Annotated in this window: 55 protein-coding genes and 1 pseudogene (2 of these 56 cut by a window edge); 26 read left to right on the top strand and 30 right to left on the bottom strand. The window is 71.4% G+C overall.

Features of this window, described 5'->3' with window-relative positions; all coding sequences use genetic code 11:
• A protein-coding gene (locus ABGB14_RS21805) for a phosphotransferase (protein ID WP_347645646.1) crosses the window boundary here: on the bottom strand, positions 1–860 show its 5' portion. It extends 25 nt beyond the left edge of the window; only the first 860 of its 885 coding nucleotides appear in the window; the start codon lies at positions 858–860; the stop codon falls past the left edge of the window.
• Between the two features lie 199 nt (positions 861–1,059).
• Between ABGB14_RS21805 and ABGB14_RS21800 the strand changes: the two genes are divergently transcribed.
• Complete coding sequence (locus tag ABGB14_RS21800; RefSeq protein ID WP_347645645.1) at positions 1,060–1,962, top strand: acyl-CoA desaturase; 903 nt, start codon at positions 1,060–1,062, stop codon at positions 1,960–1,962.
• 29 nt (positions 1,963–1,991) lie between these two features.
• On the opposite strand, the gene ABGB14_RS21795 is transcribed toward ABGB14_RS21800, so the two are convergent.
• Complete coding sequence (locus ABGB14_RS21795) at positions 1,992–2,210, bottom strand: hypothetical protein (protein ID WP_347645644.1); 219 nt, start codon at positions 2,208–2,210, stop codon at positions 1,992–1,994.
• A gap of 68 nt (positions 2,211–2,278) precedes the next feature.
• Between ABGB14_RS21795 and ABGB14_RS21790 the strand changes: the two genes are divergently transcribed.
• From ABGB14_RS21790 to ABGB14_RS21775, 4 genes are all read left to right on the top strand, one after another.
• Positions 2,279–3,400, top strand: coding sequence for a sensor histidine kinase (locus tag ABGB14_RS21790; protein ID WP_347645643.1), 1,122 nt, complete (start codon positions 2,279–2,281; stop codon positions 3,398–3,400).
• Positions 3,400–4,068: a response regulator transcription factor gene (locus ABGB14_RS21785; protein ID WP_347645642.1), complete on the top strand. Its 669-nt coding sequence runs from the start codon at positions 3,400–3,402 to the stop codon at positions 4,066–4,068. The genes ABGB14_RS21790 and ABGB14_RS21785 overlap by 1 nt, the downstream gene beginning before the upstream one ends.
• A 148-nt stretch (positions 4,069–4,216) precedes the next feature.
• Complete coding sequence (locus ABGB14_RS21780; protein WP_347645641.1) at positions 4,217–5,467, top strand: cytochrome ubiquinol oxidase subunit I; 1,251 nt, start codon at positions 4,217–4,219, stop codon at positions 5,465–5,467.
• 9 nt (positions 5,468–5,476) lie between these two features.
• Positions 5,477–6,217 (top strand): cytochrome d ubiquinol oxidase subunit II, encoded by a 741-nt coding sequence (locus tag ABGB14_RS21775; RefSeq protein ID WP_347645640.1) that lies wholly within the window; start codon positions 5,477–5,479, stop codon positions 6,215–6,217.
• Between the two features lie 25 nt (positions 6,218–6,242).
• Here ABGB14_RS21775 and ABGB14_RS21770 read toward each other — a convergent pair whose 3' ends face one another.
• On the bottom strand, positions 6,243–6,524 hold the full coding sequence (locus tag ABGB14_RS21770; protein ID WP_347645639.1) for an alpha-glucosidase C-terminal domain-containing protein: 282 nt from the start codon (positions 6,522–6,524) through the stop codon (positions 6,243–6,245).
• 46 nt (positions 6,525–6,570) lie between these two features.
• The gene (locus ABGB14_RS21765; protein WP_347645638.1) at positions 6,571–8,673 is read right to left on the bottom strand and encodes an NACHT domain-containing protein; all 2,103 of its coding nucleotides are present in this window, start codon (positions 8,671–8,673) and stop codon (positions 6,571–6,573) included.
• A gap of 148 nt (positions 8,674–8,821) precedes the next feature.
• Here ABGB14_RS21765 and ABGB14_RS21760 point away from each other — a divergent pair, with 148 nt between their 5' ends.
• Positions 8,822–9,232 (top strand): PPOX class F420-dependent oxidoreductase, encoded by a 411-nt coding sequence (locus ABGB14_RS21760; protein ID WP_347645637.1) that lies wholly within the window; start codon positions 8,822–8,824, stop codon positions 9,230–9,232.
• Here ABGB14_RS21760 and ABGB14_RS21755 read toward each other — a convergent pair whose 3' ends face one another.
• From ABGB14_RS21755 to ABGB14_RS21745, 3 genes are all read right to left on the bottom strand, one after another.
• Positions 9,233–10,408 (bottom strand): helix-turn-helix domain-containing protein, encoded by a 1,176-nt coding sequence (locus tag ABGB14_RS21755; protein WP_347645636.1) that lies wholly within the window; start codon positions 10,406–10,408, stop codon positions 9,233–9,235.
• A gap of 64 nt (positions 10,409–10,472) precedes the next feature.
• Positions 10,473–10,673 (bottom strand): EF-hand domain-containing protein, encoded by a 201-nt coding sequence (locus tag ABGB14_RS21750; protein ID WP_347645635.1) that lies wholly within the window; start codon positions 10,671–10,673, stop codon positions 10,473–10,475.
• Positions 10,674–10,705: 32 nt separating this feature from the next.
• Positions 10,706–11,584 carry a LysR family transcriptional regulator gene (locus ABGB14_RS21745; protein WP_347645634.1) on the bottom strand — a complete coding sequence of 293 codons (879 nt, stop codon included), beginning with the start codon at positions 11,582–11,584 and terminating at the stop codon, positions 10,706–10,708.
• Positions 11,585–11,646: 62 nt separating this feature from the next.
• Here ABGB14_RS21745 and ABGB14_RS21740 point away from each other — a divergent pair, with 62 nt between their 5' ends.
• On the top strand, positions 11,647–12,627 hold the full coding sequence (locus ABGB14_RS21740) for an aldo/keto reductase (RefSeq protein WP_347645633.1): 981 nt from the start codon (positions 11,647–11,649) through the stop codon (positions 12,625–12,627).
• On the opposite strand, the gene ABGB14_RS21735 is transcribed toward ABGB14_RS21740, so the two are convergent.
• The 4 genes from ABGB14_RS21735 to ABGB14_RS21720 form a co-directional block, all read right to left on the bottom strand.
• Positions 12,628–13,815: a tetratricopeptide repeat protein gene (locus ABGB14_RS21735; RefSeq protein ID WP_347645632.1), complete on the bottom strand. Its 1,188-nt coding sequence runs from the start codon at positions 13,813–13,815 to the stop codon at positions 12,628–12,630.
• Entirely contained in the window at positions 13,812–15,212 is a 1,401-nt protein-coding gene (locus ABGB14_RS21730; protein ID WP_347645631.1) for an ATP-binding protein, read from the bottom strand. Before ABGB14_RS21730 ends, ABGB14_RS21735 begins: the two co-directional genes overlap by 4 nt.
• 143 nt (positions 15,213–15,355) lie before the next feature.
• Complete coding sequence (locus ABGB14_RS21725) at positions 15,356–16,645, bottom strand: hypothetical protein (RefSeq protein ID WP_347645630.1); 1,290 nt, start codon at positions 16,643–16,645, stop codon at positions 15,356–15,358.
• A 135-nt stretch (positions 16,646–16,780) separates the two neighbouring features.
• A complete protein-coding gene (locus ABGB14_RS21720; protein ID WP_347645629.1) occupies positions 16,781–18,808 on the bottom strand; it encodes an MMPL family transporter in 2,028 nt (675 codons plus the stop codon).
• A gap of 195 nt (positions 18,809–19,003) precedes the next feature.
• Between ABGB14_RS21720 and ABGB14_RS21715 the strand changes: the two genes are divergently transcribed.
• On the top strand, positions 19,004–20,248 hold the full coding sequence (locus tag ABGB14_RS21715) for an MFS transporter (protein WP_347645628.1): 1,245 nt from the start codon (positions 19,004–19,006) through the stop codon (positions 20,246–20,248).
• On the opposite strand, the gene ABGB14_RS21710 is transcribed toward ABGB14_RS21715, so the two are convergent.
• The 3 genes from ABGB14_RS21710 to ABGB14_RS21700 all read right to left on the bottom strand — a co-directional run bounded on the left by ABGB14_RS21710 (position 20,240) and on the right by ABGB14_RS21700 (position 22,407).
• On the bottom strand, positions 20,240–20,428 hold the full coding sequence (locus ABGB14_RS21710; RefSeq protein ID WP_347645627.1) for a hypothetical protein: 189 nt from the start codon (positions 20,426–20,428) through the stop codon (positions 20,240–20,242). The two genes, ABGB14_RS21715 and ABGB14_RS21710, sit on opposite strands and share 9 nt — an antisense overlap.
• 153 nt (positions 20,429–20,581) lie before the next feature.
• On the bottom strand, positions 20,582–21,736 hold the full coding sequence (locus tag ABGB14_RS21705; RefSeq protein WP_347645626.1) for an FAD-dependent oxidoreductase: 1,155 nt from the start codon (positions 21,734–21,736) through the stop codon (positions 20,582–20,584).
• Between the two features lie 38 nt (positions 21,737–21,774).
• Positions 21,775–22,407: a hypothetical protein gene (locus tag ABGB14_RS21700; protein ID WP_347645625.1), complete on the bottom strand. Its 633-nt coding sequence runs from the start codon at positions 22,405–22,407 to the stop codon at positions 21,775–21,777.
• 98 nt (positions 22,408–22,505) lie between these two features.
• Here ABGB14_RS21700 and ABGB14_RS21695 point away from each other — a divergent pair, with 98 nt between their 5' ends.
• The 7 genes from ABGB14_RS21695 to ABGB14_RS21665 all read left to right on the top strand — a co-directional run bounded on the left by ABGB14_RS21695 (position 22,506) and on the right by ABGB14_RS21665 (position 29,078).
• Entirely contained in the window at positions 22,506–23,135 is a 630-nt protein-coding gene (locus ABGB14_RS21695; protein WP_347645624.1) for a helix-turn-helix domain-containing protein, read from the top strand.
• Between the two features lie 78 nt (positions 23,136–23,213).
• Positions 23,214–24,383, top strand: a complete 1,170-nt coding sequence (locus ABGB14_RS21690; RefSeq protein WP_347645623.1) for a homogentisate 1,2-dioxygenase domain-containing protein — start codon at positions 23,214–23,216, stop codon at positions 24,381–24,383.
• Entirely contained in the window at positions 24,380–25,147 is a 768-nt protein-coding gene (locus ABGB14_RS21685) for a hypothetical protein (protein ID WP_347645622.1), read from the top strand. Before ABGB14_RS21690 ends, ABGB14_RS21685 begins: the two co-directional genes overlap by 4 nt.
• A complete protein-coding gene (fahA, locus tag ABGB14_RS21680) occupies positions 25,144–26,247 on the top strand; it encodes a fumarylacetoacetase (protein WP_347645621.1) in 1,104 nt (367 codons plus the stop codon). Before ABGB14_RS21685 ends, fahA begins: the two co-directional genes overlap by 4 nt.
• A 76-nt stretch (positions 26,248–26,323) precedes the next feature.
• Positions 26,324–27,511: an Ig-like domain-containing protein gene (locus ABGB14_RS21675; RefSeq protein WP_347645620.1), complete on the top strand. Its 1,188-nt coding sequence runs from the start codon at positions 26,324–26,326 to the stop codon at positions 27,509–27,511.
• A gap of 55 nt (positions 27,512–27,566) precedes the next feature.
• On the top strand, positions 27,567–27,998 hold the full coding sequence (locus ABGB14_RS21670; RefSeq protein ID WP_347645619.1) for an NfeD family protein: 432 nt from the start codon (positions 27,567–27,569) through the stop codon (positions 27,996–27,998).
• A 3-nt stretch (positions 27,999–28,001) separates the two neighbouring features.
• Positions 28,002–29,078, top strand: a complete 1,077-nt coding sequence (locus tag ABGB14_RS21665; RefSeq protein ID WP_347645618.1) for an SPFH domain-containing protein — start codon at positions 28,002–28,004, stop codon at positions 29,076–29,078.
• A 73-nt stretch (positions 29,079–29,151) separates the two neighbouring features.
• Here the strand turns inward: ABGB14_RS21665 and ABGB14_RS21660 are convergent, their stop codons facing one another.
• From ABGB14_RS21660 to ABGB14_RS21645, 4 genes are all read right to left on the bottom strand, one after another.
• Positions 29,152–29,682 carry a hypothetical protein gene (locus ABGB14_RS21660; RefSeq protein ID WP_347645617.1) on the bottom strand — a complete coding sequence of 177 codons (531 nt, stop codon included), beginning with the start codon at positions 29,680–29,682 and terminating at the stop codon, positions 29,152–29,154.
• Between the two features lie 359 nt (positions 29,683–30,041).
• On the bottom strand, positions 30,042–30,626 hold the full coding sequence (locus ABGB14_RS21655; protein WP_347645616.1) for a hypothetical protein: 585 nt from the start codon (positions 30,624–30,626) through the stop codon (positions 30,042–30,044).
• Positions 30,623–31,213, bottom strand: coding sequence for an RNA polymerase sigma factor (locus tag ABGB14_RS21650; RefSeq protein WP_347645615.1), 591 nt, complete (start codon positions 31,211–31,213; stop codon positions 30,623–30,625). Before ABGB14_RS21650 ends, ABGB14_RS21655 begins: the two co-directional genes overlap by 4 nt.
• Before the next feature lie 6 nt (positions 31,214–31,219).
• Positions 31,220–32,413 carry a Gfo/Idh/MocA family oxidoreductase gene (locus ABGB14_RS21645; RefSeq protein WP_347645614.1) on the bottom strand — a complete coding sequence of 398 codons (1,194 nt, stop codon included), beginning with the start codon at positions 32,411–32,413 and terminating at the stop codon, positions 31,220–31,222.
• Positions 32,414–32,572: 159 nt separating this feature from the next.
• Between ABGB14_RS21645 and tdh the strand changes: the two genes are divergently transcribed.
• From tdh to ABGB14_RS21615, 6 genes and pseudogenes are all read left to right on the top strand, one after another.
• Positions 32,573–33,640, top strand: a complete 1,068-nt coding sequence (gene tdh, locus ABGB14_RS21640) for an L-threonine 3-dehydrogenase (protein WP_347645613.1) — start codon at positions 32,573–32,575, stop codon at positions 33,638–33,640.
• A complete protein-coding gene (locus tag ABGB14_RS21635; protein ID WP_347645612.1) occupies positions 33,640–34,809 on the top strand; it encodes a glycine C-acetyltransferase in 1,170 nt (389 codons plus the stop codon). The genes tdh and ABGB14_RS21635 overlap by 1 nt, the downstream gene beginning before the upstream one ends.
• 66 nt (positions 34,810–34,875) lie before the next feature.
• On the top strand, positions 34,876–35,778 hold the full coding sequence (locus ABGB14_RS21630) for a LysR family transcriptional regulator (protein ID WP_347645611.1): 903 nt from the start codon (positions 34,876–34,878) through the stop codon (positions 35,776–35,778).
• 145 nt (positions 35,779–35,923) lie between these two features.
• Positions 35,924–36,129 (top strand): annotated as a pseudogene (locus tag ABGB14_RS21625) (hypothetical protein); the annotation flags it as partial.
• A 123-nt stretch (positions 36,130–36,252) separates the two neighbouring features.
• Positions 36,253–36,873 carry a TetR/AcrR family transcriptional regulator gene (locus tag ABGB14_RS21620; RefSeq protein WP_347645610.1) on the top strand — a complete coding sequence of 207 codons (621 nt, stop codon included), beginning with the start codon at positions 36,253–36,255 and terminating at the stop codon, positions 36,871–36,873.
• Between the two features lie 7 nt (positions 36,874–36,880).
• Positions 36,881–38,395 carry an FAD-binding oxidoreductase gene (locus ABGB14_RS21615; RefSeq protein ID WP_347645609.1) on the top strand — a complete coding sequence of 505 codons (1,515 nt, stop codon included), beginning with the start codon at positions 36,881–36,883 and terminating at the stop codon, positions 38,393–38,395.
• A gap of 170 nt (positions 38,396–38,565) precedes the next feature.
• Here ABGB14_RS21615 and ABGB14_RS21610 read toward each other — a convergent pair whose 3' ends face one another.
• The 6 genes from ABGB14_RS21610 to lhgO all read right to left on the bottom strand — a co-directional run bounded on the left by ABGB14_RS21610 (position 38,566) and on the right by lhgO (position 46,213).
• Positions 38,566–40,293 carry a YfjP family GTPase gene (locus ABGB14_RS21610; protein WP_347645608.1) on the bottom strand — a complete coding sequence of 576 codons (1,728 nt, stop codon included), beginning with the start codon at positions 40,291–40,293 and terminating at the stop codon, positions 38,566–38,568.
• Positions 40,290–42,107, bottom strand: coding sequence for an ABC transporter (locus ABGB14_RS21605; RefSeq protein WP_347645607.1), 1,818 nt, complete (start codon positions 42,105–42,107; stop codon positions 40,290–40,292). Before ABGB14_RS21605 ends, ABGB14_RS21610 begins: the two co-directional genes overlap by 4 nt.
• Before the next feature lie 62 nt (positions 42,108–42,169).
• Entirely contained in the window at positions 42,170–42,826 is a 657-nt protein-coding gene (locus ABGB14_RS21600) for a response regulator transcription factor (protein WP_347645859.1), read from the bottom strand.
• Between the two features lie 65 nt (positions 42,827–42,891).
• On the bottom strand, positions 42,892–44,301 hold the full coding sequence (locus ABGB14_RS21595; protein ID WP_347645606.1) for a HAMP domain-containing sensor histidine kinase: 1,410 nt from the start codon (positions 44,299–44,301) through the stop codon (positions 42,892–42,894).
• Entirely contained in the window at positions 44,301–44,993 is a 693-nt protein-coding gene (locus tag ABGB14_RS21590) for a response regulator transcription factor (protein WP_347645605.1), read from the bottom strand. The genes ABGB14_RS21595 and ABGB14_RS21590 overlap by 1 nt, the downstream gene beginning before the upstream one ends.
• Positions 44,994–45,010: 17 nt before the next feature.
• Positions 45,011–46,213, bottom strand: coding sequence for an L-2-hydroxyglutarate oxidase (lhgO, locus tag ABGB14_RS21585; protein ID WP_347645604.1), 1,203 nt, complete (start codon positions 46,211–46,213; stop codon positions 45,011–45,013).
• Positions 46,214–46,283: 70 nt separating this feature from the next.
• Between lhgO and ABGB14_RS21580 the strand changes: the two genes are divergently transcribed.
• Together ABGB14_RS21580 and ABGB14_RS21575 are read left to right on the top strand one after the other, a co-directional pair.
• Positions 46,284–46,682: a hypothetical protein gene (locus tag ABGB14_RS21580; protein ID WP_347645603.1), complete on the top strand. Its 399-nt coding sequence runs from the start codon at positions 46,284–46,286 to the stop codon at positions 46,680–46,682.
• Positions 46,683–46,817: 135 nt separating this feature from the next.
• Complete coding sequence (locus tag ABGB14_RS21575) at positions 46,818–47,384, top strand: hypothetical protein (protein WP_347645602.1); 567 nt, start codon at positions 46,818–46,820, stop codon at positions 47,382–47,384.
• A gap of 6 nt (positions 47,385–47,390) precedes the next feature.
• On the opposite strand, the gene ABGB14_RS21570 is transcribed toward ABGB14_RS21575, so the two are convergent.
• Complete coding sequence (locus ABGB14_RS21570) at positions 47,391–48,401, bottom strand: hypothetical protein (RefSeq protein ID WP_347645601.1); 1,011 nt, start codon at positions 48,399–48,401, stop codon at positions 47,391–47,393.
• 134 nt (positions 48,402–48,535) lie between these two features.
• On the opposite strand from ABGB14_RS21570, the gene ABGB14_RS21565 reads away from it, so the two are divergent.
• Entirely contained in the window at positions 48,536–48,853 is a 318-nt protein-coding gene (locus ABGB14_RS21565; RefSeq protein ID WP_347645600.1) for a hypothetical protein, read from the top strand.
• Between the two features lie 3 nt (positions 48,854–48,856).
• On the opposite strand, the gene ABGB14_RS21560 is transcribed toward ABGB14_RS21565, so the two are convergent.
• On the bottom strand, positions 48,857–49,036 hold the full coding sequence (locus ABGB14_RS21560; RefSeq protein WP_347645599.1) for a hypothetical protein: 180 nt from the start codon (positions 49,034–49,036) through the stop codon (positions 48,857–48,859).
• A 224-nt stretch (positions 49,037–49,260) separates the two neighbouring features.
• Between ABGB14_RS21560 and ABGB14_RS21555 the strand changes: the two genes are divergently transcribed.
• Positions 49,261–49,575 (top strand): hypothetical protein, encoded by a 315-nt coding sequence (locus ABGB14_RS21555; protein ID WP_347645598.1) that lies wholly within the window; start codon positions 49,261–49,263, stop codon positions 49,573–49,575.
• A gap of 14 nt (positions 49,576–49,589) precedes the next feature.
• Here ABGB14_RS21555 and ABGB14_RS21550 read toward each other — a convergent pair whose 3' ends face one another.
• The gene (locus tag ABGB14_RS21550; protein WP_347645597.1) at positions 49,590–50,846 is read right to left on the bottom strand and encodes an MATE family efflux transporter; all 1,257 of its coding nucleotides are present in this window, start codon (positions 50,844–50,846) and stop codon (positions 49,590–49,592) included.
• A 97-nt stretch (positions 50,847–50,943) separates the two neighbouring features.
• On the opposite strand from ABGB14_RS21550, the gene ABGB14_RS21545 reads away from it, so the two are divergent.
• Positions 50,944–51,912, top strand: a complete 969-nt coding sequence (locus ABGB14_RS21545; RefSeq protein ID WP_347645596.1) for an aldo/keto reductase — start codon at positions 50,944–50,946, stop codon at positions 51,910–51,912.
• Between the two features lie 97 nt (positions 51,913–52,009).
• Here the strand turns inward: ABGB14_RS21545 and thpR are convergent, their stop codons facing one another.
• The 3 genes in view from thpR to ABGB14_RS21530 are tightly spaced (at most 36 nt apart) and all read right to left on the bottom strand, a layout consistent with a single transcriptional unit that may run on beyond the window.
• Positions 52,010–52,567, bottom strand: a complete 558-nt coding sequence (gene thpR / locus ABGB14_RS21540) for an RNA 2',3'-cyclic phosphodiesterase (protein WP_347645595.1) — start codon at positions 52,565–52,567, stop codon at positions 52,010–52,012.
• Positions 52,568–52,603: 36 nt separating this feature from the next.
• Entirely contained in the window at positions 52,604–53,827 is a 1,224-nt protein-coding gene (locus tag ABGB14_RS21535; RefSeq protein WP_347645594.1) for an MFS transporter, read from the bottom strand.
• Positions 53,828–53,853: 26 nt separating this feature from the next.
• Positions 53,854–54,113: the 3' portion of a MarR family transcriptional regulator gene (locus ABGB14_RS21530; RefSeq protein WP_347645593.1), read on the bottom strand. Its footprint extends 319 nt past the window's final position; the window shows 260 of its 579 coding nt (coding positions 320–579); its start codon lies beyond the right edge, outside the window — the gene reads right to left on this strand; its stop codon occupies positions 53,854–53,856.

Here is a 54,113-nt window from a genome sequence, read left to right as displayed (position 1 = left end):
TCGACCCTGGCGCGGTGGTAGTCGAGATCGTCCTGGTCGTGCTCGACCCCGGAGCGGGCGGCCTTGTGGAAGTAGGCGTACTCCCTGCGCAGTTTGTGGCGGACGAGCTGGGCCAGCGACTCCCCGTCGAGCCGGGAGGCCGTGCCGCCCGCCTCGTGGTAGGCGTCGACGAACTCCTTGCTCGGACCCGCCAGGTCGTCTCCCCATTCGAGCGCGGCCGCCGCCAGGTCGATCTCGGGTGCCCCGACGAAGCACTCGTCCCAGTCGAGCACCGCCACGATCGTGCCGTCTCTGGCGAGCGTGTTGCCGGCGTAGAAGTCGCCGTGCAGCGGGTGGCGCAGCGGATGCCGGGCGTGGAAGCCCGCCAGCCAGCGGTCGAGCTGCGGGTCGTCCAGCCCGGCGGCGTCGTGGGGCGGGTCGCCGTACAGGCCGGACTCCTGAAAGGCGGGCACCGGGCGCGGGCCGGGCCGGCAGCCGGCCAGCGACCGGTGCAGCCGGGCCAGCAGGCGGGCGCCGGCCACGCGCTGCGCGGGCACCCCGGAGTCGGGCCAGGCCCCGTCGACGTGCGGCCAGCAGGAGATCGGGCGGCCCTCGACCGTGATGACCGTCGTCCCGCCGGGGGTGGGAACGGGGGCGAGCGCCTCCCGCAGCGTGGCGGCGGCATGCCTGGCGATCGCGTGGCACCACTCGGATTCGGCGGGGTCGCGCCCGGCGGGGCCGACCCTGATCACATGGCCGTCGAGGCGGTAGGCGGCGGACTCCTCGCCACCGTGCAGCCGCTCGCCCTCACCGGTTAAGCCCCAGGTCAGGGCCACGGCTTCGCGTATTGCGGGGGTCAGTGGCGCAGTGGCGTAGATCACCTCTCCAGGCTACGGCAACGTCACGCTTCCGGTTTGGCGGCGGATGCGCGATGGTTTAGGCAACTTGCACCGCGAGGTAAGGAGACCTGTGGTCAGTCCTGGCACGCTCGACACTCGGGGCAGCGATTTCGCCCGACTCGCCCATCGGATCATGGACGCGGGTCTCCTTGACCGGCGTCCCCTTTATTACGCCGTCAGGATGAGCATCGCAGCCGTGATCTATCTCGGCTGCTGGGCACTGTTCGCCTGGGTGGGCGACTCCTGGTTGCAGCTTCTGGTCGCGGCCGCGATGGCCGTGGTCTTCGCGCAACTCGGCTTTCTCGCCCACGACCTCGGGCACCGGCAGGTCTTCAAGAAGCGGCGACCGAGCGACGTCGCCGGGCTGGTGATCGGCAATTTCGGCCTCGGGCTCGGCTGGGGATGGTGGACCAGCAAGCACAACCGGCACCACGCCAACCCCAACCACGAGGACCACGATCCGGACGTGTCGCCCGCCGTGATCGTCTGGTCGGAGGACCAGGTCGCCAAAAGCAGCGGCCTTCCCCGTTTTGTGGCGAAATATCAGGCTTTCTGGTTTCTTCCGCTGCTCACCCTGGAGGCCTGGCACCTGCACGTGGCCAGCGTCAAGGCGCTGCTCAAGCCGGGCGCCAAGCGGCGTACGACCGAGCTCAGCCTGATCGTCGTGCACTTCGTGCTCTATTTCGGCCTGGTCTTCACCGTCCTGCCGCTCGGCAAGGCGCTGGCGTTCCTGATCGTGCACCAGGGGCTGTTCGGGATCTATCTGGGCCTCTCGTTCGCGCCCAACCACAAGGGCATGCCCGTGCTGACCAAGGAGGACAAGCTCGACTTCCTCCGCAAGCAGGTGCTGACCTCGCGCAACGTCAAGGGCGGCTGGTTCACCGACGTGGCACTCGGCCAGCTCAACTACCAGATCGAGCACCATCTGTTCCCGAACATGCCGGCGCCCAACCTGCGCAGGGCGCAGCCGATCGTCCAGGCGTACTGCGCCGAGATCGGCGTCGACTACCTGCAGACCGGGCTCGTCACGTCGTACGGGCAGGCGCTTCGGCACCTGCACGAGGTCGGGGCCGCGCTGCGATGACCGGCCGGGCGCCCGGAGAGGGCGCCCGGTCAGCCCTCGCCCTCCTCCAGCCGCCTGCGCAGGTTGTCGCGGCGGCGTTCGAGCCCGGCGATGAGCTCGACCTGCTCGTCCGCCTGGCTGATCATGGCGGAGATCTCCACCTGGTCGGTCGCGCCCATGTCGCGGATCTGGTCGCGGATGTCCTGGTTCTCGGCGCGCAACCGGGCCAGATCCTCTTCGACCTGCCGGAGCTCGTCCTTAGTGCTCATTCACCGGCTCTACCCACAGGAACGGCGGCGATTACCCGGCTTTGACGTGGACGTACAGAATGGAAGCCATGCGGAGGCCGTCGAAGAGCACACTCGTGTCGCTCGCCATGATCGCCGCGGTGCTGGCAGGAGTCGTCCTCACCCTGCTGCTGAGCGGCTCCGGCCGGCTCAACGCTTCCGACGTCGTGCTGCCGGTCATCGCCTCGGCCGGCCTGCTGCTGCGGGAACGTTACCCCGTCGCGGCGCTGATCATCGTGATCGCGGCGACGGGCGCCTACTACCCGTGGGCGTCGGCAGACGGGCCGCTCATCGCGCTGCCGCTGTTCGCCCTCTACACCGCCGCGGACAAGGGGCATCTCACCGCGGCCATCGTCGCGGGGGCGGCGGCGCTGCTCGGCATGGGGCTCGGCGAGACCGGCGGGGTCAGGCACGTGGACGACGGCGCGTTCCTGATGATCACCGGATGGGTGGTGGCGGCCATCGCCTTCGGCGGCGTCACCCGCAACCGGCGCGCCTACCTCATGGAGGCGCGCCGGCACGCGCTCGACGCCCTGCGCAGCAAGGACGAGGAGGCCAGGCGGCGGGCGGGAGAAGAACGCCTGCGCATCGCCAGAGAGCTGCACGACGTGCTCGGCCACAACATCTCCATGATCAACGTGCAGGCCGCGGCGGCGCTGCACGGGCTGAGGAAGCGGCCCGAGGACGCCGAGACGGCACTGCGGACGATCAAGGACACCAGCAAGGAGACGCTGCGCGAGCTGCGCACCACCCTGGGCGTGCTGCGCCAGGTCGACGAGGACGCGCCGACCGCGCCGGCCGACAGCCTGGCGCGGGTGGACGCGCTGGTCGAGGCGTCCGGGCTGAAGGTACGCACCGAGCTGTCCGGGCCGCTCGACGCGCTCCCGACCGAGGTCGACCTGGCGGCCGCCCGCATCGTCAGGGAAGCCCTGACGAACGTATCCCGCCATTCAGGCACGAACGAGGCAAAATTGAAGATCATCAATAGATTCGGAAAGATCGAGATCTGCGTGGAGGATGACGGGCCGGGCGCCTCCTACGACGGTGGCAGCGGCTTCGGCCTGACGGGCATGCGCGAGCGCGCGACCGTGCTGGGCGGCACCCTGGAGGCGGGGCCACGATCCGAAGGCGGCTTCCGCGTCCTCGCCCGGCTGCCGGCGAAGGGGCTGTGATGATCCGCGTGCTGCTCGCCGACGACCAGACCCTGGTGCGTGCCGGGTTCCGGTCGATACTCAGCGACGAGGACGACATCGAGGTCGTGGGCGAGGCGCCCAACGGCACGGCGGCCGTCCATGGCGCCCGCGAGCTCCAGCCCGACGTGGTCCTCATGGACATCCGCATGCCCGAACTCGACGGCCTGGAAGCCACCCGCCGGATCGCCGGCGACCCCCGGCTCGAAGGCGTCAAGGTGATCATCCTGACCACGTTCGACCTGGACGACTACGTCTACGGCGCGCTGCGGGCCGGCGCGAGCGGCTTCCTCGTCAAGGACACCGAGCCGGCCGAGCTGATCCACGCCGTCCGGGTCGTGGCCAGGGGCGACGCGCTGATCGCACCGTCCATCACGCGGCGGCTGATCGCCGAGTTCGCCGGCCGGGTCAAGCGCCCCGAGCCCGGCCCCGAGCTCAACGCGCTCACCGATCGCGAGCGCGAGGTCATGGGGCTGGTGGCGGCCGGGCTGTCCAACGACGAGATCGCCGCCCGGCTCGTGCTCAGCCCCGCCACGGCGAAGACGCACGTCAGCCGCATCATGACCAAGCTGTCCGTACGCGACAGGGCCCAGCTCGTCATCATCGCGTACGAAGCCGGCATGATCACCCCGGGCTGGCTCACCTCCTGACCCTGGGGACATCTCGCATGCCCCGGAGCGGCGGAGGTGGCTTACGCCCTGAGGGGTACGCCCGGCGGGTCCATGCGACCCGGGGTGTAAACCAGGTGCCCGCCGCAGCATGACGCCGCCGCCCAGGCCGTACGCGCAGGCTTTCGGCATGGACACCGTTGACCTCGCCCGCCTGCAGTTCGCGATCACCGCGGGCTCGCACTTCCTCTTCGTGGCGCTGACCCTCGGCCTGGCGACCCTGCTGGCGGTCGTCCAGACGCGGGCCACCTTCGGCAACAGCCCTGTACACCTGCGGATGACGCGGTTCTGGGGCCAGCTCTACATCATCAACTACGCGATGGGCATCGTCACCGGCCTGGTGATGGAGTTCCAGCTCGGGCTGTCCTGGAGCGGGCTGACGGAGTACGCGGGTGACGTGTTCGGCTCGGCTCTGGCGATCGAGACGCTGGTGGCGTTCTTCATCGAGTCCACGTTCCTGGGATTGTGGATCTTCGGCTGGAACAAGCTGAACCGGTGGGCGCACCTGGCGCTGATCTGGGTCGTGACGCTGACCGCGTACGCGTCGGCTTTCTGGATCATGGTGGCGAACGGTTTCCTGCAGAACCCGGTGGGCCACGTGCTGGAGGGCGGCAGGATGCGGCTGGCGGACTTCGGGGCGATGGTGGCCAACCCGGCGGCGCAGGTGGCGTTCTGGCACGTCGTCAGCGCCGGGATGGTCGTCGGCGGGTTCTTCATGGCCGGGGTGAGCGCGTACCACCTGCGCAGGCGCACCGCCGAGCAGGACGTCTTCCGCAAGTCGCTGCGGATCGGGATGGGGGTGGCGCTGCCGGCCGTCTTCGTCACCGCGACGTTCGGCGGGCTGGGCTTCGAGACGATGCAGCCGGCCAAGCTGGCGGCCTGGTCGGGCGACGACTCGCGGCTCGCGGAAGCCCAGGCGGAGATGGTGGCCGCGCACGGGCCCGGCGACTACCTGCCTCCGGTGGAGTGGGTGCAGACGAGCGGCACGACGATGATGCTGCTGTTCGCGCTGATGATGTTCTTCGCGGGGCTGAGCTGCCTGCTGATGCTCTTCCGTCCGGTCGTACGCGGGTTCAGGCTCTGGCACTGGCTGATGACGCTGATGATCCCCGTCCCGTTCCTCGCCATGCTCGCCGGCTGGGCCTTCCGCGAGTTCGGACGCCAGCCGTGGACGGTGTACGGGCTGCTGAGGACGTCGGAGGCGATGTCTCCGGTGTCGGCCGGGCAGATGCGGTTCTCCGTGGTCGCCTTCCTCACGGTGTTCGCCGTGCTGATCGCCGTCAACTACTGGCTGCTGGCGCGGCACGCCCGGCGCGGGCCGGACGCCGTGCTGCTCGGCGACCGCCCGATCGAGGCGCCCGTTCCCGCCCCTACCTTCTGAGGAGCCGTCATGGAGATCTTCATCCTGGCCTTCTTCGCGCTGGGCTACCTGGTGCTGGCCGGCGCCGACATCGGGGTCGGCATGGCGCTGCCGTACCTGGGCAGATCCGCGGCGGAACGGCGCGAGGTGATCGCCGCGATCGCGCCGTTCTTCCTCGGCAACGAGGTGTGGCTGGTGGCCACGGCGGGCGTGCTCGCGGGGCTCTTCCCCGAGCTGGAGGGCGAGCTGCTGAGCGGCAACCACACGGTGGTCGTGGTGCTGCTGCTGGCGTGGGTGGTCCGCGACATGGGCCTGTGGCTGCGGGGGCGCGTGCCGGGGGCGCGCTGGCAGGCGTTCTGGGACGGCGCGATCGTCGCCGGCAGCTGGGGGCTGGCGCTGAGCTGGGGCCTGCTGCTCGGGCACGTGCTGCTCGGCATCACCGGGCCGTTCGCGCTGTTGCCGGCGCTGGTGGTGGCCGCGCTGTTCGGCACGCACGGCATGGCCTTCGCGTCGCTGCGGCTCCGCGGCGGGCTCCGGGCGCGGGCGGCCGTGTTGTCCGGCGGGGCCGGGGAGGCGCGCACGTACGCGCTGACCTCGGCTGCGCTGGTCACGGTCGGGGTGCTGGCCGGGCTGCGGCTCCCGCTGGATCCGGGCAGCGCGGGCGTGGTGCTGGTGCCTGTCGTGCTCACCATGATGCCGCTGCTCGTGGCGGCGCAGGCATGGGTGTGGTGGACGTTCCGGCACCGGGTCACCGGGCCGTCCTACCTGTGACCGTCAGCGGGGCCGGCCCGGCGGCTCACATGGCCTTGGCCGAGGCGTTCTCCGGCGACGCTCCCGGAGCGAAGGCCCGCAACCAGCGGCAGCCGTGCGGGTCGAGCGCCACCCGCACCGTGCCCTCCCCCGAGACCTCGAGCGTGCCGTCCACCAGCAGGTCGGTGAGCCGGGAGCCCTCCAGCCCCGGCAGCGTCAGCTCCACGTCGCACGCCGTGTCGCCGAGGTTGTGCACGATCACCATCGTCGCCCCGCCGGCGTCGCACCGGTGCGCGAAGACTCGGAGGTGTACGTCAGTCGCATCCAAGCCCGCTACCCCCGGCGGCCGCGGAGTCACGAACCCCGACGAGCGCTCACCCCCGTGCCGGGTCAGCGGCCAGATGAGCCTGCAGTTCGGAGTGGCGGAACTGGTAGAAGGGCCCGACGGTCCGCAGCACGCCCAGCTGGTGCAGATCATGCAGGAAGCGCATCAAGCGGAACGGCAGCCGGCGCGAGGGCCCGAGGTGTGCCAGGGCGATGGTGGACATCAGCCACATGTGCTGGCGCTTGTTCACCAGGCCGAACGCTATGCCGAAGACGATGCCCATCCCCGCGTGCACGGATGCGGACGAGGAGGGCGGCACGATGGACGCCTCGTTCATGAAGTCGACGGCGAAGCCGACGATCGCTCCGAGGAGCAGGGCGTTCATCAGTTGCACACCCACGAGGCTTCGGTTGACCCGCCAGGTGGACTGGGGGGTGAGTGCCGCGGTGAACGGCGGGAGCCGGTTCTCGTCCGCCCGGGCGGGCGTCTTGTCCCGCTGCTGCAGGACCCGCACGGTCACCCACCCGATGCCGAGCGCCGCGAAAAGGGAGGCCAGTCCCATCTTCCAGCCGTGCGCCCACGTGTTGTAGACGACCGCAGGCAGGCCGATGCCCGCCGGCAGGAGGAACAGCATCATCCGCGCGTCGGACACCAGTCCACCGGTGAAGTCACGCAGCCGTTGCCGTACGCGCAGCGGAGCGAAGTCGGGGGTGCGGGCGGCCTCCACCGCGGACAGGCCGAAGCAGATGCCGAAGGCGGAGCCGAAGACCGGCCCGTAGGTCAGCGTGGCGGTCAACGCTGCGGGGATCGCGAACGCCAGACCGCTCAACCAGCCGATCCAGGTACGGGCGAGCGCGCGCCGTACCCGGGAGGCGGGCAGCGCCTGGTCGGTCAGCCGCCACCAGGCCAGGTCGTGCCCGCCGGATCCGGCCTGCAGGCGTGCCAGCCGTTTCGTCCACTCGGTGAGGCCGGCCGGGTCCCAGGTTGCGGGCCTGATCGTGGCGCGTGCGTTCAGCAGCGCGCCGAGGAGGTTGTCGAGCAGGTGGGCGCGCAGGGCCTGCACGTCGTCGGCGTACTCGGTGACCAGCGGAGCCGGGTCGGCGTCCGGCTGGTCGATGTAGACGGCCCGGACCAGCCACAGCCCCAGGGCGGTGGAGGTGACCCCGGCCAGCGCCGGCGCGGCGCCCTCCCTGAGGGCGCGCAGGACCTTGGTCCACTCCGGGGACGAGGACAGCGCGGGCAGGTGGGCGCTCAGGAAGTCCGCCACGATGTCGGGGTGCAGCGCCTTGGGCGCGATGACGGCGGTGGCCTTGAGCGGGCGCCGTGCGGCGGTGACCGCGTTTCCGTATTCGGTGGTACGCGACGTGATGATCACCTGATCGCGTTCCATGAGCGTTTCGGACAGTTTCTCGATCACCTTGGCGCGGGCGGGCTCAGGCAGCTCGTCGAGACCGTCGAGAACGGCCAGGATCGCGCCACGGGCCGCCAGGACGTCGGCGCCGTCCTGCCGCCTGCCCGGCGTGCGCAGGGCGGCGTAGTCGGTGCGCACGCGCTCGGCCACCCAGTCCTGGAAGCGGGGGTGGGCCTCGATGTCCCAGTCGGCGACGGGCAGGAGCACCGGGACCGGGTCGTCGTCGGCACGCGTGCGGATCAGTTCCAGCATCAATTGGATGGCCAGGGTGGTCTTGCCCGTGCCCGGGCCTCCGGTGATGACCAGGCGGCGCCGGCGCAGCGCGCGGAAGGCGACGGCGAGCGCGGCGATGTCGTCGGATCGGCCCGACACCGCCGGCTCGCGGTCGGCGATCAGGTGCGGGTGATCCATGAGTTTGGTCCGGCGGGTCATGTGCCAGGAGATCGGGATGGGTGGATCTCCCAGGGAACGCGTCACCACCTCGTCGCTCCACCGGTCGTGGACCAGCTGGGCGAGCTCCCGCATCGTATCGGTGACGGTCCCGGGGGCGGGGGCGAGCACGCGCCCGGCCCGTTCGGCGACGAGGCCGGCCAGCACCGCCGCCACGATGGTGCCGGCGGTCCAAGGGGCGCTCCACACGCCGTCGTTGAGCACCTGGTTGGCGGCCACGGACACCACGACAGGCAGGAGCACCATGGACAGCCATAACAGCCGGGCCCGCCACCTCTGCTCGCCCACCATGGCGCCATGGTAGTCGTGGCCCGCGGCCGATGACCTTGGATCGCGTCGAAGAGGGCCGAATCTCCGGTGACCACCCCGCTACGGCGTCGATCCGGGCGGCCGCCGTTCGTGTAGGGGAAGGAAACGTGTACGGAAAGGAAGGACGCACATGTCTTTCACCGACGAGGAGATCGCCTACCTGCGGTCCCAGCCGCTCGCCCGGCTCGCGACCCTGTCGCGCGACGATCAGCCGGACGTGGTGCCGGTCGCCTTCGAGTTCGACGGGACGTGCTTCTGGGTCGGCGGCTCGGGCCAGGACGTCCTGCGCACCCGGAAGTTCCGCAACCTCGAGGCGGGGCACCTCAAGGTGGCCCTGGTCGTGGACGACATGGTGTCGTTCGACCCGTTCGTCGCCCGCGGCGTGCGCGTCTACGGCGAGGCCGAGCGGCCGGTGGAGCGGATGGGGATGGTCGGCCCCGGCCTCTACGCACGCATCACGCCGACCGTCTCGTGGAGCTGGAACATGGCCGGCGAGCCCGTCGGCGGCGCGTGGTACCCGTCGAGACGGGCCGTCCACTAGTCAGGCCCTGACCGCCTGCCGGGCCCTGAGGGCGATCTCCAGCTCGAAGCGGATGTCGGGGTCGGTGAGCTGGTCGCCGTAGAGCTCTTCGAGCTGCCGCAGCCGGTAGCGCACGGTCTGCGGGTGCACGTGCAGCCGGGCGGCCACCTCGCCGGCGCCCCTGCCGTGCCGCAGCCAGGCGAGCAGCGTCTCCGCCAGCCGGTCCTGCTGGGTGGGCCGCAGGTGGGCCAGGGGCGCCAGCCGCACCTCGGCCAGCGCGCTGACGAGCTCCTCGTCCTTGAAGACCACCAGCGTGGCCATGTGGTCGGCACACCGCACCAGCCCGCCGGGCAGGACGCCGCGGCGCGACAGGCCGAGCGCCTGCCTGGCCCACCGCAACGACGTCGCGGCGGCGGTCAGGGGCACGGCGGGGCCGATGGCGGCCCGGCGCCCGCGCAGGGCCTGGTCGAGCATCCTGGCCTGGCCGGGGCCGTTGGGATCGGGCGCCAGCAGGCACGGCTCCGGCCGGTCCATGGCGGTGAGCACGTCGGAGGGGAACGCGAGCGCGGGGCACGGGCCGAGCCCGTCGTCGAGCGCCACGCAGGCCACCGTCCTCGGCAGCCGCCACCCGGCGGCCCTGGCGAGGTCGGCGATGGCCTCGGCGCTGGCGGGCGGCCGGCTGAGCAGGAGGTCGAGCAGGCGGGCGCGGCGGCGCTCGGTCTCGCCGGCGGCGTGTGACCTGGCCTCGGCGAAGCCCTCGGCCGCCGCGTCGGCGAGCTGGTCGAGGTGGACGAAGATGGCTTCGCCCAGGTCGTACAGGTTCTGCGGGGACAGCGCGCACGGACCGGCGAGCTCGGTCAGCCGCCGCCAGCCCACTCTGGCGCCGAGCCGCATCGCCGCCTGCAGCGGCTCCAGGTTGCGGCCCTCGGCCGCCTCTCCCCTGCCGATCATGCGGAACGGCTCGGGGTCCCACGGGGCGTCCGGGTCCTCGACGCGGTCGAGGAAACCCTCGACGGCCTGCTCGACCGCGATCCTGATGACCTTGATGTAGAGCTCGTCCGACGGCCTCGCGTATTCGGGGATCCGGGTCTGGATCTCCTCGATCACCTCGTCGGAGACCCGCCCGATCCCCGGCCTGAGCGCTTTCGCGATGTCCGCGGTGGTACGGCTTTCGCTGCTGTCACTCTTGATGACCATCGTCCCTCCTGACACCCATTGTGACCCAGGCGACAAGAGATGTGTAGCAAGAGCTTGTTTGTTATCACTTCTGGAGGAAGGCGGCGAACTCCTCCACGTCGATCAGGCCGTCGCCGTCCTTGTCGAGCTGCCGCACACCGGCCTGCGCGGCCTCCAGCGTCACCGGCCGGCCGAGCACCTCCATCAGCCGTACGAGCTCGACGGCGGAGATGCGCCCGTCCTTGTCGGCGTCGATCAGTTCGAAGGTGGTCGCGTAGTCGCTCATGGGTCGCCCTTCTGCCGGGATCCGCTGTCGCGTCAGACCTTAGTAGCGACTTGTCGTAGTGCGTCGATGAATGCCGTGACTTGCGGTCTCCTGTCGCCTTCTCGCCACGCGATGGCGAGTTCGCCTGGAGGCAGCCCGGCGACCGGCCGGTAGGCCAGCCCCGGCCTGCTGTAGAGCTCGGCGTTGCCCTCGGCCACGAGCACCACGCCCAGCCCGCCGGTCACGGCCTCGAACACCTCCTCGGGCGTGTTGGCGATGACCCCGACGACCGGCTCGTCGTCGCGCGCGTCGAGCCCGAGCCAGAAGTCGCGCAGCGGCCCCGCCACCGCGGGCAGCGCGATGAACGGCTCGCCGCGCAGAGCCGGGAACGGCACCTCCGCCAGCCCGGCGAGCCGGTGATCGGCCGGCATGGCCACCCCACGCCTTTCCGTGGCCACCACGTACGTCCGCACCCCCGGCGGCACCGGCAGCCAGATGAACGCCACGTCGGAGCTCCCGTCGGCCAGGCCGCCGCTGGGGTCGTCCCATCCGACCAGTCGCAGCGCGACCTCCCAGCCCGGCAGCCGCTCGCGGAAGCGGCGCAGGGCCGCCTGATGCAGCCCTCTGCCCACGGCCGTCTGCATGCCGATCACCAGCGTCCCCGGCGGCGCAGCGGCGCGCGCCTCCGCCACGCCGGCGGCCCACCGTCCGAGCAGGTCGCGGGCGACCGGAAGCAGCGCCTCGCCCTGCCTGGTCAGCGCCATCCCGCTGGGCACCCGCTCGAACAGCCCGAACCCGAGCTGCCGCTCCAGCACCCTGAGCTGCTTGGACAGGGCCGGCTGGGAGACGAACAGCCGCTCGGCGGCCCGCGTCACGTTGAGCTCCTCGGCCACCGCCACGAAGTAGCGCAACTCCCGCAGATGCACCTCCATAGCCACTGGTTATAGCAAAGAGTCTTGGACCTGCGTCCCAGCCGCCCGGCAGGCTGGCGGTCATGAAGACCCGCACTCTTGGAAACCTGCAGGTGCCCGCCATCGGCTTCGGCGCCATGGTGCTCTCCCCCGGCATGTACGGCGACATCGACGACGACCGTGCCGAGACGGCGCTCAGGACGGCGCTGGACGCGGGCGGCACCCACGTGGACACCAGCGACGCCTACGGCCCGGACGGACACAACGAGCGACTCGTGGGCCGCGCGATCAAGGGGCGCCGCGACGAGGTGGTGGTCGCGACCAAGTTCGGCCTGGCGATCCCGGAGGGCGAGCCCAGCAGGGCGCACCCGGTCGGCTACGCCTTCAACGAGCTCCGGGTGAACGCCGAGCCGCGCCTGGTGCGCCGCTACGCCGAGCGCAGCCTGCGCAACCTCGGCACGGACGTGATCGACCTCTACTACGCGCACTACCCCGACCCCGGCGTGCCGATCGAGGAGACCGTCGGCGCGATGGCCGGCCTGGTGCGCGACGGGTTGATCAGGCATGTCGGCCTGTCCAACGTGACGGCCGCCCAGCTGCGCGCGGCGCACGCCGTCCACCCGGTGTCGGCCGTGCAGAACGAGTGGTCGATGTGGCGGCACGTGGACCCGGACCTCCTGGCCACCGCACGCGAGCTGGGCGTGGGCATCGTGGCGTGGAGCCCTCTCGGCAGCGGCTTCCTGACGGGCACGGTCCAGTCGCTCGGCGAGGACGACTTCCGCCACAACGCCCCGCGCTTCGACGCGGGCAACCTGGCGAGCAACAACGACCGCTACGCCCCGATCAGGGCCATGGCCGCCCAGCTCGGCGTCACCCCCGCCCAGCTGGCCCTGGCCTGGCTCCTGCACCAGGACGAGCACGTGGTGACCATCCCGGGCAGCCGCACCCCCGCCCACATCGAGGAGAACCTGGCGGCGGCCGACCTCACCCTCCACCCGGACACGCTGGACGCGATCGGCAAGGCGCTGGCCGCGTTCGAGGTGTCCGGCGGGACCCTCCTCTAGTCAGAGGAGCTCGGGCCTGCCGCGTACGCCGGCCGCCACCCAGACCGTGGCCAGGCAGGCGTACACGCTGAGCAGCGCCACGCCCGCCACGGCGAAGAACGCCGACACGACGACGGCCCCGGCGAGCAGGACCGCCCAGGCGTAGAGAATCATGCGCCGGCGCTCCGAGCCGGTGTGCGCGGCCTCCTGAGCGGGGGTGACCATGGCCATGGCCCCGACACCCACCATGCCAAGCAGCTCGCTGCCGAACACGATCCCGAGCCCGAGCACCACCGCGCCCACGGCCACCAGGCCGCAGCAGAGCACCGCCATGCGGGACTCGACGGCCTCGAAGAGCAGCTGGGTGGTCCTGCCACGGGCCAGCCGCAGCGTCGTGACCGCCTCGGCGACCCAGGCCGCCCAGTGCAGCAGCGCCACGACGACGAAGACCAGGATGACCGGCGGGATCGTGGGCAGGAGGAACACCAGCCACCACCTGCCACGGTACCTGCCACGCACCCCCGACAACCACCGGTACAGGGGGTTGCGCTGTTTGAGCGCCGTCACCAGCAGGTCCCGGGCCTGGCCGTAGCCGGGATCCAGGCGGAGCACCTCGCGGAAGGCCTCCGCGGCCTGCCGGGGCTCGCCGAAGGCCAGCTCCGCGCGGCCGTAGGCGAGGTGCGCGATGGCGCTCTCCGGATCCAGCCGTACGGCGTGCGCGGCGGCGGCCCTGGCCTGCTGCGCGTCCCCGAGCACCGTGCAGGCCACCGCCAGCAGGCTCACCAGGTCGCAGTCCTCCGGGTCGATGGCCAGCCCGCGCCGCGCCGCCTCGGCCGCCTCACGCCGCTGGCCGGCCAGCAGGTGCGTACGGGCGAGCTGGTTCCAGATCGGCGGATGCTCGGGATTGAGCCGCAGCGCGGTGGTGGCGGCGGCCAGCGCGGCGGCGGGGCGGCGGGCCCGGTGGTGCACCTGCGCGGCCGCGTAGTGGGTGAACCAGTGGTCGGGCGCGAGGCGTACCGCCTCGTCGGACTCCTCGACGGCCTCGGCCGCGTTGCCCTGCAGCACCAGGGCGAGGGCCAGGAAGGCGTGCGCGGTGGCGTACTGCGGCTGCTGGGCGAGCACCCCTCGCAGCTCGCGCTCGGCGTCGGCGGGCCTGCGCAGCCGCAGCAGGGTCCGCGCCCGCTCCAGGGGGTCGCCCGTGGTCGTCACCGCTTGCCTTTGACCCAGGGCAGCAGCTCGTCCCACGCGCCCGAGTCGTTCGCGTGCATGACGTAGTTGCGCGCCGTGGCCATCCACTCGTGCACCGCCGCGGGGCGGACGGTCTGCGCGGCGGCCAGCAGGTCGGGCGTCGTCAGCGGTATGGGACGGCCGGCGCTGATCGACTGCCGCAGCTTGGCCTCCACCGCCCGGTCCACCAGGCCCTTGAGGTCGGCGCCGACGAAGTGGTCGGTGACCCGGGCGACCGCGTCGTAGTCCATCTCGGCCAGGGGCTTGTCACGGCACAGGATGCGCAGGATGGCCGCGCGGGCCGCGGCGTCCGGCGGTGGGACGAGCACTGGCTGGTCGAAGCGGCCGGGCCGGCGGAAGGCCGGGTCCACGTACCAGGGGGCGTTGGTGGCCGCCAGCACGAGGACGCCCTCGTTGGCGTGCTCGTCCACGCCGTCGAGCTCGGCCAGGAACTGGTTGACCAGCTGCCGCGTGTGCGCCTGGCGCATGTCGGAGCGGCGGGCGGCCAGCGCGTCGACCTCGTCGAAGAAGAGCACGCACGGCCGGTTGCGCCGGGCCAGGTCGAACGTGGCCCGCAGGTTGCGCTCGCTGGAACCGATGTACATGTCCAGGATGTCGGCCAGGCCGACGTTGACGAACTTCGCGCCGAGCTCCCCGGCGGCGGCCCTGGCGAGGTGGGTCTTGCCCGCGCCGGGAGGGCCGTACAGCAGCACGCCGCCACCCGCGCGCTTGCCGAACGCGGCGAACATCTCCGGCTGCTGGAGCGGGAGCAGCAGCTTGACGCGCAGCGCCTCCTTGACCGCCTCCATTCCCGCCACGTCGGCGAAACTCACCTGGGAGTGCTCGACCTCGGCGGTGGCCCGGTCCGCGGGTCCCGGGGAGGGCGCGTGGTAGGCGGGGGCAGGTGCGGCGTGAGGCCCGGCATGGGGTGCGGCGTACGGCGGGGCCGGGGGCGCCGCCTGCGGCTGGGGTGGGGGCGGGGGCGCCAGGCGGGCGGCGAGGGCGGCGTCGCCCACGGACGGGTCGCGGGCAACCGCCTCCTGGTAGCGGCGGGCCGCCTGCGCGGTGTCGCCCTCGCCGAGCAGCGCCCTGGCCGCCAGCACCCCGAGTACGGGCGGGTGGCCGGGCGTGTCGAGCAGCGGCTCCAGCGCGGCCAGAGCGGCCCCGTGGGCGCTCTGCCTGATGAACGCCTCCGCCAGCCCGGCCGTGAGCTCGGCGTCCCTCGGGGCGAGCGCGAGCGCCCCGCGGAACTCGGCCTCGGCGTCGGTGAGGTAGCCGCCGGCGAGGAGCTGACCGGCGAGGTGCCGGCGCAGCGGAAGGTTGTCCGGTGATAGACGCGCCGCCTCGCGGAGCGCCTTAAGGCCGGCGTCGTCCGACACGTGCCGTTCCCTTCTGTCGGGGTTTGGGTGGTTCAAGGTTCGTAACATACCGAAACCAGCCCCTGGACATCCGGAATGTGCACCCAGGACAGAAAGCCGGGCACCGCCTCAGGGAGGCGATGCCCGGCTTCCCGGTCGGACGATCAGGCGGCGTGCAGGTAGATCTGGCCGAAGACCTCGGACAGGTTCTTCAGGTCCGTGACCATGTCCACCTCGGGGTTGGCCGGGTCGTAGACGGTGGCCAGGCGGGCGCGGACCGTGCCCAGCTTCTTGAGCTGATCCCAGGTGGTGTTGGCGGCCCACTTCTCGCCGTACACGCGGTTGACCTGGCCCTGGTCGTCCTGCCAGCGGGTCCACAGGGTGACCGTCTCCGCGGCGTCGTCCTGCAGCGGGGCGGCGATGCGGTCGGTGATGGCCTGGGTGGCCTGCTCTTCGTTCAGCTGGGCGCTGCCGGCGGCGGCGAAGGAGGCGTCCTCGGCGGCGATCTGGCCGTAGGCGTCCCAGGCGCGGGCCCTGACCTGGATCCACTGGTTACGCTGGGCCTCGGCGGCGTCGATCTTCCAGGTGGCGTACTCCGTGGCCAGGTGGCCGCTGTCCAGGGCGAGCTGGTCGATGAGGCCCTTGGCGAGCCAGCCGCCGATGCGCTCCGGGTCGAGCAGCGGATACTTCTTGGTCATCTCGGCCTTGCAGGCGTCGTTCGAGCCGCAGCCGAAGAGAGGCACCACCGTGTGCGCGGCCAGCTTCTTGCCCGGGAGCAGCCCGCGCAGCGTGGTCGTGGCCTCGCTGACGAACGCGTCCAGCTCGTCGGCAGTGCCGAACGCCTGGTTGTCGGCGCCGAGCTTCGAGGTGAACCTGACACCCACCACCCCCGGCTGGGCGGCGGCCAGCGCGGCGACCTTCTTGGCGGCCTCGGCGAGCTTGCCCGCCTTGTAGTCGTCGGCGAGCTCGGTGTCGATCCAGATCCGCATGTTCGTCTGGGAGACGGTCTGCGCGGCCTGGCCCGCCGGGGTCTGCTTGGCGGCGGCCTTCTGCTCGGGGGTGATGCCGCTGCCGTCGACGTAGCACTGCTCGCCGTTCTGGCACTCGGGCGTGCCGCCGTCCTCGGCGCCCGGGACGTCCGGCGAGCCGGCGTCGTGCACCTCGCCGTCACCCTCCGAGTCCGTCGCGCACTCGTTGCCCGCCTGGGTGCAGTCGACCGTGACCGGGTCCATCGGGCCGGCCTCGACCATGTGCTCGCCGTCGTTGTCGAGCCAGAACTTCGCGATGTCGGCGGCCTCTTCCGGGGTGGCCATCCACCGGCACACGACGTACGCGGGGGTGTCCTCGGAGAGGAGGTCGTTGCAGCTCCTCGGGTCGTCCTCCGACCACGCGGGAACGCCGATGCCCAAAAGGGAGAGGGCCAGTCCGATGACGAAGAGCTGCCGCAGTCGCATGGCACCTTACTTCCAGGGGGGTGATCGTGGGCATTCGCACAATATCCGGACGATCAACAACGTTCAATGAAATCTATGCCTTTACTTCACGGCTATGCCGACGCGAAGTAGGTGTTTCCGTCATGTTCACCTGGGTCACTCCTCCACCTCGGCCCACGTCCATCCGTCTCGGGTGGCCCGGACCACCCTCGTACGCCCGGCCGTCACCCTGACCCATGCGGGCCGCTCCGACAGCTCGCGATCCTCCTGGGCAAGCGGCACCGGATCGGTGTCCGCCCCGAAGACCGCCGGGCGGCCCTTCACGGTCACCGGCAGCATCCCTGCGCCGCTCCCGAACCATACGACCGGCAGATCCGCCGACCCGTCCCGCCTTTCCCTTCCGGCGCCGACCGGCCGAGGCGCGACAGCCGGCGCCCCGGGGGGGCGGGTCGGCTCCTCGAAGGGGCGCGTCCGACGAGCGGAAGGGCGGGCGGCCGCCGTGGAAGGGGCGGCCGGAGGAGCGGAGGGGCGGGCGGGCGCTCGGGAAGGGCGCGTCAGGAGCGCTGAGCGGCGGCGGAGACGGGTGAGGGCCAGGAGGGCGTACGGCAGCGTGCAGACCACCAGCGCCGCCCACGGCAGCGACCCCGCGTAAGCCGCCAGCAGGTCCGTACGAGCCGCCGCAGGACCGCCGGCCACCACCTCGCGCACCTTGGGCCCCGGATCCGCCGACCTGATCGAGGCGACCAGTTCCCCCGCGGCGGCGGACACGGGGTCGAGGGCGTGGTGGACGGACAGGCGGACCGCGCCGTGCTCCTGGGAGAGCCCGGCCACGGAGACCCCCGTGACGTGCGGCAGCCGTTCGAGACGGCGGGCGAGGGACCGTACGTCGGAGGCGGTCACCCGCGTGACGGCGCTGATCGGCGTGTGGCCCTGCCCGAGCGGCCCGGGTTCGCGGGGCTCGCCCGAGAAGGAGCGCTCGACGAGGACGTGCACGTCGAGCGCCCCGAGCGGGTTCCCGGGGAAACCCCGCTCGACGATCTCGGCGACCCTGCGGCTCTCCGCGCCGGCGGGCAGCGCACGACGGTCCACGCCGCCGAGCTGAGCCTGCGCGTACGGCACCGCCAGCGCCGCCAGCACGGCGGCCGTCGCGACCAGGTGCGGCACGACCGGGCGTGGCCGCCACCAGAGTCCGGGGACGATCCGCAACGCGGCCACGCCCCGGCCGAGCACCCCGAGCAGGGCGGCGGGCACGACCAGCGCGACGCCGGTGGCGAGGAGCGCCACGGCCGCCGCCACGGGCCCGAACGCGCTCAGGGACGCCCTCGGGAACAGCAGCAGCCCGAGCAGGGACACGGCCACCGCCGTCCCGGACAGGGCCACGGTACGTCCGGCCGCGCCCAGAGCCCGTTCGCAGGACACCTCGCCGCCGGGCGGGCCCCCGGTCCCGAGCGTGTCCGTGAACGCCTTGACCATGAACACGGCGTACCCGGCGGCCAGCGCGAACCCGAGCACGGCGGCGGCGTACAGCGAGGTGATGGAGATCTCGACCACCTCGGTGAGCAGCCGCAGCAGCATCACCGTGCCCCCGACGGCGAGCAGCCCGGCGAGCACCGGCACCGCGGCTGCCACCAGGCTCCCTGAGACCAGGACGAGCAGCGCGAGGAGCACCGGCGCGGCGACGGCCGCGGCGCGGGCCAGGTCGGCGGCGGCCCGCGCGTTGCGCTCCGCCAGCAGCGGCACCGGCCCGCCGACCCCGACGTGCAGGTTCTGGACGCTCCTGAGCCGGTCCGCGATCGCCGCGTAGCGTTCCAGCTCGGCGCCGTCCCGGAGGGTGACCAGCGCGTACGTCGCGTGCCCGTCGCCGGACACCATCGCCTTCGACCCGGTCGTCCAGTACGTGGCCAGCCCGCTCACGTGCGCCGCCGGCAGCCGCCGCAGCGAGTCGTGCACCGCCTTCTTGTACCGGGGATCGCGCACCTTGACCGACGGGTGCCGGTAGAGGACCACCACGTCGGGGGCGGCGTACCACTGCTCGCCCCAGCGGGCGGCGGTCGCCGAGCCGGACGGCGGGTCCTCGGCGCCGCCCGTCATCCGCCCGAACAGCTCCAGCCCCAGTGGGACGGCGAGGACCGCCCCCACCAGGCTCAGAAGTAGCAGCACGCGGGCGATCCGCGTGTACCGCATGGCCCGATCCCGTCGCCGACTGCAGGGACCTAGCAAATTACGGGACGGGCAGGCTCGATTCTTGCCCGCCGCCGGCACATTCCGGGGGTTGCTCTTGTCACCGGCGTGACAAGAAATATTCGCGCGACAACAGCGGGACGCCCCTGGAGAATGGTGGGGTTTGACCTTTACAGGGGGCCGCGGGTGCACAGTTTCATGAACGATCTCGGGCTGCTCCGCGACCGCCGGTTCGCGCTGCTGCTGGCCGCGCGGACGATCTCCGTGCTGGGCAGCGCGTTCGCGCCGGTGGCCCTGGCGTTCGGCGTGCTCAACCTGCCCGGCGCCACCGCCTCGACGTTGTCGGTCGTGCTCACCGCCGAGGCGCTGCCGATGGTCGTGTTCACCCTGGTAGGCGGCGTCATCGCGGACCGGCTGCCGCGGAATCGGGTGCTGACGGCCGCCGAGTTCCTGATGGCCGCGGGTTTCTTCGCGCTGGCGGTGATGATGCTCACCGGCTGGACCCCGCTGCCCGCGCTGAGCGCGGCGGCGGCGCTGAGCGGCGTGGCCACGGCCGTCGCGTTCCCCGCGCTGACCGGCATCATCCCCGAGGTCGTGCCTGAGGACCGTCTGCAGACCGGCAACGCGCTGCTCGGCCTCGGCATGAACGTCTCCCGCGTGGCAGGCGCGGTGCTGGGCGGCGGCGCCGTGGTGTTGTTCGGCGGCGGCTGGGCGCTGGCGGTGAGCGGCGCGATGTTCGCGGTGGCCGGCGTGCTGGTCGCGCTGCTGCGCATGAAGCCGGGCGAGCGCCCGAGGGGCGAGCGGCACTCGGTGCTGGCCGACCTGCGTGACGGGTGGCGGGAGTTCAGCTCGCGGCAGTGGATCTGGGTGGTGGTCGCGCAGTTCTCGCTGATGATCATGGCCATTCAGGCCTCGCACGGGGTGCTCGGCCCGCTGCTGGCCAAGGAGAGCCTGGGCGGTCCCGCGGCATGGTCGGCGTTCCTGGCGGGCGAGGCCGTGGGCACGATCGTCGGGGTGCTGGTGTCGCTGCGGTTGCGGCCGAAGCGGCCGATCCTGGTGGCCGTGCTGCTCTGCCTGCCGACCGCGCTGCCGACCGCGCTGCTCGGGCTCGACGCCCCGCTCTGGGGCATCGTGGCCGGGGCGTTCGTGCTCGGCGTGTGTTTCGACGTGTTCGGCGTGTTGTGGATGACCACGATGCAGCGCGAGATCCCGGCCGAGTCGCTGTCGCGGGTCAGCTCGTACGACATGCTCGGGTCCCTGATGTTCGGCCCGCTCGGCCTGTTGCTGGCGGGGCCGGCGGCGAGCCTGTTCGGCATCGAGGCGGCGTTGCTGGGGTGCGCGGTCATCGTCGTGCTGTCGACGCTGGCGGCGCTGCTCTCCCCAGGGGTGCGCAACCTGCGCGCCCCGGAGCCGAAGGCGCCGCTGGAGCCGGCCTCACCCTGACCGGAGAGAGGCCCGGAAATAGGCGTTGGCCCGCGGCTGGAACATCAGGGCCAGCGCGCCGATCACAGCCCCCAGGTGGAGGATCCTCGCGGCGGCCCCTACCACGCCCATCAGGTCCATCCCGGCCACGGCCTGGCTGATCGAGCCGCCCGCGAGCAGCCATTCGACCGGTTCGATCACGAGCGAGATCGTACCGAACACGCCCAGCGTCCCGGCCAGAACGCGCCCAGCGCCACCGCCGCCAGCCAGAGCGTGGCGGCCGTCCGCACGACGGTGCGATCATGCCCGCCGTCCCCCGAATCGCCGGTGAGGCAGGCCCTACCACGCCCGGCCCTACAGGACGTTGCCGCTGGTCCTCAGCCCGCGCGACGGGATCCGCTCGTGCAGCCCGAAGCGCGGCTCGGGCGCGTGGTGGCCGTCGAGCACGCCCGCCACGTAGCCGGCCAGCGCGGGCGCGTGCTTGAACCCGTGCCCCGAGTCCCCGCCGAACAGCCACACCCCCGGCGACACCTCGTTGACGATCCACTCGGCGTCCGGCGTGAGCGCGTACTGGCACACCTGGCTGAACAGCACCGGCGCCTGCGCCAGCGAGGGGAACCTGCGCCGGAGGTACGCGCGTGCCCGCTCGACGCCGGCCGCGTCCACCTCCCGCGAGCCGTGCTCCGGATCGTACGGCTCCCCTTCCGCGTCGGAGGTGGCCTTCATCCCCACCCCGTCCACGTCGCCGTGACCGTAGGCGGAGGCCCCGTGGTCCACCCAGGCGGGCGTCTCGGGGACGGACCACGCGGACGGCACCGCGAAGTGCAGAGTGTCCTGCTTCGTCACGGTAACCGGCACGTCGTCGAAGAGCGCGGGCAACCACGCGCCGCACGCCCACACCACCCGGTCGGCGTGCCGCACCTCGCCGTCGATCTCGACCGCGGCCTGGTACGGCGCCGCGTCGCCGGCTGTGCCCCCCGCTGTGCCGCCCCCTACGGGCACCGCCCGCGCCCTGACCAGCCGGACCCCGGACGCCACCGCCAGGCCGGCGGTCACCTGGGTCGCCCGCCTGGCCCTCAGCACGCCCGCGTACGGCTCCCAGAGCAGGAAGCTGAGGTCGTCGGCGCGCAGGTCGGGGAAGAAGCGGCCGCCGTCGGACGGGTCCAGCACCTCACACGGGATGTCCAGATTTTTCAGCGCCTGAGCGCTCTTGTGCTCCCACCCGTCGGGCGTCCTCGCGAACCAGACCATGCCGGCCTCGTGGTACAGCTCCTCGCCGGCCCGTTCCTCCAGCCTGCGCCAGCCGTCCCTGGCCTGCCAGGCGAGCTGGGCGTACCAGGCGTCGTCGCCGTGCGAGCAGCGCAGGAGCCGGGTCTCACCGGCGCTGGACTGCCGGACGTGCCCCGGCCTGTGCTGCTCGACGAGCGTCACCTGCCAGCCGGTTTCGGCCAGCCGCAACGCCAGCGATGACCCCCATATGCCCGCTCCGACCACGATGACCGATTTCATGACACCAGGTGACCGCAAAAGGCACGTGCCCGCAAGGCTCAGCCGACGATGATCCGGACCACCACGCCGGCGCAGTTGCCCGCCACGCAGATCCGCACCGGGACCTCGAAGACGCCCGGAGCCGCGGGGACGCCGCCCACCTGGCCGTCGGGCCCGATGCTCACGCCCGCGGGCAGCCTGGCCTGGTCGGTCACCGTGAACGTCGGGAGCACGCCGGCCGGGCCGCCCTCGACGCCGATCTCGCCGTCGAGCGGAACTCCCACCTTGCCGGGAAAGGTCAGGTCACGCGGCTCCCACGGCTCGTAGCCGAGCACCACGAGGGTCAGCTCCTGCTCCCGGCACGACCCTTCCGAGCAGATCCCGACGGGGGCGACGAAGGTGCCGGAGCGCTGCGGCGTGCCGTGCAGCAGGCCGCTCGCGTCGACCCGGACCCCGACCGCGACGTGGCCGGGGCGGAACGTGACGCCCCCGGCGGTGGGCAGCAGGCGCCGGCGCACCTCGATGCCCCGGGTGAGGTGGAAGGTGTCCTCGACCAGGCTCCCGCCGGCCCGGTCGTACGAGGTGCTGGTGGACACGGTGGACACGGGGCCGGTGAGCGTCGGCGCCGCGGGGGTCAGCGCGCACATGGTCAGACCGGCAATCAGAAGCAGCGACCTGTGCCGCATCGTCACCCCCAGGTTCTTCCCGTGCGATACGTACCCGTGTAACCGCGCTACGTCACCGGCCTGGTCGCCCCGCTCCCCCGCTCCCTCGCTGGATAATCGGTCGCATGGCCGCTGAATCCGCCCAGACCCTGGAGCGCGGGCTGCGCCTGCTGCGCCTGCTCGCCGACGGCAAGAACGGCCGCACGCCGACCGAGCTGAGCGCCGAGCTGTCGCTGAGCCGTCCCGTGGTCTACCGGCTGCTGACGACGCTGATGAACGAGGGGTTCGTCCGCAGGGACGCCGGCGGCCGGGTGCATCTGGGGTTCGGGGTGCTGGTGCTGGCGCAGGCCGTGCAGCCGCTGCTGCGGGCGGCGGCGATGCCGGCGCTGCGGCGGCTGGCCGAGGAGGTGGGCGCGACCGCGCACCTGACCGTGGCCGAGGGCGACGACGGGCTGGCGGTGGCGGTGGTGGAGCCGTCCTGGACCGACATGCACGTGGCCTACCGCGAGGGCTCGCGCCATCCGCTGGCGAAAGGCGCGGCGGGGCGGGCGATCCTGGGGCTGCGCGAGGGCGGCGACGACTATTTCGTCACGGAAGGGCAGTTGCAGGAGGGTGCGCGGGGTGTCGCCGCGCCCGTCACCGGGCTGCCCTGGCTTGAGGCGTCGGTGGGGGTGGTGACGTTCGGGCCGCTGGAGGTGTCCACGGGGCCGCGGGTGGTGGCGGCGGCGGCCGAGCTGGCCGCGGCCCTGGGTTGACATCTCCAGACCGATAGCGGACGGTAGTCGCGTATAAGGGACACTGCCGTCCGGTTAACGGACACATTGGAGGGGCAGATGCCGTACTACCGGGTCGTGGGGGAGGTGCCGCGCAAGCGGCACGTGCAGTTCAGACGGCCGGACGGCGGTCTCTACGCGGAGGAGCTCATGGGCGAGGAGGGATTCTCGTCCGACTCCTCGCTGCTCTACCACCGCCACCTGCCCACCGCCATCGTCAAGGCGGAGGCGGTCACGCCCACGGCCGAGGCCCGCCTCGAGCCCAACCTGCCCCTCTCACCCCGCCACTTCCGCACGCAGGAACTGTCCAGCGCGGGCGACCTCGTCACGGGCCGCATGCTGCTGGCCGGCAACGGCGACGTCCGGTTGTCGTACGCCACCAGCGACCGGCCGAGCGAGCTCTACCGCAACTCCATGGGCGACGAGTGCGTCTACGTCCAGCGCGGCACCGTGCGCTTCGAGTCCACGTACGGCGTGATCGAGGCAGGCGAGGGCGACTACGTCGTCATCCCGACCGGCACCATCCACCGCTGGGCGCCCGAGGGCCAGGTCAGCGTGCTGGCCATCGAGGCGGGCGGGCACATCAGGCCGCCCAAGCGCTATCTGTCGCAACACGGGCAGTTCCTGGAGCACGCGCCCTACTGCGAGCGCGACCTGCGCGCCCCGGCCGAGCCGCTCGTCGTGGAGGGCGAGGAGGTGCCGGTGCTCGTGCGCACGCGCGGCGGGCTGACCCGGCTGGTCTACCGCAACCACCCCTTCGACGTGGTCGGCTGGGACGGCTGCCTCTACCCGTTCGCGTTCAACATCAACGACTTCGAGCCGATCGTGAAGAAGACGCACGCGCCGCCGCCGGTGCACCAGACGTTCGAGGGGCCGGGGTTCGTGGTGTGCTCGTTCTGCCCGCGGCCGCTCGACTACCACCCGGAGGCCATCCCGATCCCGTACAACCACCACAACGTCGACTCCGACGAGTTCATGTTCTACGCGGGCGGCGACTACTCCGCGCGCAAGGGGTCCGGCATCGACGTCGGCTCGATCTCCCTGCATCCCGCCGGGTTCACGCACGGGCCGCAGCCCGGAGCGGTCGAGGCGGTGATCGAGGCGGTCGGGCGCGGCGTCACGACGACGAGCGAGATGGCCGTGATGGTCGACACGTTCCGCCCGCTCGACCTCGGCCCGGCCGCGCTGTCCTGCGAAGACCCCGGCTACGCCTGGACCTGGGCACGATGAGCATCTTCACGGCACTGATCGACGACGCGGGCCTGTTCCCGCCGACGTCGCTGCACATGGACGAGGCCCTGTCCCGCAACCGGCGCGACCTCGAGAGCGGCAGCCCGGTCCTCACGCAGAGGTTCCTCTGCCCGGCCAGCCGGCTCGACCGGCTGCGCGGCATGGCGTTCCGGCCGCGGCGGATCGGCCTCATCGTCGACACCGACGAGCTGCCCGCCTTCGACGACCTGCCCGTGGACATCGTCGAGATCCGCCCGCCCGCCGACACCCCGGTCGCCGCGGTCGCGGCCCGGCTGGCCCTGCCGGAGGGGGTGCGGCTCTTCGTCGAGGTCCCGCCGCACAAGGTTGCCTTCCAACCGCCCGCCGGGGTGGGGCTGAAGGTGCGCTGCGGCGGCCCGTCGCCTGAGGACTTCCCGCCGGTCGACCACCTCGCGGCGTTCATCAGGTCGTGCGTGGAGCACGGCATCCCGTTCAAGGCCACGGCCGGGCTGCACCACGCCGTACGCCACTTCGACCCCTCGCTCGGCGTCGACCGGCACGGCTTCCTCAACCTGTTGATGGCGGTCTGCGAGGCCGTGGAGGGGCGCGATCCCGGGCCGGCGCTGCGCACCACCGACGTCGGCCATCTCGTACGCCTGGCGCGGTCCGTGACCGAGGACACCGCGAAGCGCGCCCGCGAGCTGCTGGTGAGCTACGGCTCGTGCAGCACGGGTACGCCCGTCGAGGACCTGCGCGCACTCGGACTCGTGGAGGTGAACGCATGAGCTGGGGAGTCGACAACCTGCCCTACGGGGTCTTCTCCTGCCCGGGACAGGCGCCCAGGGCCGGCGTACGGTACGGCGACAAGGTGCTCGACCTGGCGCCGGCGCTGCACGACGAGGTGTTCGCCGCCCCCACGCTCAACCCGTTCATGGCCAGGGGGCGCGCCGCCTGGCACGACACCAGGACCCTGATCCAGAACAAGCTGACCGGCGACCTCTCGGTGACGGAGGCGCACCTGATCCCGCTGGAGCAGGTGCGCCTGCACCTGCCGTTCGAGGTCGCCGACTACGTCGACTTCTACGCCTCGATCGACCACGCGAGCAACCTCGGCAAGATCCTCCGCCCCGGCGACGAGCCGCTGAAGCCCAACTGGCGGCACCTGCCGGTCGGCTACCACGGCAGGTCGGGCACCGTCGTCGTGTCGGGCACACCGGTCAGGCGCCCGCACGGCCAGCTCGGCCCGGGGGTGTTCGGGCCGTGCAGGAAGCTCGACATCGAAGCCGAGCTGGGGTTCGTGGTGGGCGTGCCGTCCGACCACGGCTCGCCCGCGGGGGCGTTCGAGGAGCACGTGTTCGGGGTGACGCTGGTCAACGACTGGAGCGCGCGCGACATCCAGGGCTGGGAGTACGTGCCGCTCGGGCCGTTCCTGGGCAAGTCGTTCGCCACGTCCGTCTCGCCGTGGGTCACCCCGCTGGAGGCGCTGCCCAGGATCCCCGGCCGCGCCCAGGACCCCGAGCCCGCCGCCTACCTGCGCAGGCATGGCGACTGGGGGCTCGACATCACGCTGGAGATCCTGCTCAACGGCGAGAGCGTGTCGCGGCCCCCGTACGCGGCGATGTACTGGACACCCGACCAGATGCTGGCGCACATGACGGTGAACGGCGCCTCGCTGCGCACCGGAGACCTGTTCGCCAGCGGCACGGTCTCGGGCCCCGAACGCGGCGAGCGGGGTTCGCTCACCGAGCTGACGTGGAACGGCACCGACCCGATCAAGCTGGCCAGCGGCGAGACCCGAGCGTTCCTGCAGGACGGCGACACCGTGACGATCCGGGCGACGGCCGGCGACCTGACGTTGGGGGAGGTTTCCGGAACCGTCCGATAAGTCACTCCGCGTGCTTGCATGCTGACACACCGCTACCCTAGGGAGCCCCTCTCACCCTCGGAAAGCAGGAGTGGACATGCGGCGTGCCGTGGTGACCTTTGTCGCCCTTCTCCTGGTCTGTGGCTGCGCGTCGTTCCCGGCCGAGACCTCGCCCGCCCCGCCCGTGGTGCGCGTGTGGCCGCCCCTCGACGCCAAGCGCGCCCGCACCGACCGCGGGCTCGTGATCGAGGCGCAGGGCGGCACGCTCGCCCAGGTCACGGTCCACGAACGCGGCGAGCCCGTGCCGGGCGGGCTCGACCGGTCAGGCACGGTCTGGCGCTCCCGCTGGACACTCGAACCCGCGGCCGAATACACGGTGAGCGCCACGGCCACGGTCGCCGGCGGCCCCGCGACGGTGGCGCTGGGCCGCTTCCGCACCCGCGCGGCCAGGCGTACGTTCCAGGTGGCCGCCACCGCCCCCCTGCCCGGCGAGACGGTCGGCACGGGCATGCCGATCATCATCGACTTCGACACCCCCGTGGAAGACAGGGCGGCCGTCGAGCGCGCGCTCGAGGTCACGGCCGAGCACCCGGCGGAGGGCGCCTGGCGGTGGTCCAGCGACACGAGGGTGGTCTACCGTCCCCGGGAGTTCTGGGCGCCCCGGCAGCAGGTCACCGTCACGGCGCACCTGGCTGGAGTGCGCGCGGCCGGCGGCCTGCACGGCGCCGTCGACTCCACGTTCGCCTTCACCGTGGGCCGCTCGCAGACCAGCACGATCGACACCGGGACCCACCAGATGGTCGTCCGCCGCGACGGCCGGATCGTGCAGCGCATGGCCATCAGCGCGGGCATGGCCACCACAGAGGAATACACCACGACCAGCGGCATCCACCTGACCATGGACAAAGGCAATCCGGTCCGCATGGTTTCCCCGGGCCGTGACGAGGGCGAACCCGACTTTTACGACATGATGATCGAGCATGCCGTACGCATTTCCGACACCGGCGAATACGTGCACGCCAAGGACAACCTCTGGGCGCAGGGCCGGGAAAACGTCAGCCACGGTTGCGTCAATGCCCGGCCGGACCAGGCGGAGTGGTTCTACACCACCACCCTGCGCGGCGATCCGGTCGTCATCACGGGCACCGACCGCACCCTCGAATGGGACAACGGGTGGGGTTTCTGGCAACTTCCGTGGGAGAAATGGCGGCAGGGGAGCGCGCTTTCCGAAAACGGGCACGGCGCGCCCATGGGTGCCGCGAGGGTGAATCCAGGGCTACCTTAGAGCAAGGGGAACAACCCGCCGGTGCAGGCCCGTTGTCCTAGTAGGAGGGCCGGACATGGATGAATGGATCATCTGGGTAATCCTCGCTGTCGTCCTCGGCGTGGCCGAAATATTCACGCTCACGGCCTCGCTCGGGCTTTTGGGTGCGGCCGCTCTCCTGACCGCCGCCACCGCGGCGCTGGGCTTGCCCGTTCCCCTGCAGTTAATGTTCTTCGCCGCTTCGTCGGCTGCCGGCCTGCTGGTGCTCAGGCCCATCGCGATGCGCCATATCAAGCAGCCGGCGCTGCAACGATTCGGGGTGGAAGCACTCGTCGGCAAGCCCGCCTACGTGGTCTCGGAGGTGACGGGCCGCGACGGTCGCGTGCGCATCGGGGGTGAGGAGTGGTCCGCGCGCGCGTACGACGAAACCCTGGTGATCCCCACAGGGGCGACCGTCGACATCATCGAGATCGAAGGGGCGACAGCCCTCGTCTATCCCCGGGAGTGACTCATGGATCCGCTCTTGCTGGTCGGAATCTTCATCATCCTCTTCGCGGTGTTCACCGTGCTCAAAGCAGTGCGGATCATCCCGCAGGCGCGGGCGCGCAACGTGGAGCGGCTCGGCCGATACCACCGCACCCTCAAGCCCGGCCTCAACTTCGTCATCCCCTACATCGACCGCGTCTACCCCGTGATCGACCTCCGCGAGCAGGTCGTCTCCTTCCGTCCCCAGCCCGTCATCACCGAGGACAACCTGGTCGTCGAGATCGACACCGTCCTCTACTTCCAGGTCACCGATCCGCGCGCGGCGGCGTACGAGATCGCCAACTACATCCAGGCCGTCGAGCAGCTCACCGTCACGACGCTGCGTAACGTCGTCGGCTCCATGGACCTGGAGAAGACCCTGACCTCCCGCGACACCATCAACAGCCAGCTGCGCGGCGTCCTCGACGAGGCCACCGGCAAGTGGGGGCTGCGCGTCAACCGCGTCGAGATCAAGGCCATCGACCCGCCGAAGACCATCAAGGACGCGATGGAGAAGCAGATGCGGGCCGAGCGCGACAAGCGCGCCGCCATCCTCAACGCCGAAGGCCAGCGGCAGTCGCAGATCCTCACCGCCGAAGGCGAGAAGCAGAGCCGCGTCCTGCGCGCCGAGGGCCAGCGCACGGCCGCCATCCTGGAGGCCGAGGGCCAGTCGCGCGCCATCGACCAGGTCTTCCAGGCCGTCCACCGCAACGACCCCGACCCCAAGCTGCTCGCCTACCAGTACCTCCAGGTGCTGCCGCAGCTCGCGCAGGGCGACGGCAACACGTTCTGGGTGATCCCGAGCGAGGTCACGTCGGCGCTGCAGGGGGTGTCGAGGGCGTTCACGGAGGCCCTGCCGAAGTCGGCGGCCACCCGCGAGGAGATGCCGGAGAGCTCGGCCGCGGAGGAGGAGGCCGCCAAGGCCGCGGAGGCCGCTGCCGAGGCCGTGGCCGACGCCCAGCAGGCCGAGAGCCCGAAGGGGCCGCGCCAGCTCACGCAGGGCGCCCGGGAGCCCGCCGCATTCCCCGACCTGGACAAGAAGCCGACGGAGGCCGAGCGCTGAGAGTTTCGGTCAAGAGAGTTGCTCCGGGCGGCCGGCAGGTCAGTTGAGGGGCGGGAGGCCGGCCGCCACCGGATCAGGAGGCGATCTCGAAGATGGCGGCCACCTGGCTCTCCCGATGGGCGTCACGGGCCCGGCAGGCCAGTTTGACCGCCGCATCGGCGATGACGAGGTCGCGGTTCGCCGGGGCGATGTCATCGCCCATCTTGGTGCGCAGCCACTCCGAGATCTCGGCCCAGGAGTAGAGGCTGATGTTGTCGGCCTCCATCAGAGGCTTCGGGAAACCACCGGGGCCGCGCTGGCCCGCGGCGAGCTGCCGGAGGCTGGCCTGGGTGCGGCCTCCGTGCCGGCGCGCCGCGTCCCCCAGCGTCACCCCGTCGTCGTGGCCGACCCCGGTGGCCCAGAGACCCGGGACCGTCCTGATCTGGGTGAGCACGGATGCGATCGCGTCCAGCAAGGTCTCCGCTTCGCGGTCGCACATGACGTAAGTTCTGCCGTCTTTGAGGCTCGAAACGGTGCAGTCATCGAGACCGGCCTCGAACAGAGCGTCCAGCTCCTCGCCTGTGACCGCTCGATTCAGCGTGACGCGGAAGTCCCACGTAATCATGACCTCTCCTCGTTCTTTGCGCACTCCGCGTGCTCGTCGACCCATCGGAGAATGCGCTTCGCGTGGTTGCCCGGGTTACGCGGCGTGCACCAGATTGACTGCGCAGGGGCACCGCAGGCGCATTCGATCCATCCCCAGCGGTGCCCGTTGTGGCTTTCCACCACGGTCAACCACTCGAACTTGCGGATCGCCCTGAAGACGGCATTGATTTCGTTGTGCTGATGTCTTCCTCTACCGACCATGTACCAACCTTGCAACAGTGTTACACGATTAGTACGGCAATTCCAACCCTGGCGTTCCAGCTGCACACGACGGCGCCCGCCACACGAAATCGTGTGGCGGGCGCCGGAGTGCTGGGATCAGTGCGACAGAGGCGCGTCCGTCGTGTCCACCAGTTCGCATGCGGTGATCGGGTCCTGGCCCACGCGGGCCCAGATCCCCGCGACGACCCCGCCGTTGTTCTCCGAGACGCTGAACTCCAGCACCCCCGTCTGCCCCTCGCCGATCACCCGCGGGTCGATGGCGAAGCCCGGTTCGGTCTTACCGCCGGGCGCCGGGAACGGCGCCAGCGGCGCCTCCTCGTCGCTCAGGAAGTGGCTGCTGCGCGGCTGCGGGCTGCACTTCTTGCCGCGGGGGATGTAGGTCACCACCACGTTCGCTCCCATGGCCCGCAGGTCCTCCTGGAGCCGCTCGGGGTTCTTGGCCTCGTTGATGGTGATGTGGATGAGGCCGTCGGGGAGCTTCTCCACCGCGTACGCGGGGGTGCCCCCGAAGAGCAGCGGCACGGCCACGGCGGCGGCGACTGCGAGGCCCAGGACGGGCGCCAGCACGGCGGGGCGCGGAACCCGCCGCTTCGCGGGCCGCTTGTCGATCTCGGTCATGACGAACTCCTTGAGCAGTCGGTGACGGCCCTCGGGAAGTTCACGTTCGGTCGGCCAGTTCATCGGGTCTCCCACGTCTGACGAGGGCCACGGTCACCTGTTACCTGTCGGTCCGGCGGCGGGGGTTCCCCCGCGGCGGCGAGTTTCCCGCGCGCCCGTGACAGCCTCGACTTCACCGTGCCGACCGGGATGCCCAGCGCCTCGGCCGTCTGGGCGTAGTCGAGGCCCGCCCAGACGCACAACGCGAACACGTCCTGCTCCTGGCGGCGCAGCCGGCCGTACGCGGCACGAACCGCGGCCAGCCGTTCGGCGTCCTCGATCCGGCCCACGACCTCGTCGGCGAAGTCGGGCACCGACTCGCCTCTGGGCAGCCTGGCCAGGGCGTCGTCGTGCCTGCGGGCGGCCCTGCGCATGTTGCGGGTCACGTTGGTGGCGATGCCCAGGAGCCACGGCCGCAGGGAGCCGCCGCCGGGGTCGATGCGCCCGCGTAACCGCCAGGCTTCGAGGAACGTCAGCGCCGTCACGTCCTCGGCCGTGGACCAGTCGGCGGTCAGGCGGAAGGCATGGTTGTACACGGCCTTGGAGCACTCGTCGAAGAGTTCGCCGAAAGCCGCCCTGTCTCCATCCCGGATCCGGGTGCGTATATCCACATATATCTACTGTCCGGCCGCCTGCTCCGGTTCCACCTGCCCCCGGTCGAAGTACGCGACCAGCTCGGGGTCGAGGTCCGGCACGTCGTAGGGCATGCCGCCGTTCCGCAGCGACATCGTCGCCATGTAGCCGGCCGCCACGCTCATCCGCGCCGCCACCGGCGAGGTGTCCGTCACGCCGCCGTCCCTGACGAACCTGAGGAACTCCGTCACGATCTCGGCGTCGGCGCCCCCGTGCGTGCCCTGCGCGGCCGGCACCTTGTACGTGACGTCGGCGTCGCCCCGGTAGCCGGTGGGCCCCGTGTTCCACACCTTGACCGTGTCGCCGGGACCGTCGCCGAAGTTCTCCAGGCGGCCCTCGGTGCCGATGACCGTGTAGTTGCGCACGTAGTCGGGCGTGAAGTGGCACTGCTGGTAGGCGGCGATGACGCCGTTGTCCAGGCGCATGTTCATGACGGAGACGTCCTCGACGTCCACGACGTGGTGCAGGTCGCGATGCCCGGACGGCGGCCAGGTGTAGTCCTGGAGCCAGCCGTCCGGCCGTGGCGTGCCGGGGTCGCGGCGCGGCAGGTCGCCGTAGAGCATCAGGTCGCCGAACGCGTTGACCCTGGTGGTGTAGCCGCCCGCGAGCCAGTGGATCACGTCGAGGTCGTGCGCCGCCTTCTGCAGCAGCAGCCCGGTGGTCCTGGTGCGGTCGGCGTGCCAGTCCTTGAAGTAGTAGTCGCCGCCGTAGGAGACGAAGTGGCGCACCCAGACGGTCTTCGGCTCGCCGATGACGCCCTTGCGGATGATGTCGCGCATCAGGCGGACCACGCCCATGTGGCGCATGTTGTGGCCGACGTACAGGCGGGTGCCGGTGCGCCGGGCGGCGCGCAGGATGCGGTCGGCGCTCTCCACGGTGATGGCCAGCGGCTTCTCCAGGTAGACGGCCTTGCCCGCCTCCAGGCAGTCGATGGCGATGCGCTCGTGCGTGTCGTCGGGCGTCATCACGATGACCGCGTCGAGGTTGTCCCTGCCGAGCAGCTCGCGGTGGTGCTCGGTCAGCAGTTGCGCCTGGAAGCGGCCGGCCTGTCTCTTGAGCACCGCCGGGTCGGAGTCGCACAGGGCGGCCACCACCGAGCCCTTACCGGGGCGATGGGCCGCCAGGGCGAGGCTCGTGCGCAGGCCGAGGCCGATGACGCCGATACGCAGGTCGTTCACGTGTGTTCCTTCCGAAGGCGGACGAAATAGTACAGGGCGCCTGCTACCGGGCGGCGGCGTGAAGCTGTGCTGTGGGGGCACTTAAGAAAGCCTCGATGGACACGCTGGGCGGGGAACGGGCACAGTGCGTTACTGATGCTTCGACGTAGGGGGACGCGCATGAAGGCGCTGGTCAAGGAGCGGGACGAACCCGGCCTCGCGCTGGTGGACGTGCCGGAGCCGGAGGTGGGGCCCGGCGAGGTGAAGATCCGGGTCCTGCGGACCGGCATCTGCGGCACCGACCTGCATATCCGGAAATATGACGATTGGGCGCGGCATACCCTGAAACCTCCGTTGATCGTGGGTCATGAGTTCTCCGGCCACGTGGTCGAGGTGGCGCCGGACGTCGAGGACATCACCCCCGGCGACCTCGTCAGCGGCGAGGGACACCTCGTCTGCGGCAAGTGCCGCAACTGCATGGCCGGCCGCAGGCACCTGTGCCGCAACACGATCGGGCTGGGCGTCCACAGGGACGGCGCGTTCGCCGAGTACGTCACCCTGCCCGCCTCGAACGTCTGGGTGCACCGTGTCCCCGTCCATCCCGACGTGGCCGCCATCTTCGACCCGTTCGGCAACGCCGTACACACCGCGCTCTCCTTCCCCCTGGTCGGCGAGGACGTGCTGATCACCGGCGCGGGCCCGATCGGGCTCATGGCGGCGGCGGTGGCCACGCACGTCGGCGCGCGCAACGTGGTCATCACCGACGTCAGCGACGAGCGGCTCGACCTGGCCCGCAAGCTCGGCGTCTCGCTCGCGCTCAACGTCTCCACGTCCCCGATCACCGAGGGCATGCACCGGCTCCACCTGCGCGAGGGCTTCGACGTGGGGCTGGAGATGTCCGGCAACCCGGCGGCGCTGCGCGACATGATCGCCAACATGACCCACGGCGGGAAGATCGCCATGCTCGGGCTGCCCGCCGAGGAGTTCGCCATCGACTGGGCCACCGTCGTGACGTCCATGATCACGATCAAGGGGGTCTACGGCCGCGAGATGTACGAGACCTGGTACAACATGTCCGTGCTGCTGGAGAAGGGCCTCGACCTCTCCCCCGTGATCACCGACCGTTTCCCCTACCACGCCTTCGACGCCGCCTTCGACACGGCCGCCAGCGGCCGTACGGGCAAGGTCATTCTGGACTGGAGCGCAACGCCGGCCGAAGCGGCCACGACCACCGACAGGAGCGCCTGATGTTCACGAACGTGCGCGAGCAGCTGCGTACGACGCTCGACGAGATCACCGAGGCCGGGCTGCTCAAGCCCGAGCGCGTGATCAGCACCCCGCAGAGCTCCCAGGTGAGCGTGGCAGGGCGCGAGGTGCTGAACTTCTGCGCCAACAACTACCTGGGCCTGGCCGACGATCCCACGGTGGTCGAGGCCGCCAAGGAGGCGCTCGACCGGTGGGGGTTCGGGATGGCGTCCGTACGCTTCATCTGCGGCACCCAGGAGGTGCACAAGGAGCTCGAATCCCGCCTGTCCGACTTCCTCGGCATGGAGGACACCGTCCTCTACAGCTCCTGTTTCGACGCGAACGGCGGCGTCTTCGAGACGCTGCTCGACGCCCAGGACGCGGTGATCTCCGACGCGCTCAACCACGCCAGCATCATTGACGGCATCCGGCTCTCCAAGGCCAAGCGGTTCCGGTACGCCAACCGCGACATGGCCGAGCTGGAGGCCAGGTTGAAGGAGGCGTCGGAGGCGCGGCGGCGGCTGATCGTGACCGACGGCGTGTTCTCCATGGACGGATATCTCGCCCCGTTGCGCGACATCTGCGACCTGGCCGAGCGGTACGACGCCATGGTGATGGTCGACGACTCGCACGCCGTAGGCTTCGTCGGGCCCACCGGGCGCGGCACACCCGAGCTGCACGGCGTCACCGACCGGATCGACATCATCACCGGCACGCTGGGCAAGGCGCTCGGCGGGGCCAGCGGCGGCTACGTCTCGGCCCGCAAGGAGATCTGCGAGCTGCTGCGCCAGCGCTCGCGCCCCTACCTGTTCTCCAACTCGCTCGCGCCCGTCATCGCCGCCGCGTCGCTGCGCATCCTCGACCTGCTGGAGACCTCGGACGACGCCCGCGAACGGCTGCGCGCCAACACCGCCCGTTTCCGCGGCGGGATGGCCGCGGCCGGGTTCGACATCCTGCCCGGCGACCACCCGATCGTGCCCGTGATGATCGGCGACGCCGCCGAGGCGGGCGCCCTGGCCGAGCGCCTGCTCGACCTCGGCGTCTACGTGATCGGCTTCTCCTACCCCGTCGTGCCGCACGGCCAGGCGAGGATCCGCGTCCAGCTGTCGGCCGCGCACTCGCAGGACGACGTCGACCGCGCGATCGAAGCCTTCACCCAGGCCCGCGCCTGAGCCGCGGCCCCGCCCGCCTGGACGCCTCGCCGCGTGACAGGGGCGGGGGGTCAGTATTCTCGCTGCGTGATAGACACGCGGCGGCTGCGTACGTTGCGCGCGGTGGCCGACCACGGCACGGTCACCGCCGCGGCGGCGGCGCTGCACCTCACGCCCTCGGCCGTGTCCCAGCAGCTCGCCGCCCTGGAGCACGAGGTGGGCCACCGCCTGCTCACGCGTGACGGGCGCGGCGTGCACCTGACCGCGGTGGGCAAGATCATGATCGCCCACGCCAACGAGGTCCTCGCCCAGCTCGAACGCGCCGAGGCCGAGGTGGCCGCGTACACCACGGGCGAGGCGGGCGAGGCGACCGTGGCCTGCTTCGCCACCGCGATCAGCGCCGTGCTCTCGCCCACGATCGCCGCCCTGCGCTCCGCCGCCCCCGGCCTGCGCGTACGCGTGCTCGACGCCGAAGGCGACCAGAGCCTGGCCATGCTGCTCGACGGGGAGGTGGACCTGGCGATCGCGGTGGAGTACCGGGACGCGCCCGACGCCTCCGACCGCCGGTTGTCGCGCATGCCGCTGTACGCGGAGCCGTTCGACCTGGTCCTCCCCCGCGACCATCCGCTGGCGGGGTCGGCCACGCTGGAGTCGCTCGCTTCCGAGACGTGGATCGGCCCCTATCCGGGCAATCCGGTGCACGACGTGATCACGTTCGCCTGCCGGCAGGCGGGGTTCACGCCGGACCTCGCCCACTGCTCCGACGACTTCAGCGCCGTGGTCGCCCTGGTGGGCGCGGGCGCGGGGGTGGCTCTCGTGCCGCGTCTGGCGCTGCGCGACATGGCGCTGCCCGGGGTCGTCGTACGCCACACGCCGGGGCCGGAGCGCCGCGTCTTCGCCGCCGTGCGCCGTGGCGCCGACTCCCATCCCCTCCTGCGCCCGCTCCTGGCGGGGCTCCGCACGATCTCCGGCTCCCTCGGAACAGGGTGAAACACATCTCCTTCATCCGGGACCTCAGATGTGTTCACCCACCGGAAGGAAATCACATGGGGCCGCCCGGCCCCGAGAACGTTTCGAGGAGATCTGCACAGCGCACTGTCCCGACCTACGCGGGCAGTTCGGCTGCCGATCGGCCCGCCCGTATGTCACCGCGGCGATCGACGTGGCCGGCCGCTGCGTGGCCGGCCTGGTGGTGACGCTGGAGGCGCTGTCGGCGCTGTCGGCCGGGCTGCTCTGGCCTACCGGCCCCGAGGCATGGCGCACTTCGGCGGGATCATCGAGCGGCTGATCGGAACGATGATGCAGCTGGTGCACGAGCCGCCCGGCACCACCTTCTCCAACCCGGCCGGGCCGCGATCGCCCGGCCGCCCTCCTGCGCGCCCGTATGCCTGGCACAATAAGCAACTTGTTCGTAGCTATCTTATTGTAGCTACAAAATAGTAGCTAGTTACCGGGACTATGGACATGGACGTACCACCGGAAAGATCCCGGCGTAGCGCCGCCGACCTGGTCAAAGCCGCGCACGAGGGGGTGATTGCCGAGACCGCCGAACGCGGGCTCGGCACTCTGACCATGGAATGCGTGGCCAAGCGGACGAGGATCGCCAAGACCTCGCTCTACCGGCGCTGGCCGACAGTGGAAGACCTGCTTCTGGAGGCGCTGCACGACGCCCATCCCGCCGAGGAGGTCTCACCCTCCGCCGACGACCTGCGCGGCGACCTCATCAAGGCACTGAACTCGATGGTCACCTGGATGATGTCGCCGACGGCCCAGGCGGCGGGCGCCGTGCTCGCCGAGCGGAACCGCCGCCCCGAGCTGTTCGACGCGCTCTATGAGCGGGTGTTCGACCTGCGCGGACGCCGGTTCACCGAGACGGTGCTGCGCCACTACGCCGCGCGCGGAGCCATCGACGCCGCACGGGTGACCCCGGTGGTCGTGGAGATCGGCGAGGCGCTGGTCACCAAGTTCGCCTACGACGACGGCGTACCGCCGGACCAGGCCCGGATCGCGGAGATCATCGACCAGGCCATCCTGCCGGCGGTTCAGGCCGGCCCATGCCCCCCGGAGCAGAACGGACAGAGGTAATAACACCATGACCACCCAACAGCAGCTCGCCGACTCCCGGAGCCTGCCGCCGGCGATCCGCCCAGACGACCCGCGCTACGCCGGCCTCGTCAGCCGGGGCAACCGCCGCTTCGCCGGAACTCCCGATGAAGTGTGCCTGGCAACCTCGACCGGCGACGTCGTCCACGCGGTCCAGAACGCCGTGACGGCCGGACGGCAGCTCGCGGTGCGCAGCGGCGGCCACTGTTTCGAGGGCTTCGTCGACGACCCGGCCGTGCGCTCGCTGATAGACATGTCGCTGATGAACCGCGTGGAATACGACGCGGAACTCGGCGCCTTCATGGTCGAGGCGGGGGCGACCCTGGGCGAGGTCTACCGCAAGCTCTACATGGGCTGGCGGGTCACCATCCCGGCGGGCCTGTTCCCCGACGTCGGCGTGGGCGGGCACATCCTCGGCGGAGGTTACGGCTACCTGTGCCGGCTGCACGGCCTGGCGGTCGACCACCTGCACGCGGTGGAGGTCGTCGTGGTGAACGACGCGGGGCAGGCCGAGAGCATCGTGGCCACGCGCCACCCGGACGACCCGCACCACGACCTGTGGTGGGCCCACACCGGCGGCGGGGGCGGCAACTTCGGGGTCGTGACGCGCTACTGGTTCCGCACGCCGGGCTCGACCGGATCCACGCCCGCCGACCTGCTGCCCAGGCCGCCCGAGCAGGTGCTCAGCTTTTCGATCGAGTGGGATTGGCAGAGCCTGGACGAGCAGGCGTTCGTCACCCTGATCCGCAACCACGGGCAGTGGTTCGAGTCGGACGCCCATCCGGATTCGGCGTATGCAGGCATGTACAGCGAGCTCTATCTGTGGCGGCGGTCCATGGGCACGATCACGCTGGAAGGCCAGTTGCCCGCGGGCCCCGGCGCGCAGCAACTACTCGACGCGCACCTCGAAGCGCTGTCCCAGAACACCGTCCCGCCGTCCGCGCGGAAGGTCGAGGTGAAACCGTGGCTGGCCTACGCACTCGAAGGCTCCGGGATGGACACCAGGCAGCACAACCTCAAGACCAAGGACAGCTACCAGCGCCGCCGGCTGACCGATGAGCAGATCTCCGTGGCCTACCGCTACCTCACCAGCGAGAACGTCCCCGGCCCTGGCGGCGCGCTGATCCTGCACTCCTTCGGCGGCCGGGTCAACGCGGTCGCCCCCGAAGCCACGGCCGTCGCCCAGCGCGACTCGGTGCTCAAGCTGTTCTTCGTGGCCGGCTGGGAGGACACCGACGACCAGACACCGCACCTGGCGTGGGTCCGCGAGTTCTTCAGGGACGTCTACGCCGACACGGGCGGCGTGCCCGTCACCGGCACGGCGAGCGACGGCTCCTACATCAACATGCCCGACATCGACCTCGACGACCCGGACTGGAACACCTCCGGCGTGCCGTGGCACACGCTCTACTACAAGGGCAACTACGCCCGCCTGCAGCGGATCAAGGCGACATACGACCCGCACGACATCTTCCGGCACCGTCTGTCCATCCGCCCGAGCTGACCGTTCGACGTCCTCCTCCGAAAGGACCCATCGCGACCCCGCCGGCGACGCTCAGCCGACGGAGCCGATCGATCGACAGCAACCGCCATGCCGCGGGCCACCGCACAACGCGGCAACCCCCACAACGGGTCAGGGGCGTGCCGCAGCGGCCTGCGGGGGCTTGGCTACGTTCAGTCTGCTCGGGCCCGCCCGAGCGCGTCGGTGAAGCGGGCGTACCTGTCCAGTTCGGCTTCCACGGGATCCAGCACGAGGTCCTCGCCGACCTGGCCGATGGCCGCGCGCAGGGCCCGGGACGTACGCCGGGCCCTGCGCCGGCCGCCCGCCCAGGCGGCCAGCCTCGACAACAGCGCGACCAGCACGCCCGCGAGCGCGCCTCCCACCAGCAGCACCGTCGGCCACGGCACCACGCCGGCGGTCGGGAGCGGCGGCTGCGGCAGGCGCAGGTAGTCCATCGCGAACAGCACGCCCAGCCACAGCGCACCGGCCACCATGGCCGCGAACACCAGCCACTGCAGCGCGTTCACCGCCCGCCACCACCGAGGTCGCCTGGTCGCGCCGGCGGACGTCCTCGCGACCGCCCGGTCCACGGCGTCCGCCAGCTCCTGGGAGCGCGAGCGCGCCGCGTGCCGCACCGCCGCCGCCCACGGGCCGGGCAGCCCGGACGCGGCCGCCTCGCCGACGTCCCTGATCGCCGTCTCGACCTGAGCCCGCTGGACGGCCGACGCCGCCGGAACCGACGTGCGGCCCACGATTTCGCTCCCAGGCTCCCCGCCCGGCCCTTCGATCTCCCTGCCCGCCGCGCCGGTCACGCCACCGGCCACCGCGCCCTGCGGGGCCATGCCGTCGACGCGCAGCCTCCTGAGCGGGTCCGGCCGGAACCTCCTGAGCCACCTCGTGACTGGCCACCCGGTGGCGACGATCGCCCGGTGCCGGTGCCCCTTGGCCACGGCCTCCACGACCAGCGGCACCCCTGCCGCCTGCGACAGCGCCCCGGTGAGCGCCCTGCCCAGCCCTCCCGTCAGCTGCGCCGCCCCCTCCGTGCCCCGCCCTGAGGAGCCCGGCTTCTCCGCCGCACCCGGCAACCCCTCCGAGGCCCGGCCGGCGGTGGTGAGGTGGGTGGCGGCGGTCGTGACGTCGGCGGCCAGGCGGGCGGACCACGACTTACGTTCGGAGACCCGGTCCTGGAGGAGCGAGCGGAGCCGGGGCAGCCCCGTCCCGGTCCTGGCGGAGACGGCGAGCACCGGAACGCCCTGCATCCCGTCGTCGTCCAGCAGCCGGCGCATGTCGCGCAGGCAGCGGTCGACGGCCTGCGCGGGCAGCCGGTCCACCTGGTTGAGCACCACCACCGTCACGTCCCGGTGCGCGGCCAGCGGGCGCAGGTAGCGCTCGTGCAGCGCCGCGTCGGCGTACTTCTGCGGATCCACCACCCACACCAGCAGGTCGACCAGCTCCACCAGGCGATCCACCTCCAGTCGGTGGGAGAGCCGGATGGAGTCGTGGTCGGGCAGGTCCAGGAGGATGAGGCCGGACAGGTCACCGGCGCCGGCCGCGTGGCGCTGCGGGACGTCGAGCCAGTCCAGCAGCGGGCCCGCGCCCTCGCCGTCCCACAGAGCCGCCTGCGCGGTCGAGGTCGTCGGCCTGGTGACGCCCACGGCCGCCAGCTCCGCACCGGCCAGGGCGTTGTAGAGCGACGACTTGCCGCTGCCGGTCGCCCCCGCCAGCGCGGCCACGGTGTGGTCGACCGACAGGTTGCGACGTGCCCCGGCCCGTTCGGCGACCGAACGCGCGCCGGACACCGCCTGCTCGGGCAGCCGCCCCTCGGCCAGCGAGGCCGCCTCGAGGAGGGCGGCGAGCCTGGAGTCGAGAGACGGGCCCTCCTTACGGCGCAGCAGCTTCACGGCCTCTCCTCGGGGTCAGGCGGCGTCGGACCTTGCACGGGCCCGACGACCGGAAGCTCGGCGGTGGGTGGTTCCGCCGGTCCGGCGAGTTCGGCGGCGGGTGGTTCGAGGGCGGGCGCGGGGAGTTCGGTGCGGTGGGCCTGGATGCGCTCCAGTGCCGTACGCAGCGCATCCGCCGTGTCCGCGGGCGGCTCGACCACCTCCAGCTGGGCGGTGAACCGGGCCGCCTCCTCGGCCAGCAGGGTGCGTACGCGCTCGCGCAGGTCCTCCCTGGCCCGCACGGTCAGCGTCCGTACCGCCTGGTCACCGAAGACGGCCTCCAGCAGTTTCTGCGTCAGCACGCTCGTCCCGCCGGCGATCCCCACCTCGATCCCGGTCAGCCCTCCTGTGGAGGCGAACACGGCCAGCATGAGCAGCAGCCCGGCCCCGTTCACCCCGAAGGACGCCACGCGGGCGGCCGTGCGCTTCTCTGCGCCCTCCTCGCGTACGAGGTCCAGCACGAACTCCTGCCACCCGCGCACCGCGACCTCGGCCCGCTTGGCCAGGTCGGGCGAGGCGCGGCCGAGCCGGGCGGACTCGACGGCGCCGAGCCGTTCGAGCAGCCCGGGGCCGCCGGGCGCGGCGGACCACCCCTCCAGGGCACGCTCCGCGGCGCCGTCGGCCGCGCCCCTGATCAGCGCCCCGACGCCGCTCTCCAGGGCGTCTCTGAGCCTGACCTCCGGCACCCGTCCCGTGAAGAAGCCGACGACGCGGTCGCGCAGCCAGCCCACCCGGCTCTCCAGCGAGCGCATGAGGTCGCCGGTGCCGATGAAGTCCTGCCAGCGGGCCAGCACCTCGCCGCGCAGCAGCGACCCGTCGCGCATGCCCTCGTCGAAGTCGGCCATGCCGCCCGCGTAGGCCGCCGTGACGATCGAGCGCAGGCCGTCGAAGGCGGCGCGCTGGCGGTCGACGGCTCCGGCCAGCGACGGCACCCGGATGGCGAGGCTGTCGAGCGCCCCCGACAGCGTCTGGCGTACGACGCGGGACCTTTCCGCGGCGTCGGAGGCCAGCCCCGCGAGCCAGGCGGCGATGGGCCGCACCATCTCGCGGGGCAGCCGGGCCTTCTCGTCGGGGAGCGGCGCCTCGGGGACGGTGAACAGCCGGGTGTCCGCCAGGCCGTTCTCGGCGAGGAGGCGGGACAGGTCGCGCGAGACGGGGTCGAGGGCGTCGGGCGGCACGCGGTCGAGGACGACGGCCAGCGCGGTGCTGCGTTCGCGGGCGGAACGCAGGAAGCCCCACGGCACCTCGTCGGCGTAGCGGGCCGCGGTCGTGACGAACAGCCACAGGTCGGCCGCGGCCAGGAGCTGGGCGGCGAGTTCCCTGTTGGCGGTCACCACGGAGTCGATGTCGGGCGCGTCGAGCAGCGCGATCCCGGCGCCGAGCGCGTCGGACGTCACCACGCGCAGCGTGCCGGGGCCGGCGCCGGTGCCGCGGGACAGGCCGGGAAGCACGTTCTGGCCCATGAACCAGTCGCGGTCGGCGGGGCTGACCACGAGCGTGGGCACCAGCGTCGTGGGCCGCAGCACGCCCGGCTCGGCGACGTCGGCCCCGACCAGCGAGTTGACCAGCGTGGACTTGCCCGCGCCGGTGGATCCGCCGACGACGGCGAGCAGCGGCGCGTCGAGGGAGCGCAGCCGGGGCAGCAGGTAGTCGTCGAGCTGGCCGGTCAGCTCGCGCAGTGCGCGCCTGTCGGCCGCGGTCTCCCCGATCGCCAGCGGGAACAGCTCGCGGTCGAGGGGACGGCGCAGTGTCTCCAACGCGCCCAGCAGGTCCATGAACCCCACGCTACCCAGCGTGAACCACATTCACCGGCCGCGGAGCCCGAGGTGTCGCGCGCTCAGCCCGCGGGCGGCTCCCTCAGCACGTAGCCGACGCTACGGAGCGTGTGGATGAGCCGCGGCTCGACGTCGTCGACCTTGCGCCTGAGATAGGAGACGTACGACTCGACCACGCCGGCGTCGCCGCCGAAGTCGTAGTTCCAGACGTGGTCGAGGATCTGCGCCTTCGACAACACGCGCCCGGCGTTGACCATGAAGTAGTGCAGCAGCTTGAACTCGGTCGGCGACAGCCGCACCTGCCTGCCGCCCCGCCACACCTCGCGCGCGTCCTCGTCGAGCTCCAGGTCGGCCACCTTGAGCCTGCTGGCGGGCCCGCCCTCCCCGCGGGTGCGCCGCAGCACGGCCCGGATCCTGGCCTGCACCTCTTCGAGGCTGAACGGCTTCGTCACGTAGTCGTCGCCGACCCGCAGCCCGGCGATCTTGTCCTCGGTGGCGTCGCGGGCCGTCAGGAACAACACGGGCGTGCCGATCCGCTTGGCCACCTCGAAGCCGTCGAGGTCCGGCAGCATCACGTCGAGCACGACCAGGTCGGGCGAGGCGCGTTCCGCCACCTCCACGGCCTCCTGACCGTCGGCGGCGGTCAGCACCTCGAAACCGGAGAAGCGCAGGCTGGCGGAGAGGAGATCCCTGATGCTGGGTTCGTCGTCCACCACCATGATCAGCGCCTCGGGTTTCGTCACCTACTCAGCGTGACAAAATCACCTGAGGGTTTGCTGAAGGCTCACTCCAAGGCGAGTGGGAGTTCCACCCGGAAGGTGGAGCCGTCCTCGGGCGAGCTCTCGACCGTCACCGTGCCGCCGTGCGCCTCCACCAGCGCCTGCACGATCGCCAGGCCGAGCCCGCTGCCCCGGTCCTCCCCCGACCGGCGCGACCGGGCGGAGTCGGCCCGGTAGAAGCGTTCGAAGACCCGTTCCAGCTGGTCGGGGGTGAGGCCGGGGCCGCTGTCGGCGACCTCGATGAAAAGCGTTCCGTCGCCGGCCCCGGCACGCACGGTGATCGGCGAGCCCGGCTCGGTGTGGATGATGGCGTTGGTGACGAGGTTGCTGACGATCTGCCGCAGGCGCACCTCGTCGCCGGCGACGATCAGGGCGGCGCCGCCGATCACGTCGAGCTTCACCGCGCGGTCGGGCGCGAGGATCCTCGCATCGTGTACGGCGTCCGCGGCCAGCGCCAGCATGTCGACCGGGCGCATCTTCAACGGCCGCTGCTGGTCCACCCTGGCCAGCAGCAGCAGGTCGTCCACGAGCAGGCTCATCCGTCCCGCGGCCTTCTCCACGCGCTGCATCAGCTCGGCGGGGTCGGCGCCGGGGTTCTGCCTGGCGTACTCGGCGAAGCCGCGGATGGAGGTCAGCGGGGTGCGCAGTTCGTGGGAGGCGTCGCCGACGAACTCGCGCATGCGCACCTCGGAACGCCGGGCCGCCGCCTCAGAGTCCGACCTGGCGGCGAACGCGGTCTCGATCTGCGCCAGCATCCCGTTGAGCGACCTGGCCAGCCGGCCCACTTCGGTACGCGGGTCGCCGTCCGGCACCCGCCGGCCCAGCTCGCCGGCCGCGATGGCCTCGGCCGTGCGCTCGATCTGGCCGAGGGGGCGCATGCTGCGCCGTACGATCGTGATGCCCACGACGGCCAGGATGAGCAGGATCCCGCCGCCGCCGAGCAGCTCGATGAGCACGAGCCGCCGGGTGATGGCGTCGACCTCCTCCAGGTCCACCGCGACGACCAGCGTGCGCCGGCGGACCATGCTCTCCAGCACCCGCCACTCGCCGTTGCCCCTGATCGCGGGCGCGTTGTAGGGCTCGGCTCCCGGCGCGGACTGCAGGACCGGCTTCGGTTTCAGGTCGACGTCACGGTCGATCAGCATCGGCTCGAACGTGCCGCCCGGCTCCTTGACCAGGACGATCGCGTCGGACTCGATGGCGATCGGCCGGTCGGAGGTCTCCCTGTCCCTCTTCCAGTCGCTCAGGACCTTCTTGTGCATGCGCAGGCTGAGCAGGTGGAGCTGGCTGTCGACCCGGTCGATGAGGTAGCCGTGCAGCACCGAGACGCTCACCAGGCCGATGAACGTCATGCCGAACCCCAGCAGGGCCAGCATCGACGCGATCAGCTTGATCCGCAGCGGCAGGCCGCGCATCACGGGTTCGGCGGCAGGCGGAGGACGTAGCCGACACCGCGCAGCGTGTGGATGAGCCGCGGGCTGCGGTTGTCGATCTTGCGGCGCAAGACGGACACGTACGACTCGACGATGCCCACCTCGCCCCTGAAGTCGTAGTCCCACACGTGGTCGAGGATCTGCGGCTTGGACAGGACCCGGCCGGCGTTCGTCATGAAGTAGCGCAGGAGCTTGAACTCGGTCGGCGACAGCGCCACGGCGTTGCCCCCGCGCCACACCTCGTGGCTCTCCTCGTCCAGCTCGATGTCGGCGAACGTCAGCCTCGGCGGCGGCGACTGCGGCTCCCCGCTCGTACGGCGCAGCACCGCGTGGATCCTGGCGATCACCTCCTCCAGGCTGAACGGCTTGGTCACGTAGTCGTCCCCGCCGATCGTGAGCCCGCGGATCTTGTCCTCGGTCTCGTCACGGGCGGTCAGGAACACCACCGGCGTGTGCAGCCCACCGCCGCGCAGCCGCCTGACGATCTCGAATCCGTCCAGGTCGGGCAGCATGACGTCGAGGACCATGAGGTCGGGGCGGTGCCGCTGCACGGCGGCCACGGCGTCGAGGCCGCTCTTGGCCGTGGTCACGTCGAAACCCGCGAACCTCAGGCTCGCGGCGAGAAGCTCGAGGATGTTCGGATCGTCCTCGACGATCAGCAGGCGTGCTTCCATCACCTTCAAGGATGCACTCATCGGACGGGTGCCGGGACAATTCCGGCAATGTGCCGGGCAATGGCCAGGCTGGACGTGGCGGCGGGTGAGGGCGCGTTACGTACGAGCACGACCGGGCCGTGTACGTCCACGACGAAGTCGTCGACCATGCGGCCGTCCCGCGCCACGGCCTGGGCGCGTACGCCGCCTTCGGTTCTTTCCAGGTCGGAGGCGGTGAGGGCGGGGACGTAGCGGCGGGTGGCGCGGAGGAACTCGCGTTTGACGAGGGAGCCGTGGAGTTCTTTGAGCCCGGTACGCCAGTGGGCGCGGGCCAGACGTAGCGTCCCCGGCCAGCCAAGAATTTGCCGAAAATTGCAGTAATTTCGCCATCGCACGGCAGAACCGTAGCCCTCATAAGCCAGGGCGAGCACCGCGTTCGGCCCGGCCAGCACCCGGCCGTCGGTCTGCCGCGTCAGATGGACCCCCAGGAACGGATAGCGCGGATCGGGCACCGGGTAGATCAACCCCCGGACGAGGTCCTTCGCCGCACCCTGGAGCGCGTAGAAGTCACCCCTGAACGGGACGATCCTGACGTCTCCCGGCGAGCCCGCCATCCTGGCCACCGCGTCGGTGTTCAGCCCGCCGCACACGACCAGGCGGTCGAAGACGAGCCTGCGCTGCCCGGCCAGCACCGCCACGCCTCCCGGGCGTTCCCTGATCGCCCTGACCGGGTGCGCGAGGCGTACGGACCCGCCCAGCTCCGCGACGTCCTGCGCGAGCCGGCGCGCGACCGCAGGGAAGTCGCAGATCGCGGTGTGCGGCGAGTGGATCGCGCCGACGCCGACCGCGTGCGGCTCGATCTCGCGCAGCGCCAGCCCGTCCAGCTCGGAGATGCCCGGCACCCCGTTGGCCCTGGCCCGCTCGGCCAGCGCGCCCAGCCGCGGCCGCTCGGCCGCGGTGCTCGCCACGACCAGCTTCCCGACCTCGACGTACGGCAGCGCGTGCGCGGCACAGTAGTCCTTGAGCAGCGCCACGCCCTCGCGGCACAGTTTCGCCTTCAGCGAGCCCGGAGGGTAGTAGATGCCCGCGTGGACGACGCCGCTGTTGTGCCCGGTCTGGTGAGCGCCGACGCGGTCTTCCTTGTCGAGCACGGTCACCTCGGCGCCCCTGGTCCTGGCCAGCTCCCGCGCCACCGCCAGGCCCACGATGCCCGCGCCCACGATCCCGATCTTCTCCGTCACATGACAATTTTCCGACTTACCGCCCTCCCCCGCCATATCCGGACGAATCGAACATGAGTACGATGTCGCCATGTACGTTCCGCCGGAGTGGCCGCCCGAGGTCCGGCCGCCGAGCGTGCCCGACTGGGAGACCTCCGCGGTGGCCTGGCTGCTCGACGCGGTGCCCCCCGACTACCGCGCCTACGAGGTGCTCAGACGGCACCCGATCGCGCTCGCCAGCATGGCCAGGCACCACGTCGCCTCGGCCGTCGAGGCCGCCCGCGCGGGCTACCGGGCGGCGGCCGTCGACCTCAAAGGACACCTGCCGCCGCACACCATCGAGGCGGTGCTCGACGTGTACCGCGAGGAGGGCCCCCGGCTGGTCCGGCTGTCACGCTCCATCGAGGTGGTGGAGCGGGCGCTGCGCGGCGACCTGTTCACCTCTACGCTGCGTGGACGCGGGCGGCCGGCAGGTCCCCCGCCGCGCTGAGGCCGGACGTCCTGACGCCGGGCCGCGAAGTCGGCGTGCTGTCACCGACAGGCCACCATTCGTGACCTCCCCACTACGATGATCGCGGACCATGACGGGCGGCACATGTGCCGTTAGAACGCGCGAGGAGTGCGGATGCAGCCCAATCCACCGCAACCCAGGTTCCCCCAGTACGGGCAGCCGCCGATCGCGGGCGGACCCGCGCCGTGGGGTGGCGGGCCGAGCCCGCTGGGGCCGCCGCCCAGGCCGAGGGCGAACGTCGTGGCGGCCATGATCGCCGGCATCCTGGGGCTGTTCACTGCCGGCATGCTCGTCTGGTTCGCGCTCTACAACGTCGTCCACGCCAACGGGCCGGCCGGCATCTGGAACGGCGTGGTGGTGGTGAACGTGGTCGGCGGCGTCATCGGCGCCGGGCTGGTGGTGGTCGCAGCAGGGTTCACGTTCGCCCGCAGGATCCCCGGCGCGTGGACGCTGTGCGTGCTCTGCGTGCTCTACGTGGTGGCGACCTTCGTGGCGCCGCTCCTGCGCGGCACGCCCTTCAGCGCTCAGCTCGCGTTCGTCTTCGGCTTCGACAAGACCAACAGCGTCGCCATAGGACTGGCGATCATCTTCTGCGTTCTGACGACGATCATTGCGGCGATCGCCGGCAGCGTGAAGTCGTACGCACCCGCCACCGCCACGATGCGGCACCCCGGCCGATGACGGCCCTCAGCGGGTGCGGCGGGCGAGAAACGTGATCACGCCCACGGCGGTGGCGGCCGCGGCCAGCCAGATGAGAACGTCTTTGATCGTCAACCCGGACGCGCCGGCGCCGGCGGCCACCTCGTCAGGGCTCTCGTCCGGGGCCTTTTCCTGCGCCCCTTCCGGGGTCGGAGTGGGAGTCGGGGTGGCCCGCTCGGGCAGCGGGACACGGTAGACCGGGCTGCGCGGCCCCTCCGAGCCGACCAGCAGCGCCGTGCCGTCGGAGGTGTAGGCGATCGACTCGGCCTGTTCGAGCTCCGGCATCGTCACCTTGGCGATCGTCTCGCCGGAGGGCCGGTAGAGGGTCGCGGAGAAGTAGGTGCGGATGACGTACGACGAGCCGTCGGGGGCGTAGGCGGCGTCCGTGGCCATGAGGGGGGCGCTGGCGACCTTGCGCAGGATGTTCGTCCGGCCGGTGCGGAGCTTCTTCGGCGCCGCGTAGACCGAACCGGCGAACTCCTTGGACACCACGTAGAGCCGGCCGGTCCTGGGGTTGATCATGAGCCCTTCGGCGTTCCGGGCTCCGTCGGCGTAGCGGAAGCGGTAGCGGGTGGCGGGCAGGCTGGCGCTGCGCAGCGTCTGCGGCTCCATCACGCGATAGACCGAGATGTCGGGCCAGGCGCCGTCCAGGTTGTCGCCGATGTCGGCGAACCACAACACCCCCCGCCCTGTCTCCGGGTCCTTGGTCGCCGCCATCGCCTCCCAGTCTCGCGCCTGGGCGCCCTGCACCTGGAAGGTCGCTTTCGTACGGCCCCTCCCGTCGACGGCGTAGAAGGTGGGGGCGGCGGCGCTGTCGTTGTGCGTGTAGAAGACGCCGTCGTGCGTCGGCGACACGGCCAGGCCGCTGGACTCCGTGATCGCGGGATCGCGGAAGGTGAAGAGCTTCTCCGTGCCGTCGTCCGCCGCGTAGGCGGGAACGGCGGACAGACAGCAGATCGCCGTGACGACCGCGAGCATCCTGATCACGACATCCCCCACGCCGCCATCATGCCCCACCCACCGGCCACCCGGTCCGCACGACAGCACCGGCAGCCGCATCGGTGAAGACGCAGCGTCAAGGTCTCGCCACGCTCCGACAAGGACATTCGCGCCGGCCAAGCTAACCTGACCGAATGATCATCACTAATCGCCGTTTGGCCACCGTGTTCGCCGCGACCGTGCTGGCGGGAGGCGGGGCGCTCATGGCCGCGCCCGCCGCCGGCGCCGCCACCTCATCCGCGGCCGCGGCCGTCATCTGCCCCTACCAGGTGAAGACGAAGACGACTCCCAAGTGGCTGTCCGCCACCACCGTCTACATCAAGGGCTGGTGGAATTACCAGGACATCGTCAGCGTCTACCAGGGCTCCGGCAAGTTCGGCCGGGTGAAGACGACCTCCGGCTACTGGGCCACCGCGACCGACCTCACCAGCGCGGGACAGTGCCGCTCCTGAGTCTCAACCGGCCACCTTGGCGCCGTGGCGGTGGAAGCCGGTGCCCTGCAGCATCACCAGCAGCACGTTGGCCACCGCCATGGCCGCCCACAACCCGATGATGCCCCAGGTCCTCGCCACGGGCACGGCGGCCAGGACCAGCAGCCCGTACCAGCGGGTACGGCGGGCGCGAAACATGATCACGCCCACGGGCGGTGGCGGCAGGAGAGGCCCGTTCGTTCGTGCAGCGGAACACGGTGGACCGGACTGCGCGGCCCCTCCGAGCCGACCAGCAGCGCCGTGCCGTCGGCGGCGTAGGTGACCGACTCGGCCACACGACAGGCGCCACGCCCGAGTGGAGGCAGCGCTAATAATCTCGCTACCCGCCGCTAAGGACATCGTCGCGGGCCGCGGCCTAGCCTTTCGGCATGATCACAAAAACGAGCCGTCTGGCTGTGATGCTCGCCGCCACCGTGATGGCGGGGGGCGCGGCGCTGGCCACCGCACCCGCCGCCGGCGCAACCACCTCGACCGCTACCGCGGCCACCCAGTGCCCCTTCGAGGTGACGAAGAAGACGCCCCGTTACAAGGGCTCGACGGGCAGCAAGGCCGACGGCTATTTCAGCAAGGGAGCCATCGTCTACGTCACGTCGGGCTCGTTGACGAACGGGCGGCTGCAGGTCTCCCCATACTGGGTCGACAAGGACCACGTCAAGGGCACTGGTGGGGCGTGCCGCGGATGAGCCGGTCCTGAGCCTCAACGGGCCAGCCTGGCGCTGTGGCGGTGGAAGCCGGTGCCCTGGAGCACCAGCAGCAGCACGTTGGCCACCGCCATGGCCGCCCACAACCCGGTGATGCCCCAGGTCCTGGCCACGGGCACGGCGGCGAGGACCAGGAGCCCGTACCCGATGGCGAAGTAGCCCAGGCTGGCCCCCGAACGTTTGAGCGCGGTGAGCCCGGTCCCCTGCACGGCCTGGGCCGCGTCGGCCATCGACGCCAGCGCCATGAGCGGGAGCAGCGCGAGCACGCGCTCGCGTACCCCGGGATCGTCGCTGAACAGCGTGACCAGCGCCGGGCCGAACCCCAGCAGCAGGCCCGCGCCGGCGAGCGAGGCCGCGAGGGCGAGCAGGGCCGCCGTCCTGTTGGCCCGCCGCGCCCCTGCCGGGTCGGCGGCGCGGGCGATCTCCGGGACCGCGACCTGGCCGATGGAGAGCGAGGCCATCATCATGAGCGCGGTGAGCGTGGTCAGCACGGCGTGGGCGGCGGTGTCACGCGCGCCGGTCCCGCCCGCGGCGAGGGTGACGACCCCGAGCACCGCGAATTTGATCAGTACGGTGCCCGCCAGCGGCACGCTCACCCTCGCGAGCTTGACGATCTCGCCGATCCGTGGTCTGGCCTGCCCGATCGGGCCGCCGAGCGCGCGACGCAGCAGGAGGCTCGCCACGACCGCCGCCGCGACTCCCCCGGCCACCCACGCGATGCCCACACCGGTCAGCCCGAGCGACGGCACCAGCGCCACGGTGAGGACGCTCAGCAGCAGCCCGAAGGTCAGGGACGGCCAGAGCACGCTGCGGTTGCGCCCGAGCGCCACCAGGATGGTGCTCGCGCCGCCGGTGGAGGCGAAGACCACGAGGTAGACCGCGACGAGGTACGGCAGCGCGCCCAGCTCGCGCACCACTGCGCCGGGCACCCCCGTGGCGTGCGCCAGCAGCGGAACGCAGATCACCGCGAGCGCCCCGGCCGCGCCGGCGGCCATGCTGAGCCAGCGCGCGTCCCGCACGATCGGCACGGCCGCCGCGGGCGAGTCCCTGTGCTGGGCGACGAACGGCCCCAGCCCGCGCAGCGCGCCCTGCACGGTCGCGGACGCCGGGTTGAGCACGGCGGTCATGACCGCGAAGGCGGCGAGGGCGACGGTGTCGTACCGGCCGAGCACGGAGGTGACCACCAGCGAGCCGATCATGCCCGTGACCATGGCCAGGAAGAGCGGAACGGCCGCCCTGAGCAGGGCGATCACAGGGAGAGACGGCGCAGCAGGGAATGCCCCATTTCTCGATAGATCACGACTGGATCCTATGGCCTGGAGCGCACTCCAGGTACTTAGGGTTGAGAGCATGGATTACGTCAATCTCGGACGCAGCGGCCTCCAGGTGAGCCCGCTCTGCCTCGGCACCATGAACTTCGGCCCGCTGACCACGGAGGAAGACTCCTTCGCGATCATGGACCGGGCTCATGAGCTGGGGATCAATTTCTTCGACACCGCCAACGTGTACGGCTGGAAACTCGGCGAGGGCATCACCGAGAACATCATCGGCCGGTGGTTCGCTCAAGGCGGCGGGCGCCGGGAGAAGACGGTCATCGCGACCAAGCTGTACGGCGGGATGAGCGACTGGCCCAACGACCAGAAGCTGTCGGCGCTCAACATCCGCAAGGCCTGCGACGCCTCGCTGAAGCGGCTGCAGACCGACTACATCGACATCTACCAGGCCCACCACGTCGACAGGAACACCCCGTTCGACGAGTTCTGGGAGGCCATGGAGACCCTGCGCCAGCAGGGCAAGATCATATACGTGGGCTCCTCCAACTTCGCCGGCTGGCACATCGCCAAGGCCCAGGAGAGCGCCGCCAGGCGCAACACCACCGGGCTGGTCAGCGAGCAGTCGCACTACAACCTGCTGACCCGCGCGGTCGAGCTGGAGGTGCTGCCCGCCTGCGAGGACTACGGCCTCGGCGTGATCCCGTGGAGCCCGCTGGCCGGCGGCCTGCTCGGCGGCGTGCTGCGCAAGATCGACAAGGGCCGGTCGGCCTCGGACGCCGTGGTCAAGCAGCTCGAGAAGCACCGCGACCAGATCGAGCAGTACGAGAAGTTCTGCGACGAGCTGAACGAGGACCCGGCGTACGTGGCCCTCGCCTGGCTGCTCAAGCAGCGGGCGGTCACCGCACCGATCATCGGCCCGCGCACGCTGGAGCAGCTCGACGGCAGCATGCGGACCCTGGAGATCGAGCTGGACGAGGCCGCGCTGGCCCGGCTTGACGAGATCTTCCCCGGCCACCGCACCGCGCCGGAGGACTACGCCTGGTAGTGCTCAGGTCAGCAGGGCGCCGACCACGACGATCAGCAGCAGCAGGCCGAGCACGATGGGCAGCAACCAGGAACGAGGACGATCCACGCCCTGGAGCCTAGCCCCGCTCGGAGGGTGCGAGCGCCCATTCGGCGAGTGACTCGTACCTCACCTGCGGTCCGGTGTGGCTGCAAACGAGACGGACGTGCTCCGCCCGCCACGGCGAGCCGCTGAATCCCGACAGCGACTCGATCAGCGGGCGGAGGTCCGTCTCCGTCTTGGCTCTGGCCAGCGTGAGGTGCGGGTGGAACCGTTTGCCGTCCGTCTGCCCGGCCCCCGCCCGGCGGGCGCCGGCCTTGACGGAGTCGGCGAGCCGGGTCATCGGGTCGCCCGTGACGCCCACCCACAGGACCCTGGCCCGGCGGGCGGACGAGAACGCGCCGAAACCGTCGAAGGCCAGGTCGAGCACGCTGTAGCGGCGCACGGCACGGGCCAGGCGCAGCTCCAGCTCGGGCAGCGCCCGCTCGGGCACCTCGCCGAAGAAGGCCAGCGTGATGTGCCAGGTGGCCCGGTCGGGCCAGCGCAGGCCCGGCACCTGCCCGACGTGCGGCGCTATCGCGCGGGACACCTCGTCCAGCGCCTCGTCGGGCGGCACCAGGGCCGCGAAGAGCCTCATGCCATCCGATTGTGCCCCGTGGCGGGGAGGGGTCGCTCAGGCCGTGGCGAGCGACGGCCTGCGTACCCGCGAGCTGATCAGCCGCGTCACGAGGACCGCCAGCCCTGTGCCCGCCAGGACGAGCACGCCCGACAACATCACGCCCGTACGCGGCCCGCCGAGCTCCGAGAGCCAGCCGATGAGCGGCGCGCCGAGCGGCGCCCCGCCGGTGAAGACCAGCATGTAGATGCCCATGACGCGCCCCCGCATGTCGGGGGAGGTGGCGAGCTGGACGCTGGCGTTGGCGGCCGTGTTGATGGTGATCAGCGCGATGCCCGTGGGGACCAGCAGCAGCAGGTAGACGGGGTAGAACGGGGCCAGCGCCGTCGCGATCTGGAACAGGCCGAAGCCGATCGCCCCGGCGAAGAGCACCTTGCGCGACAACCGTGCCCTGCGCGCCGCCAGCAGCGCCCCGCCGAGCGCGCCCACCGCGAACATGCTGGAGGCCAGGCCGAACGAGGACGCGCCGGCCTTGAACACCTCGCGTGCCATGAGCGCGATCGACATCGAGAACGACTGCGAGAACATCGACACGAACCCGATGAGCAGCACCGGCATGAGCAGTTCTTCGTGCCGCACCACGTAGCGCAGCCCTTCGCGGAGCTGGCCCTTGGCCCTGGGCACGCGCTCGGAGACGTTCAGCTCCGAGCTGCGCATGAAGACCAGGCTGGAGATCACCGCGCCGAACGTCAGCGCGTTGACCAGGAAGATCGGGCCCGTCCCGCCCAGCACGTAGATCAGCAGACCGGCGAGCGCCGGGCCGACCACGCGGGCCAGGTTGAAGATGGAGCTGTTCAGGGCGATCGCGTTGGACAGGTCGTCACGGCCGACCATCTCGACCACGAACGCCTGCCGCGTCGGCACCTCAACGCAGGAGATCATGCCGAGCAGGAACGCCATCGCGTACACGTGCCACACCTGGGCCGCGCCGGTCATCGTCAGCACGCCTATGGTCAGCGCGAGCGAGGCCATCAGCACCTGGGCGCCGACGAGGATGGGCCGCTTGGGGTAGCGGTCGGCCAGCACGCCGCCGAACATGCCGAACAGCAGCATGGGCAGGAACTGCAGCGCGGTGGCCGTGCCGAGCGCCGCCGCGCTGCCGTTGGTCAGGTCGAGCACCAGCCAGTCCTGGGCGGTGCGCTGCAGCCAGGTGCCGACGTTGGAGACGGCGCCCCCGGCCGCGAACATGCGATAGTTACGAACTCTGAGCGACCGGAACATTCCGGTCCTGGGTTCTTCAGGCTCCTCTAGATCCGGCTGAGCTTCTCCAGGATGGGCGCCGCCTGCCGGAGAATCGCCCTCTCCTCGGGGGAGAGCTCTTTCAGCCGCTGTGTCAGCCACGCCTCCTTGCGGCGCCGCTCCTCCTTCAGCAGCTTCTCGGCGGCCTCGGTCACGGTCACGGTCACCTGGCGCCGGTCGGTCGGGTGCGGATGGCGCGCGACCAGGCCGCGTTCCTCGAGCTTGGCGATCACACGCGTCATCGAGGGCGGCTGCACCTTCTCGAGCT

Source organism: Nonomuraea sp. B10E15 (genome assembly GCF_039871615.1).
Taxonomy (GTDB): Bacteria; Actinomycetota; Actinomycetes; order Streptosporangiales; family Streptosporangiaceae; genus Nonomuraea.
Note: the sequence above shows the minus strand (reverse complement) of the source record. Positions and strands in the feature narration are given on the sequence as shown.

What these genes read in the sequence shown, in the direction of transcription:
- ABGB14_RS21800 (WP_347645645.1), top strand. Translation starts at nt 1,060, where the DNA reads ATGAGCATCGCAGCCGTGATCTATCTCGGCTGCTGGGCACTGTTCGCC.
- ABGB14_RS21795 (WP_347645644.1), bottom strand. Translation starts at nt 2,210, where the DNA reads ATGAGCACTAAGGACGAGCTCCGGCAGGTCGAAGAGGATCTGGCCCGG.
- ABGB14_RS21790 (WP_347645643.1), top strand. Translation starts at nt 2,279, where the DNA reads ATGCGGAGGCCGTCGAAGAGCACACTCGTGTCGCTCGCCATGATCGCC.
- ABGB14_RS21785 (WP_347645642.1), top strand. Translation starts at nt 3,400, where the DNA reads ATGATCCGCGTGCTGCTCGCCGACGACCAGACCCTGGTGCGTGCCGGG.
- ABGB14_RS21780 (WP_347645641.1), top strand. Translation starts at nt 4,217, where the DNA reads ATGGACACCGTTGACCTCGCCCGCCTGCAGTTCGCGATCACCGCGGGC.
- ABGB14_RS21775 (WP_347645640.1), top strand. Translation starts at nt 5,477, where the DNA reads ATGGAGATCTTCATCCTGGCCTTCTTCGCGCTGGGCTACCTGGTGCTG.
- ABGB14_RS21765 (WP_347645638.1), bottom strand. Translation starts at nt 8,673, where the DNA reads ATGGTGGGCGAGCAGAGGTGGCGGGCCCGGCTGTTATGGCTGTCCATG.
- ABGB14_RS21760 (WP_347645637.1), top strand. Translation starts at nt 8,822, where the DNA reads ATGTCTTTCACCGACGAGGAGATCGCCTACCTGCGGTCCCAGCCGCTC.
- ABGB14_RS21755 (WP_347645636.1), bottom strand. Translation starts at nt 10,408, where the DNA reads ATGGTCATCAAGAGTGACAGCAGCGAAAGCCGTACCACCGCGGACATC.
- ABGB14_RS21750 (WP_347645635.1), bottom strand. Translation starts at nt 10,673, where the DNA reads ATGAGCGACTACGCGACCACCTTCGAACTGATCGACGCCGACAAGGAC.
- ABGB14_RS21745 (WP_347645634.1), bottom strand. Translation starts at nt 11,584, where the DNA reads ATGGAGGTGCATCTGCGGGAGTTGCGCTACTTCGTGGCGGTGGCCGAG.
- ABGB14_RS21740 (WP_347645633.1), top strand. Translation starts at nt 11,647, where the DNA reads ATGAAGACCCGCACTCTTGGAAACCTGCAGGTGCCCGCCATCGGCTTC.
- ABGB14_RS21725 (WP_347645630.1), bottom strand. Translation starts at nt 16,645, where the DNA reads ATGCGACTGCGGCAGCTCTTCGTCATCGGACTGGCCCTCTCCCTTTTG.
- ABGB14_RS21720 (WP_347645629.1), bottom strand. Translation starts at nt 18,808, where the DNA reads ATGCGGTACACGCGGATCGCCCGCGTGCTGCTACTTCTGAGCCTGGTG.
- ABGB14_RS21715 (WP_347645628.1), top strand. Translation starts at nt 19,004, where the DNA reads ATGAACGATCTCGGGCTGCTCCGCGACCGCCGGTTCGCGCTGCTGCTG.
- ABGB14_RS21705 (WP_347645626.1), bottom strand. Translation starts at nt 21,736, where the DNA reads ATGAAATCGGTCATCGTGGTCGGAGCGGGCATATGGGGGTCATCGCTG.
- ABGB14_RS21695 (WP_347645624.1), top strand. Translation starts at nt 22,506, where the DNA reads ATGGCCGCTGAATCCGCCCAGACCCTGGAGCGCGGGCTGCGCCTGCTG.
- ABGB14_RS21690 (WP_347645623.1), top strand. Translation starts at nt 23,214, where the DNA reads ATGCCGTACTACCGGGTCGTGGGGGAGGTGCCGCGCAAGCGGCACGTG.
- ABGB14_RS21685 (WP_347645622.1), top strand. Translation starts at nt 24,380, where the DNA reads ATGAGCATCTTCACGGCACTGATCGACGACGCGGGCCTGTTCCCGCCG.
- fahA (WP_347645621.1), top strand. Translation starts at nt 25,144, where the DNA reads ATGAGCTGGGGAGTCGACAACCTGCCCTACGGGGTCTTCTCCTGCCCG.
- ABGB14_RS21675 (WP_347645620.1), top strand. Translation starts at nt 26,324, where the DNA reads ATGCGGCGTGCCGTGGTGACCTTTGTCGCCCTTCTCCTGGTCTGTGGC.
- ABGB14_RS21670 (WP_347645619.1), top strand. Translation starts at nt 27,567, where the DNA reads ATGGATGAATGGATCATCTGGGTAATCCTCGCTGTCGTCCTCGGCGTG.
- ABGB14_RS21665 (WP_347645618.1), top strand. Translation starts at nt 28,002, where the DNA reads ATGGATCCGCTCTTGCTGGTCGGAATCTTCATCATCCTCTTCGCGGTG.
- ABGB14_RS21660 (WP_347645617.1), bottom strand. Translation starts at nt 29,682, where the DNA reads ATGATTACGTGGGACTTCCGCGTCACGCTGAATCGAGCGGTCACAGGC.
- ABGB14_RS21655 (WP_347645616.1), bottom strand. Translation starts at nt 30,626, where the DNA reads ATGAACTGGCCGACCGAACGTGAACTTCCCGAGGGCCGTCACCGACTG.
- tdh (WP_347645613.1), top strand. Translation starts at nt 32,573, where the DNA reads ATGAAGGCGCTGGTCAAGGAGCGGGACGAACCCGGCCTCGCGCTGGTG.
- ABGB14_RS21635 (WP_347645612.1), top strand. Translation starts at nt 33,640, where the DNA reads ATGTTCACGAACGTGCGCGAGCAGCTGCGTACGACGCTCGACGAGATC.
- ABGB14_RS21620 (WP_347645610.1), top strand. Translation starts at nt 36,253, where the DNA reads ATGGACGTACCACCGGAAAGATCCCGGCGTAGCGCCGCCGACCTGGTC.
- ABGB14_RS21615 (WP_347645609.1), top strand. Translation starts at nt 36,881, where the DNA reads ATGACCACCCAACAGCAGCTCGCCGACTCCCGGAGCCTGCCGCCGGCG.
- ABGB14_RS21605 (WP_347645607.1), bottom strand. Translation starts at nt 42,107, where the DNA reads ATGGACCTGCTGGGCGCGTTGGAGACACTGCGCCGTCCCCTCGACCGC.
- ABGB14_RS21600 (WP_347645859.1), bottom strand. Translation starts at nt 42,826, where the DNA reads ATGGTGGTGGACGACGAACCCAGCATCAGGGATCTCCTCTCCGCCAGC.
- ABGB14_RS21595 (WP_347645606.1), bottom strand. Translation starts at nt 44,301, where the DNA reads ATGCGCGGCCTGCCGCTGCGGATCAAGCTGATCGCGTCGATGCTGGCC.
- ABGB14_RS21590 (WP_347645605.1), bottom strand. Translation starts at nt 44,993, where the DNA reads ATGGAAGCACGCCTGCTGATCGTCGAGGACGATCCGAACATCCTCGAG.
- ABGB14_RS21580 (WP_347645603.1), top strand. Translation starts at nt 46,284, where the DNA reads ATGTACGTTCCGCCGGAGTGGCCGCCCGAGGTCCGGCCGCCGAGCGTG.
- ABGB14_RS21575 (WP_347645602.1), top strand. Translation starts at nt 46,818, where the DNA reads ATGCAGCCCAATCCACCGCAACCCAGGTTCCCCCAGTACGGGCAGCCG.
- ABGB14_RS21565 (WP_347645600.1), top strand. Translation starts at nt 48,536, where the DNA reads ATGATCATCACTAATCGCCGTTTGGCCACCGTGTTCGCCGCGACCGTG.
- ABGB14_RS21555 (WP_347645598.1), top strand. Translation starts at nt 49,261, where the DNA reads ATGATCACAAAAACGAGCCGTCTGGCTGTGATGCTCGCCGCCACCGTG.
- ABGB14_RS21545 (WP_347645596.1), top strand. Translation starts at nt 50,944, where the DNA reads ATGGATTACGTCAATCTCGGACGCAGCGGCCTCCAGGTGAGCCCGCTC.
- thpR (WP_347645595.1), bottom strand. Translation starts at nt 52,567, where the DNA reads ATGAGGCTCTTCGCGGCCCTGGTGCCGCCCGACGAGGCGCTGGACGAG.
- ABGB14_RS21535 (WP_347645594.1), bottom strand. Translation starts at nt 53,827, where the DNA reads ATGTTCCGGTCGCTCAGAGTTCGTAACTATCGCATGTTCGCGGCCGGG.